Source organism: Acetobacterium paludosum (assembly GCF_008086595.1).
GTDB lineage: Bacteria > Bacillota > Clostridia > Eubacteriales > Eubacteriaceae > Acetobacterium > Acetobacterium paludosum.
Map to the genome: position 1 here is coordinate 1 of NZ_RXYA01000012.1, position 57671 is coordinate 57671.

Consider the following 57671-nt stretch of genomic DNA (forward strand, 5'->3'; position numbering starts at 1 on the left):
AAATCGATCTTCCCAAAGCATTCTTTTTGTTTCATCCATTGTATTCTTAACCTCCTTGAACGTTCTTTCAGGTTAGTCTACAATAATTCGGTCTGATTTGCACTACGCCATCTTTTGAATCGCTTACGTTCAAAACAACAATCGACAGTGCAACGGTGCTAAGGCCTGTATCAGGCAAACGTGTCCGGATCAGACCCAGGCCACATTTGAGTTTGGCAAGACTGAATTTTCGTTCGACTTCGACACGTTCACAAATATCAACGTAGTCCTGCTTTTTATCAATCACCACGTTTTTCGGTGGGCGACCGAGTGCCGGACCTGATAATCGGATCCCTTTTTCTTTACAGAATTTGAGGTTTCTCCGGTTTCGGTAAATCTTATCTGCCAGAATCCGTACCGGATAAAAACCGACTCGATCTTTGTACCGCTCAATCACTTCAATCAGATAGGATGCTTCGTTATATGCGTCAAAGGATACTTTTTCAAGACGCGTATAACCATCGACCACGCTGATGTCCAGTTTTGCGCCAAACTCCACCGGGGCTTTTGTTTTCCCTCTGACAATGGGCCGCAGATGCGGTTGAGACAGACTGACAATCCGATTTTCAACCTGATGGGTGTGATTGTCGTACATGTATTTTTGCTGTTCATAAAGACAACGGATGGTTTCCAACCGAATCTGCCATTTTTGGGATAATGTTTTTTGATTGCTTAGCATGGTGTCGATAATAGCCAGGTCTCTGCGTAGATAACGCAGTTGCTTACCAATTGCTTTGCGGATTGTTTTAGCTGTATTTTTCTTTTTCCGCACAAGATTTAAATGATCTTTATGTGCCCGTCCAGCATAGGTGCGGGGTTTTCTGCCATCGGACGGTTCATGCATTTCTGTGATCATCGCTTCGGCATTTTCTCTGGCTTCATTCAGGAGTGCGGTATCCTGGGGAAACCGGATATGCGATGGCGCACAGGTCGCATCAACGATGAGGATTCCACTGTTTTGAGGTGGTTCGTCTGATGAGGAATCATCCTGATCGTCAGACTCATCGGTCACCTTTTCGACTTCTGCCTTTTGAATGATCAGCTCGTTAATCTCTCCCAGAATCTCAGGGGTCAGTCGTTTGCGGAAGTAAACCATCAGGGATGGATCAAATGGGGGTTTATCCCGGTATTCACAGAAACCGCAAAAGAACTGAAGATACGGTCCTTCCTGAATCTGTAGGACCGTTTCCACATCGGAATACCCATACTCAGCTTGAATGATGCAGGCACCCAATGCAAGTTGCAATGGTTTAGCCACATTTCCTTTTTTATTTGAAAACAGTTTGGCGTACTTTTTTTCAATGGTTTTCCAGGGAATCGACTCGGCTTTTTTCACCCATCGATTGGTGGCATTCATTTTCATGCCAATGGGTTGTTTGAAATCACTGAAACTGATTTGATTATCACTGAATTTATACATTTAATTCACTCCGTGTGCAAGGTTTTTGAGCGGTTTCGCACATTTCTCTTGCACTTGTTATACCACGGAATCCCTTTAAAGTCAGTGCTATTGCGGGTTTGCGAGTTATTCAGTGTCCATTAAGTAGACAGTAGACAGAATATCCTGTCTGATAATGATTGATTTCTTGCCAGTGAAATTTTCCAGCATAAATTTATTTTTCAATATGTCATAAGCGGTTTCAATCCCCCTTATGCCGATGTTTTTGTTATGCCGATATTTTTTAGGATGGATATGAGGGATACCATATCATAAGCATGCGGAAGTACCCCTTATCTATTTGTCGGCATAACTTATTTCAGGCCGCTGAGCTTTTTCAGAATTTTCTCGTCATCGGCATATTTGAACGTAATATCTTCCCTGAAAACAGATTTATCATCATCTGCCAGTTTTGACGCCGCTTTTCTCTTCATCTCCAGAGAGGCCTGTGCATAATAAATCAGTGTCGTTTCCAGATTTGAATGACCAAGCCATTCGGCCACGAGAGGTAAAGGAACGCCTGCTATGTACAGATGCAACGCTCGACTGTGGCGGAAAAGATGCGGATGTAGATGTGGCAATGTCCGATCTACACACTGGGCTGATTTTTCATACACTTTCATGAACCGTTGGACATTGTCAGCAGACATTTCCGCCGTGAGTCCATTACGAACGGTATAGAAAAGTAGCCTGTCCTGGGACTCCTTCGTATCAGGATGATAATCCTTACAGTATTCCCTAAACAGCCTTGCTACCTCGCTGCTGATAGGAGTTGCGCGATATTTCTTGCCCTTTCCCAGAATGCGGATTTCAGCATCATTATTCTTTGTGATGGCAAAGTCTTTCACCTTGAGATTCAGGATTTCCTGGTCTCGGCATCCGCTGTCATAAAGCAATGCGATAAAGAATCGGTCCCTCCTGCCGGTTTTCTTCATAATGTCAGGCTGTTTGAGGACAAGCTTTGTCTGCTCAATACTAAGGCAGATCAGTTCCTGCTTACGCTGATCCTTAATTCTCGAAATCAGAGCAATATCATTAAGGTCGGAATAGGCGATTTTTCCATTCTTATGGAGATATTCGCAAAAGGTACGTAAATGCGACAACCGCTGGTTGATAGTGGTACATTCGTTATTTCTTTCGTTTTTCAGCCATTCCATGAATCCGTGGATATTTTCCTGTGAAAAGTCACAACACTGGACTTCTGAAAGAGCTTTATTATGCTTTTCCTGGACGTATACAAGGTACAGGTTTAATGCATACCGGTATGAGTCGGCCGTGTTATCGCTTCTCTGCCGGATAGAGAGCAGATAACTGCCAAGGAATTTCTTGATTAAACGGAACAATTCAGGATCCTTAACTTTATGCATTTTTTTCATCGTCCCTGAAGATCGTATCGAACTGGCTCCAATCTATTCCGGCAGATTTACGAAGCCTTTCCGGCAGGATGTGCACATAATAAAGGGTATCTCTGAATTCGGAATGCCCCAAATAGGTGCTAAGATACGGTAGTATTGACATGACATCCCGTCCTTCATCAATCCAACGCATGATGTTGTGACTGGCAAAAGCGTGACGAAGGTCATACGGTCTGGGATTTCCGTGTTTTACGAGACCACTTTTGTCCCAGCAAAGATGGAAGTGCTTTGTCATCCACCCGGTATCATAAGGAATGCCATCGGTTCGCTGAAAGAACCATTCTCGAGTACCGGCCAGCTTATCATATCGACGACAAAGTTCCAATAAATCCGAGGACACGATGATATGGCGCTCCTTGTTCTTTTTGGTCTGCCGGATGTAGATGTCCCCTTTCATCAGATTGATATCCTCACAGCGCAGATGGAGCGGCTCGGAAGGCCGCATGCCGCAGCAGTACATCATCCGGAATAAGACTGGCAGTATGACTGCCCTTTGAAACTTCCTGTTCCTGGTCGGAAGGCTGTCTACTCCATCGAAGAACTGACCCAACTCTGCATCTGTGAAGACATAGGGAAGATACTGGCTGCGTTTGACGGTATAATCAGACCCAGGGATAAAGGCTTCTTTACCTAGGGAGTTGATAAATCTGGTGTATTGCCTGAGGCAGGACATGAATGAGGCCTGCGTCTGGGCTGTTTTATAAGCGTAATATGCAAGCCAATCATCCACCATCTGCTGTGTTATTGCTTTTTCTTCAGGATGATTAACACCGCAGAATCTAATGAAGGGAGTAACACAGCTTTTGAAAGTAACCGTGGCATATCCTACGGCAGCACGAAATTCTAGCATTTTCTGGAAATCCTCCAGAAGTTCTTCGAGGAATGTCATACCGGATCACCACCCTCGAGAACAGCATAGAGTCCATTTTTGACAGGGATTCCGCTGAATCCTAATGCACAGTGGGCGTTCTTTTCTTGATTATAAGAAAGATATGGTCGGTCTTCATCAATGGATTTGTGTCCAAGCATCTGCGAGATGGTGGGAAGCGGCACACCTGCCGCAGACATCTCGGTAGCAAAGGACCTCCTAAGACTATGAAATCGACGTAATGGGAGCTTATTAACCCCAGCTTTGCTACAATACTTATCAAGAGCAGCGCCTAATGAACAGGTACTTCGATAGGGTTGTATGGGTGCCTTCGACGTAAGAAAGACCTCACTAAAGCCACCTTCAGGCCGGATTTTCAGCCGGATTTTCAGGATGTAATCAGCGACTGCATTCATGACATGCCCATTCAATGGTAATATCACATCGGTCCCAGTTTTGCTCTGCCTGATATGAAGTGATGCGGCCTTCCAGTCGATATCCGAGAGTTTGAGTTTTATGATGTCGCAAGACCTTAACCCTGTTTCAAAAGCAAGCAGGATAATAGCTTTGTTTCTGATTCCTATGGGCTCTTCCGTATCGATGACATTTACAATTTTAAGGATTTCTTCCTGTGAATAAGGGGCGATCATCCGTATGGGAGCTCCCTTCATCTTCAGCATGGAAAGGTTTGCCATCAAATCAGCAAGATTGTGAGCCTGAAGGTACTCGGAAATATATCGGAGGGCTCGCCATGTTCTGCCGATGCTACCTTTATTGGATTCCGATACAGATTTCATAAATTCAAAAAAATCTGCATCAGAAATGGTAGCGGTATCCTTGCTGCGAGATTCAACGAAACAAAAAAAGTGGCGCATGACAGTGTCCATTTCAATCCGAGGGTCATTTTCCAGATGATACGCATTGAGTATCGCCTCAATGACCGCAAGCTTATCAGGCGACGGATTGTATTTCTTGTTAATAGCACGTGATGAAAAATCAACTGTGCCCGTTTCGACATATGACATAAGCATTCGGATAACACGGCATAGAAAGCGAAGGTATTCTTCGCAAATTTCTTGAGCTTCAAAGCGCTGTTTGTAAAACGTAATAAAAGCCTCCAGGGTTTTCCTGGAACAGGTACCACCTTCTTTCTCGTTGATGTAACGGACAATATTATGACATACGTTCGTGTAATACTCAATAGTCATAGGTTTTAGACCACGAGCTTTAACCTGAGCAAGCGTGTCATTAACAACAGTTTCAATCGTTAGTTCCATAAGGTTACCTCCTTGTATGATTTAATATACTGATCATACAAGGAAATGCCGATATTTTTCCGAAAGATGCTTGATAGAGGCGGTTTAGTTTGAAATATCGGCATAACATAAACATCGGCATAAGGGCGATTATGCTGATATCGGCATAATCGCCCAGCGAAGTCGATACAGCTCACAAATATCCTGTTGTGTGAACTCTTCTCGTGACAGGTTTGTTGCTAAAAACTCGGTCGTATCTTCAGAAAGGTTTATCTTCACAAACCGGAGATGAATGGAGCCTTTTTCTTTAAGTTTATTTGCAAAGGCCGTCTTTCTATAAGGATTTATTCGGGCTGGTGTGAAGATAATCTCAACGTCTTCATCGGAAGATGTCATGTTCCGCTGTTCTTGTCTAAAATCACCCGAACTCAATCTGACAATAAAATTTTGATTCTTTTCCAGCCTGTTCATGAAGAAGAAACTGGATGGATAGCCCCGATCCAACACCACAATGTAAGGCTGGTTTCCAATAAAAGATGAGATTTTTTCAATGTGCACTTCCGCCTGGGTACGTTCACTAAACTTATGGCGATTGATTTGGCAGTCCAGGATCATCTTATTGAAGGTATCATAGAGACAGGATACGCTTGCCTGAGCCTGCTGGCTGCTTTGATTCAGTTGCAGACCGTACTGATCCTGATTTTCCTGCGTATTAGGAATATTGACATGGGAACCATCCACTGCAAAAATAAAATGATTCTTAAATTTAATCAAGTCATTCTCATCTGCGTAAAAGTTCTTTACATGAAAGTCACTTAAGGCTAAAAAAGCTTCTGGATTGAGTTTTAAACGTTGTTTAAGATATCCTGCATTAGAAATCGAATCCGAATTTTTTGGTTTGAACAGCTTGAAAAATCGTCTGATTTCCATAGATAGCGTCAGCCCCTTTCGATAAATGATGGAGAGAATCAAGTGATTAAGCGACAATTTTCTGTTTCGTGTGAAATGATTTCTGCTAAAGCATCTGCATAGCGACTGAAATGTAAAAATCTTAATGAATGAAAAGTCTTTTTTAAGACGTTGACCGGAGCCACACACCACACTCACTCCCTTCATTATGCCCAAGATATAATTTCTTAGATTGTCCATCAATTCCTTTGGTGCTGTATTTACTTTTGTTTAAACGGGTACCATAACATTCTAGTTCTTCATATTTTTTTGCGAGTATTTTAATGAACATCTCGTTTACCGCTCACTTGAATGGTACCATATAATTACGAAAAAAAAGCTTATGGCTCACTCTATTTCACCTAAATATGAAATAGAAAAAACCGCCAATTTCTTAGCGGTTTTTTCTTTTCTTAAGTTAATGACATTGACCTTCGGGTGGCTTTTTTATGTTTATTCTTTGGAAATCTCGTATTGTTATGATAGAATATTTATATAATAATTAAAAAGTCTTAGTTCTGGTTATAGAGAATATATCAGTGTATGTATAATTCAATTTGAAAGTTAAGACAAGACAAAGCTAAACAATTATCAACTTTTGTCGATAATAACAGTAGCATAAATTTAATTAGGTTAATTATGAACACATCAATAAAATGTTGATAATAAAGCACTATATTTAAAGAAAGAAGGTAGAAAATGAATATTTATATACAGGATGAAGTCTTAGAATTTGATAACGATCCAAAGACTACGAAGCAAATATTTGATGCGATTAATGAATACCTGAATAAAAGAGAATTGAAATTCTCACATCTGATCATTGATGGTATTTCGGTTTATGAAAATCTCTTTACTTATTTTTCTGATAATATAAACAAAATTGAAAAGGTAGAGGTTGTTCTCCAAACAATCCCAGAGTTAGTCAATGAAACGATTATCACAACTGATAACTACATCAATAATGCGATTCCGCTAATAACTGAATTGGCAGAAGAATTCTATCAGCAACCCAATGATAAAACCTGGTTGAAATTAAATGACTTGTTTGAAGGAATTCAATGGGTGATTGAATCACTATCACAAATTGATTCAATCAAAAATCTAAACAGTATTATTAATAATTATGAAATATGGAATGAATACGTTCAAGAAGTCTCAAAACTCAGTACAATTATTTCGGAACTTGAAGTTGCAATTGTTGGGAAAGATCTTATTTCAATAGGAGATATGGTTTTGTATGAAATAACACCTGCTTTTGAAAGCATGTCGGATAAATTAGGATTCCTGTTACCAAAGATGGGGGATAGTAGTGTTAGCTGATAATATTATATTTTTGAAAAAAAATTATCCGGTTTTATATGAGGCATTAAAAAATGGTGAAGATAAGATTAAGAAAAGTTCAATTGTGTTGGAAGATACGAAAAATAATTATAAGACGTTAAAAATGACAAAAGGCGATAAATCTCTTTATTTACACAGTAAATACGATCCTATTCGGGAAGCAGAGACCATTATTGATAAGTTAGAAGCAAGGGAAGAAATCGATGAGAAAACACATGTGATTTTTTATGGATTAGGGCTAGGATACCATATTGATAATTTTGTAAAGCGATTTCCAGATACAACCTTTTCTCTTTATGAACCTTCTGTCGAGGTGTTTAATTATTTTTTAAGTTGTAAAAAGTTAAAAGACTTGCCATTAAAAAAAATGCTTGCAATCCAATGTGAAGTTAATGAAGAAGCAATGGTTGAATTTTTTAATGTTGTTGTAAACAATACAGATAAAAAAACAATCATAATGGATTTGCCTATTTATCAAAATGTATTTAAAAAAAAATATATTCAGTTTTCAAATAGATTTATGGAAATGATTAAAAACAAAAGAAGCACACTAAATGCAAATTTTGTCTTTAAAAAAAGCTGGATAATAAATAGTGTCAATAATTTCAAAGTAGTTTTAAGTACACCGAATGTTATAACTGATAACAATGGAGCTTTTAAAGGTAAAACGGCTATTTTAGTTTCGGCAGGGCCTTCATTGGATTATGAAATCGAGAATTTAAGGAAAATAAAAGAAGCTGGTTTAGCATTTATATTTAGTGTAGGATCTGCAATTAATACATTAATTTATCACGATATATATCCTGATGCAATGTGTACCTATGATCCAACAGAATTGAATCAAATGGTTTTTAAAAAAGTTAATGAAATGAAAATAACAAGTATTCCAATGGTGTTTGGTAGTAGTGTTGGATTTGAAGTTTTACAGCAGTATCAAGGGCCAAAATTTCATATGATAACGAGTCAGGATACAATATCTGATTATTTTTTAAATGAAAAAGATGGCAGAAAAATAGAAAAAGTTCATGATGCACCAACTATTGCAATTGTAACTTTGGAAATGTTGTATAAACTAGGATTTTCAACGATAGTTCTTGTAGGTCAGAATTTGGCTTATAAAGATGAGAAAGACTATGCCGAAGGAATAGACTATCGTGTAATAGTAGATTCAGGAAATGATAAAAAGATTTTAAAAACAAAAGATGTAGAAGGTAATGAAGTTTCAACGGATGATTCTTTTAATTCGATGAGAATACAAATGGAATCTTATATTAAATCTTTTAACATAAACCTTATTAATACAACTATTGGTGGAGCACATATTGAAGGGACAAAATTCATTCTGATGGATATTGTAATAAAAGACATTTTAAACAAAAGAATTGTTCAAGGTAATGAATTTGAAAATATTACAGGGGTAGAATTGTATGATAGAGATTTTTTAAGAACCCAATTGTATAAAATAAGTAAAGAATTTAGGACATATAATACTATTGTAACAGAGCTAAAGAAGAATTTGGACAAGCTTGGTGAACTAGTGAAAAACAAGAATGTCAAACAAGCAATTGATACACATGTAAATTTTGATGCTTTAATAAGAAAAATGGAAGAAAATGACTTTTTTAAAACCATTGCGTTACCTATGAATCGAGTTGAATATGAACTGTTGGCAAACAATGTTCAACGTATAAAAACAGAAAAAAATGATTTTCTTAGAGCAAAGCTAATCTTAAAACCAATTGAAACATTTATTAATTTACTATATCTAGATAAAAATGTGAACCAGCAGATAATAGAAGTTTTAACTGGAACGATAGAATGTTACACTAAAAAGGAAGAAAGATGAAAAAAGTATTAATAACAGGTGCTGATGGTTTTATTGGTAGCCATTTATCGGAAGAACTGGTTAAAAGTGGGCATAAAGTAAGAGCTTTTAGCTTTTATAACTCTTTTAATACTTGGGGTTGGTTAGATATGTTGCCATCAAAAATCATGAATGAGGTTGAAGTGTTTACCGGTGATATTAGAGATCCTAATGGAGTAAGAGAAGCAATGAAGGACATTGATGAAGTATATCATTTAGCTGCATTAATCGCTATCCCTTTTAGTTATCATTCACCGGATACTTATGTGGATACAAACATAAAGGGTACTTTGAATGTTTTACAGGCGGGAAAAGATTTAGAAACATCTCGAATTCTTATTACATCAACTTCGGAGGTTTATGGAACTGCTCAATATGTGCCGATTGATGAAAAACATCCATATCAAGGTCAGTCACCCTATTCAGCAACAAAAATTGGAGCCGATCGGCTGGCTGAGTCTTTTTATCGGAGCTTTAATATGCCGATTACTATTGTAAGACCTTTTAACACTTACGGTCCAAGGCAATCTGCAAGAGCAGTTATTCCTACAATTATTACGCAGTTGCTTGCTGGTAAGAAAGAAATTAACCTTGGATCATTGACTCCAACACGTGATTTTAACTATGTAAAGGATACAGTTAATGGTTTCATAGAGATCGCTAAATCAGAAAAGACAATTGGAGAAGAAATCAATATAGCAACTCAACAAGAAATATCAATAGGTGAACTTGCAGAAGAATTAATCAGACAAATTAATCCAGATGCAAAAATAATTTGCGATGAACAAAGAATCAGACCTGAAAAGAGTGAAGTAAACAGATTATTGGGTTCAAATCAAAAGATTAAAAGATTAACCAAATGGAAACCACAGTACACTTTTGAACAAGGGTTAACAGAAACAATAGAATTTTTTAAACAAAATCTAGATAAGTTTAAAACAAATATTTATAATATATAAAATTGGTAAGATGATCAAAAATACCAGTGATGGAGGAATTAATAATATGATGGATATAGCTAAAAAAAGAACTGATGTTGATTTTTCGAAATTTGAACAAGTTAACGATGATTTGGATGTGAAATATGGGCTACCAAGGGAAATTAAATTTTGTAAAAAATGTGTAATTTCGAATCAAAGACCTAATTCATGTGTGGAGTATGATCATACCAATGAATCAAAAAAAGAGACAATTCATTTTGATGATGAAGGTGTATGTGATGCTTGTCGCTCATCAGAAAAAAAGAAGAAAATTGACTGGGATTTAAGAGAAAAAGAACTCATAGAATTATGTGATAAACATCGAAGCAAAGATGGTAGTTATGACTGTTTAATTCCAGGATCTGGTGGAAAGGATAGTTTTTATCAAGCACATATTTTAAAATATAAATATGGAATGCACCCTTTAACGGTCACATGGGCACCACATATATATACACCATGGGGCTGGAAGAACTTTCAAGCATGGATAAATGCGGGCTTTGATAATATTTTATATACGCCTGATGGAAAAATTCATAGACTATTAACAAGATTAGCAATAGAGAATTTATTTCATCCATTTCAACCATTCATATTTGGACAAAAAGCATTGGCACCAAAGGTGGCTGCTTTATACAATATTTCACTTGTGTTTTATGGAGAAAATGAAGCAGAATATGGTAATCCGTTAGCGGATAATCAAAGTGCTAAAAGAGACTACAAGTATTTTACATCAGAGGATAAACGAAAAATATATTTATCTGGAGTTCCCATGGATGACTTAAAAAGAAACTATGGCATTGATGATGGTGAATTGAAATTTTATATTCCCGCTGATCCAGAGATTCTTGAAGAAAAAAAGATAGAAGTCCATTATTTAGGATATTATCTTAGTTGGCATCCTCAAGGTGCATATTATTATGCTGTTGAAAATGGAGGATTTGAAGCGGCTCCTGAAAGAACTCCAGGTACTTATAGTAAATATAACAGCATAGATGATAAGATAGATGATTTTCATTATTATACTACTTATATAAAATTTGGAATCGGACGTGCAACTTATGATGCAGCACAAGAAATAAGAAATGACGAGATAACGAGAGATGAAGGTGTAGCATTAGTTAAAAAGTTTGACGGAGAATTCCCTGAAAGATTTGCTGATGAAATATTCAAGTATTTAAGCATTACAGAAAAAGAATACTCCATAGCTTCGCAGATGTTTGAAGAACCAAAAATGAACAAAGATTATTTTATGAATATCACTGATCGATTCAGATCTCCTCATTTATGGAAAAATGAAAATGGAATTTGGAAATTGAGAAAAACTGTGTTTAGTCAGGAATGATAATTAAACGGTAAAGAGGTTAGTATGAAAAACACTAGAGTTATAGCAAGAATGGATATCAAAGGTCCGAATTTGGTAAAAGGAATACAGTTTGAGGGTTTAAGAAAAATAGGTAATCCAAATGAATTTTCAAAAAAGTACTATGAACAGGGCATTGATGAAATAATATATATTGATATAGTAGCTAGTTTATACGAGCGAAACAATTTATCAGATATTGTAAGCAAAACCACAGAGGATATATTCATACCGATAACTGTTGGTGGCGGTATTCGCTCAATTGAAGATGTTACAAAATTACTAAGGTGCGGAGCTGATAAAGTGGCTATAAATACAGCAGCGTTAAAAAGACCAGAGCTAATTACTGAAATCTCAAATAGATTTGGTTCACAGTGCATGGTTTTATCTATACAAGCTAAAAAAATTGCCGCGAATAAATGGGAAGCATACTATGACTGTGGCAGAGAGAAGACGGGTATTGATGTTGTTCAATGGGCTCGTAAAGGCTACGAACTTGGTGCCGGTGAAATACTGTTAACATCTGTTGATAAAGAAGGAACACAAGCTGGATTTGACTGTGAACTGATTAAAGCAGTCTCGACAATAGTTCCCATTCCGGTTATTGCAAGCGGAGGAATGGGTGATACTTCAGATTTTATTGAAGTGGTAAAGAAAGGCAAAGCAGATGCGGTGGCTGTAGGCAGTGTGTTACATTATGATAAGTTAGGCATTACTGAAATAAAAGCTAATGCTATTAAAGAAGGAATAACAATTAGGGGTTAGAATATGCCAAAAGTAAAAATTGTTGATTATGGGATGGGAAATATATTAAGTGTACAAAGAAGTTTTGAGCATTGTGGTGCAGAAGTTGATGTTGTAAGCGAAGCAAAGAGTATACTTAATGCAGATTATCTTGTTTTACCAGGTGTCGGAGCATTTGGAAATGCGATGAATGAATTAGAAAAATTGGATTTGATTTATCCGATTCAGCAATTTTGCAAAAAAGGCAACCCGTTTTTAGGTATCTGTTTGGGAATGCAAATGATGATGGATGGTAGCGAAGAATTTGGTTATTCAAAAGGATTAGGTCTGATTCCTGGTAGCGTCGTGCAAATTGAAAATACTACAATTGATAATGAGTCTCAAAAAGTACCACATGTTGGCTGGAATGAAATTCTTGTACCACATGGAAAAGATTCATTACTATGGAATAATTCAATTCTTAATGGTATTGAAGAGAATGAAACGATGTATTTTGTACATTCTTATACGGCAAAGCCTCAAGAACAATTCAGATTAGCCGATTCATATTATGGCGGGAGACGGATCGCTGCTGTTATTAAAAAGGATCATCTCTATGGATGTCAGTTTCATCCAGAGAAAAGTGGCACTTCTGGTCTGAAAATAATCAGGAATTTTATTGAATTATAGGATAATCATTTATTAAAGTGAATTAGAATAAAACGAGGATAAAGTGAAAAAATTTATACCATTGTCTGTTCCAAATTTAAAAGGAAAAGAGCTTGAATACATAACACATGCTGTTGAAACGGAATGGGTATCAACTGGTGGTCCATATGTTAATGAATTTGAAGAAAAAATTGCCGAATATGTTAAGGCAAAAGGGGCTGTATCCTGTCAGAATGGGACTTCCGGTCTACATATAGCGCTTTTGGTTAGTGGAATAATTTTTGGCGACGAGGTGATTGTTCCGACGCTAACTTTTATTGCAGCAGTTAATCCTGTTAAATACATTGGGGCAGAACCCATTTTTATGGATTGTGATGATTCTCTCACTATGGATGCAGATAAACTATTGGAGTTTTGCGAGACTGAGTGCAGTTTTATTAAAGGACAACTAATTAACGGCCAGTCAAAGAAATGGATTAAAGCGGTGCTGGTTGTGCATGTTTTTGGAAATATGACAGACATGGAAAAAATAATGGCGGTAGCGGATCGATTTAATTTAAAGGTGATCGAAGATGCAACGGAAGCTATCGGTACATATTTTACCGAAGGAAAGTATAACGGGAAATATGCTGGAACCATTGGTACTATCGGGGTCTATTCTTTTAACGGAAATAAAATCATTACAACCGGTGGTGGCGGTATGATCGTGTCTGATGATGAAGAACTGTTAAAGAAAGCAAAGCATCTGATAACCCAGGCTAAAAGTGATGAGTTGTTCTATACTCACGATGAAATCGGTTATAATTATCGAATGACAAATCTCCAGGCGGCAATGGGCTTAGCCCAATTGGAACAGCTTGAAGATTTCATTAAAATAAAAGAAATAAATTATAAACTTTACAAAGAAAAAATTGAAGAGATACCGGGATTATCAATAATGAACTTTAATAACAATATTAGAGCTAATTATTGGTTTTATGCTTTAAAATGTGATAATGAATATCCATTAAACAGAGATGAAATTATACACTATCTTACATCAAAAAATATACAATCAAGACCGATATGGGGTTTAATTAGTGAACAAAAGCCTTATAAAAATTGCCAGACTTATAAAATTGAAAAAGCAAAATACTATCTGGATCATGTTGTTAATATTCCTTGCAGTACCAATTTATTAAAAAAAGATTTATTATATGTTATAGAATGTTTAAAGGATCCCTGTTGAATAATTATTTTTATAATTGGGAGGTGAATTTATTTGAAGCTTGAAGAATTCTTAATTGAAGAAGAATGTAGCATGTTAGAAGCTATGGAATTGCTTGATAAAATAGCGAAAAAAGTGTTGTTCATTACTAAACAGGATCAATTAACCGCAGCGATTACAGATGGTGACATCAGAAGATGGATTTTAAAAAAAGGAAATCTTGATGCTAAAGTTAAAGATGTTGCAAATTATGATCCTATTTATATCTATGAAAGAGATAAAGTTACTGCAAAAGAATATATGATTAAGCATTCAGTTGAGGCACTTCCGATTGTCGATAAAAATATGCATATACTGACGGTAATGTTTTGGGATAATAAGGAAATCAATAATAGAAAAAAACTGAATGTTCCCATTGTTATTATGGCTGGTGGGCTTGGTACAAGGCTTTATCCCTATACAAAAATACTCCCAAAGCCATTAATTCCAATTGGAGAAATCCCAATTGCAGAGCATATTATAAATCGATTTAATCGAGCGGGAAGCAATGATTTTTATCTAATTGTTAATCATAAAAAAAATATGATTAAGGCTTATTTTAATGAAATTGAAAAATGTTATAAAATCACTTATATAGATGAAGAACAGCCGCTCGGTACAGGTGGTGGATTAAGTCTCTTAAAGGGACAAATCAAATCTACTTTTATTCTGTCTAATTGTGATATCCTTATAGAAGAAGATTATGAAAAAATGTACAGCTTTCACAAGAAAGAAAAAAATTTAATTACGATGGTCTGTTCACTAAAAAAAATAACGATACCATATGGTGTCGTTGAAATTGGCGATAATGGCGAGATTGAAAGCATGAAAGAAAAGCCAGAGTTATCTTTTTTCACAAATACGGGGATGTATATTGTGGAATCGAAAATCATTGATGAAATAGAGGAAAACAGGTCAATGGGTTTTCCAGATATTATTGAAAAATACAAAAAAGCTGGGAAAAAAATTGGTGTATATCCGATCAGTGAACATGCGTGGTTGGATATGGGACAACTTGATGAAATGGAAGCAATGAGAAAAAGGTTAGACTGTGACGAGTGAAAAATTATTATTAATTGGTGGCGGAGGTCATTGCAAATCGGTGCTTGATAGCCTTCTCCAAAGTAATCAGTATTCCGAGATTGGCATTATTGATAAAAAGAAAAATATTGGCAAGCTTATCCTCGATAAGTATATTATCGGATGTGATGATGATTTAATCAAATTTCATCAACAAGGTTATAAGTATGCCTTTGTCACACTTGGTAGCGTTGGTGATCCATCTTCCCGGGTGAACTTATTTACGATGCTTGAAGAAATATGTTTTGAGATCCCAAATATTATCGATATATCGTCTACAGTAAGTAATTACATAAATATGGAAACAGGTATTTATATTGGAAAAAACGCCGTTGTTAATGCCGGAACATCAATTGGCAAGGGGGCAATTATTAATACTTCGTCAACAATAGAACATGATTGTGAAATTGCGAAGTTTTCTCATATCGCACCAGGCGCAGTTATATGTGGAGGAGTGAAAATCGGAGAGAATTCACATATTGGGGCAAATAGCGTTGTACAACAAGAGGTGAAAATCGGTGCGAATACAATCATAGGAATGGGTAGTGTTGTATTAAAAAATGTTGATAATTATGTCCTTGCCTATGGAAATCCATGCAAGGAGGTTAGATCTAAATGAGTGTGTTGATTATTGCTGAAGCTGGGGTTAATCATAACGGAAGCTTGGAAAACGCAAAAAAACTAGTGGATCAAGCAAAAAAATGCGGTGCAGACTGCATAAAATTTCAGACTTTCAAATCAGATAATCTTGTTTCAAAAGATGCGGCGAAAGCTGATTATCAAAAGAAAAATACGAAGTCAAATGAAACGCAGTTGGAGATGCTACGTAAACTGGAGTTATCATTTGATGATTTTGTTGAATTGAGTGAGTATTGTAAACAGAAGAAGATTCTATTTGTTTCTACGGCTTTTGATTTTGATAGCATCGATTTTTTAAATGGCCTTGTCATGGAATTTTGGAAAATTCCTTCTGGTGAGATAACGAATCTTCCATACTTAATTAAGATTGCTAAAACTCATAAACCAATTATTTTATCTACCGGGATGAGTACTTTAGAAGAAGTTGAACAAGCCGTTGATATATTAAGGTCGAATAACTGCGGAGATATAACGTTGCTTCATTGTACAACTGAATATCCAGCCCCATATGAAGTGGTGAATCTAAAAGCGATGGAGACACTGAGGCAAAAGTTTAATATACCAGTGGGATATTCTGACCACACCAAGGGCATAGAAATCGCGATTGCTGCCGTAGCTATAGGAGCGACAGTTATTGAAAAGCACTTTACACTCGATAGAAATATGAAAGGACCTGACCATCAGGCAAGTCTGGAACCTCATGAACTAAAAGCAATGGTGGAGGCAATACACAATGTTGAAGTAGCGATGGGCAATGGTGTTAAGAAACCAGCGGAATCAGAAATAAAGAATCGGTCAATTGCCAGAAAAAGTATAATTGCTAACCAGAGTATTAAAAAAGGAGATATTTTTACGGAAAAAAATCTAACAGTAAAACGTCCAGGTGATGGTATCAGCCCAATGAAATGGTTTGAGGTGTTAGGCAAAAATGCTGTGAAAGATTTTGAAGAGGATGAGTTGATAGAATTATGAAAAAAATATGCGTATTAACAGCTACTCGCGCTGAGTATGGTCTTCTAAAAACGATTATTTTAAAATTAAATGATATCCTTGAATTTGATGTACAAGTTGCTGTTACTGGAACGCATTTATCCCCTGAGTTTGGGCTAACCTATAAGGAAATCGAGCAGGATGGCATAAAGATTGATGAGAAAATTGAAATCCTTTTAAGCTCGGATACTCCTGCGGCTATTTCTAAATCGATGGGGTTAGCGATGATTGGTTTTGCTGAATATTTTGAGAGAACTAAACCGGATGCGCTGCTGGTATTAGGTGATCGTTATGAAACTTTAGCTGTATGTTGTGTTGCTATGAATCAAAAAATTCCAGTTGTACATCTTTATGGTGGTGAAACGACTGAAGGCGCCATAGATGAATCTATTAGACATGCTATAACCAAGTTAAGTTACTTGCACTTCACCAGTACACAAGATTATCGTAACAGAGTTATTCAGCTTGGTGAACAGCCTGACAGGGTGTTCTGTGTAGGCGCAATGGGTATCGAAAATATACATAATGAAAAATTATTGAGCAAGAAGGAATTTGAAGAGGCCATTGATTTTAAACTTGACAGGCCCTATGCAGTGGTAACTTTTCACCCTGTAACACTTGAAATTGAAAATTATAATTCAGAAAAACAGGTTCAAGCTTTACTGGATGCCTGTCACAAGTTTAACGAACTGTGTTTCATTTTTACCAAGGCTAATGCTGATGCAAATGGTCGCGTTATTAATCAGTTAATTGATTCTTATGTAAATGAACATGATAATGCAATTGTTTTTGAATCCTTGGGGATGATTCGTTATTTAAGTGCACTAAAGTATGGGACAATGGTAATCGGTAATTCATCTAGTGGATTGATCGAAGCCCCTAGCTTTGGAATCCCTACGATTAATATCGGTGATCGCCAAAAGGGAAGATTGCAGGCAGACAGTGTCATTAATTGTGATCCTAAATCAGTTGAAATTGAAAAAGCCATTGATGTGGCATTGACTGAAGAATTTAAGAATAAAGCTAAAAATGTCATTAATCCCTATGGTGATGGGAATACATCGGATAAAATTATTGATAACCTTAGAGAATTGATTCTAAATGATAAAATAGATCTGAAAAAGAAATTTTATGATTTGAAAGTGAGATGATATGAAAGTTGTTGTAATTGGACTAGGTTCAATGGGGAAAAGACGTATCCGTTTGATGCATAAATATGACGATAAAATACTGATTTTCGGTGTTGATACCAATGAGGAACGTCGAAAAATGTGTGGGGAGGAATACGGAATCGAAACATTCTGCAGTTTAACCGAGGCAATGAAAGCTATCTGTTTTGATTGTGCTTTTGTGTGCACGGCTCCTCTTTCTCATCACGTTATTATTAATCAGTGTCTAAAAATAGGATTGCATGTCTTTACCGAATTGAACTTAGTAGATGATGGTTATGAAGAAAATATTCATCTTGCTAGGCAAAATGATCGTGTGTTATTTATGTCCTCGACATTTTTGTATAGAGAAGAAATAAAGAAAATAAAAACAATAATACAAAAAGAAAATTGCAAACTTAACTATACTTATCATGTTGGTCAATATCTATCGGACTGGCATCCATGGGAACGATACAATGACTTTTTTGTTGGCAATAAGCGTTCCAACGGGTGCAGAGAATTATTGGCAATTGAACTTCCCTGGCTGACTGACGTATTTGGTGATATTATTAAAGTTGATGTGGTTAAGAGTAAAATGAGTGATTTAAATATTAGTTATGATGATAACTATTTGATTCTTATTCAACACACAACTGGATATAAAGGGACTTTGGCTATTGATGTTGTATCAAGAAAAGCAGTCAGAAATTTTGAAGTGTTTGGAGAGAAACTTTATCTTAGTTGGGATGGTTCGCCAACAGGTTTAAAACAGTATGATTACGAAAAGAAAGCAGAGGTCAATCTTCAATTATATAAAGAAATTGATCAGCTTGAAAATTATAGTAATTTTGTAGTTGAAAATGCCTATTTGGAGGAAATAACCTCTTTTTTTGAAGCCATAGCAAATGGAGAAATACCTTTGTATAGTTTTGAAAAGGACAAATATATTCTTGAAATTATTGATAAGATAGAGGCATAATAGATGGTATCGTATAAAATAGGGATCATCGGTCTCGGTTCAATTGGTATAAGGCATGTAAAAAATATCGTTAGTGTTTTAAAAGAACAAGGCAAGTCCTATTCAATTGATTTGGTCAGAAGTGGAAGAGGCAAAGAGTCGGATAGTGAAATAGTAAAACATGTAAACCAGATATATTATTCTTATGCTACGGTTCCAAATGACTACGATGTGTTGTTTATTACAAACCCTACCTATTTGCATTTTGAGACAATACAGCAGTTTGTTTCGAAAACGAAACATATGTTTATTGAAAAGCCAATATTTGATAACATAGATGTGCCTCTAAAAGAATTAGGTTTAAAAAGAGACAGTACATATTATGTAGCTTGTCCATTGCGTTATACAGATGTGATCCAATACCTAAAAGATAGATTAAGAGAAATGAATGTGTTTAGTGTCAGAGTAATTTGTTCAAGTTATCTGCCAGAATGGAGACCGAATCAAGATTATCGTAATTCCTACAGTGCTCATAAAGATCAAGGAGGCGGAGTTTCCATTGATTTGATCCATGAGTGGGATTATCTATGCTATTTATTTGGTGAGCCTGTTGAAGTATTTAATTTGAGAGGCACTTTTTCTAATTTAAAAATTGATAGTGATGATATATCCTTGTACATTGGAAAATATGATAATATGTTAGTCGAAATTCACTTAGATTATTTTGGGCGTCAAACAATTAGAGAAGTTCAAATATTTACAGATAAAGACACAGTAGTAGGAGACCTGACCAACAGCGAAATACGGTATTTGAAAAGTGGGGAGATTATTTCCTTTAGGGAACAAAGAAATGATTACCAGTATAAAGAAATATCAAATTTTTTTGATATTATAGAAGGACGAGTGCCTAATGATAATGATATTTCAAAAGCACTCAGAATTTTGCAAATTGCAAAAGAAGGGAAGTAATATGGATATCTTATTTACAATATGTGGAAGAGCTGGATCGAAAGGAATTAGAAACAAAAATACAAAAGATTTTTTGGGCTATCCTTTGCCATTATATACAGTTTCAGCAATTGAATTATATAAAAGAGAGAATCCTGATATCCATTGTGACATTGTATTAAACACTGATAGTATGGATCTTATAAAAATGTTTAAAGAACAATTAAATTTTGAAGTTGAAATAATTAATAGAGATCCGTTTTTGGCCTTGGATAATACCTCAAAAGTTGCAGTTATTCTAAATTGTTTAGAGGTGATGAAAGTTAGAAATTCAATCAACTACGATATGGTTGTTGATTTGGATATCACATCTCCATTAAGAACTGTGAAGGATATTAATAATCTAATACAAAAGAAGTTGAATTCCGATGCTGATGTGATATTCTCAGTAACGGAGGCAAGAAGAAATCCATATTTCAACATGGTTAAGAAAACAGAAAATGGCTATGAACGTGTTATAAAGTCATCTTTTAATGCAAGGCAGGAAGCACCAGAGATATTTGATATGAATGCATCCTTATATGCATATTCACCAGTATTCCTTGAGAGTGGCAAAGGAATTTTTGAAGGAAAATGTGATGTTATTAAAATGTTAGATACTGGAATTTTAGATTTGGATAATGAGAATGATTTTGAATTGATGCAGGTAATTGCAGAATACTTGTACAATAAACAACTTGATTTTAAAATAGTTAGAGACAATATTTACTAAATATTCTTGAGAACATAAGTATATTTAGAAAATAAGATAAAACATCTTATTTTCTAAATAAAAAAACTATCTGGTTTAATTTATTAATAGAAAAAATTATAAAAGGAGTTTGTTTAAATGAAAATATTATTAGTTTCGTATGATAATGATAACAGTATTGCATATTTCCCATTAGGTTTGGGTTATCTGGCCGCGGCTATAAGAAATAGTGGGCATGACGTTGAAATTTATCAACAAGATATATACCATTATCCAATAGAACACTTAACCGAATATTTAGATAATAATCATTTCGACATCATTGGATTAGGTGCCTGTGGTGGTTATTATCAATACGATGTTATTAAGAATAATGTAAAAGCAATAAATAATTCTAAAGATAGACCGATACTAATATTAGGGGGGCATCTTCCATCACCTGAACCAGAGTATTTTTTAAGAAAATTTCAAGCAGACTTTATTGTAATTGGTGAGGGTGAAGGGACCACAGTAGAGCTAATTAACGGATTGGAAAAAGGAAAAAAAGATTTTAATGACATAAAAAGCATTGCATATATTGATGAAAATGCATTTTATATTGAAACAGAGAGACGAGAACCAATCAAGAACATTGATGAGATTGCTTGGCCGGCATATGATTTATTTGATATGGAACAATATGTTTTATATCCGGCCCCAAAAATGAAAAGAAAAGATAGAAATATGGTGATGCTCAGTGGTCGAGGTTGTCCATTTAAATGTAACTTTTGTTATCGACTGGATAAAGGGTTTAGACCAAGATCAACAAAAGGGCTAATTGATGAAATATTGTTCCTAAAAAAACAATATATGGTTACTTTCATCAGTTTCTGGGATGAACTTTTAATGTCTTCAATTTCCAGAATGTATGAATTTTGTAATGGTCTTATTGATGAAAATGTAGATATTCATTGGTCTTGTAATGGAAGATTGAACTTTGCAAGTAAAGATCTTGAAATGCTTAAGCTCATGAAAAAGGCAGGTTGTGTATTCATCAACTATGGAATTGAATCGATGGATAATAATTGTTTGAAATTGATGCATAAAAATTTAACAACAGAGATGATAATTAAGGGTATAGAAAATACTGAGCTAGCGGGTATAAGTCCAGGCTTAAATATAATATTTGGAAATTTAAAGGAGAATAGAGCAGTAATCGAAAAAGATGTTGAATTTTTATTGAAATATGATGATCATGCACAATTAAGAACAATACGACCAGTGACTCCTTATCCAGGGACAGATTTGTATAATTTGGCCATTGAGAAGGGATTGATAAAAGATATAGAAGATTTCTATGAAAACAAGCATAGAAATTCAGATTTGTTAACGTGTAATTTAACAGATATGACAGATGACGAGTTTTATGAGTGCTTGTTTTGGGCGAATAGTATGTTGCTAAATAATTATATTAATAATATAAAGGAAAGAAATAGCGAAATATTAGAAAATCTGTATCATAAAAAAGATAGCAATTTTAGGGGATTTAGAATGGTGTAAATTATTTGGGCTAAAATATTAAGTTGTTAAGCTCTTCCACTAAATGATAGTTTTGCAACTTTTTAGAGATTTTAAAAATGATAATGTAGTGATCAGCGTCGGATCTTATAACTTTCTATTTAAACACCTTATCACTAAACTCATTCCCTTCAGCCAAATTAAGCAGCGAGATATAAATATTCACCACAATCTGGAACAGTTCCGGGGGGACTTCCTGACCCATTTCCAGCTTGGAAAGAAGGGTAGCAGCGCTGTCATCATGGTAGACGGGAATACCGTTTTTTTCAGCCACATTTAAGATATTCTGGGCCACAAAACCAGTGCCAGCGGCAACGATCACCGGGGCATTGCTCTTTTTGGGATCATATTTTAAGGCCGATACTCTTAATGTTTTTTCTTTTTCCGGCAGTTCCTTATGGGGAACTGTTTTTTTCTTTTTAGACGGTGACATCGATGCCTACCTTTCTGAAAGCCAATTTGGGATAACGCTGGAGAATGCTCTGGCTTTCCACATACTCTGCAATGCCACAGGAAGCCAGTTTGTAACCCTGTTCCTCGACAATCGATTTAAGTTTGTCTTTGCTGCTGTTGATGGTATCAACCAAAGTGGGCGGACAATTGATGTTCAAATTGATGCTTTTATCTCTTGCCGAAAGTTCAACTTCAAAATTTCCGTATTTGTCGGTTTGAATGGTAAAAAAGATATCTGTTGCAGTTTCTGAATTTGTTTGGCTGCCATCTTTCTCAGCAGGGTCTTTGTCAACAAAGAACTCGCCATAAGTATTGGCATCCAGAAAACGCAGCGGGATCAGAAAATGCATTAGGTTGAAGATCGGGCTTTCGTTTCGGATAATAGTTTCTAAAAGATTTTGCGCTGAATTGATAATTTTAGTTGAGTTGGAGTCATCCAAGGCTTTTTCAATTAAGTGAGCCAGCTCGACCTTGTCTCTGTCTTGGGGATCTTGGGTGGTCGAATTGATTCGATCAGACAGAATTTCAGCTTCTTTGGCATGAAAAAAAAGTTGCTTTTTCATGTCGACTATTTCAGTATCGGTCAAATTGGACAAAGGCTTCAAAGCCTGGGCGAATTTCAAGACCGATGCTTCCAGCTGCTCCGGATCGCCTTTATCGTACCGGACAATATGATCAATAATGGTGGAAATGGATTGATAGGTTTTGTCGCTAAAAGATTGAGAGTTTAAAATTTGCCGCAATGCCGGAATGATTTCGTTTTTCAGCAGCTTTTGAATCGCTTGAAAATCCTGGCCTTTTCCGTTTAAAGCTGTTTCTATTCTTTCCAATTGATTCGTGAGGTTCTTCCCGGACTGGGCAGCTTTTAAATCGATCAGTTTTTGAAGTTCAGGACTTGTTTGATTTTTCCCGCCTAAAATGGTTTTTAAATCGACCAGCTTTTGGTCGCTTGGGGCTGGGGTTTTGTTGCCGGTTAAGGCTGATTCCAGTTTAGTCAATTCCTGTGCCAACAGCGCTTTCTCTTTGGTCGGGAGGGTCATCAGTAAACGGCTTGTTTCGATAAAAATGCCCTTTAGGGTTTGGTTGCGGTTTACATAGGCATCATAATGCCTGAGGATTGACACAATGGCTTCTTTTAACTGGGGATAGCCATCCAGCTTGGATAAGGATCGAAGACTGTCGAAAAACGTTCCTTTAAAGATTGTTTCCGTTTTATCCTGGGTTAACAGCGCACTTAACAAATCCTGAGAATTGATAAAGATGCCATCAAGCATTTCTTTAGGAATAGCGTCGATTGAGCCATCAAAAAGCTGCGCGATCAGGATAAACTTTCGCAGCGAATCGGCCTCGGCAGAGGTACTGTTCAATAAGGGCTTTAAGATTTCCTTTTGTAAATTCTGAAATAAGGTATCTCTGAAACTCTCCTGTTGCAGGTTGTCGGAAGTCTCAGGGGTCTTAATGCTGATGTCGGTATTGTTAAGATTAAAAATGGCATCACCGGGGATGATTGGTTTGCTGGTTATATCGTTCGTTTTAGGTGATTGAACGGTCGAGGTAATTTTGATACTGTCCATATTGAGGCTCCCTTCAACTTATTTGTTAGTTAAGATTATACTTTATCATTTAAATTTAAGCAAACATTTCAAGCCGAAGTGGATTTAATTTAAGAGATTTGACAATTTTATAAAATTGACTAACCTTTTTGACTGATTTGACGATATAATAAAAAGAGAATAAAGTAATGGAATGATAAATAATCAGGATTTGTAAAAAAAAGTGGATTTAACACAAAAAGGCGATATAATATTGTTGGTACGAAAAATTCATTATAGATAAAGGATGGTTACAATGAGTAATTATGATTCTGGAAATGATTCAATTTTAGAAATGTATATTTTTGAATCGGAAACGCTGCTTGATCAATTAGAGGAAATATTACTTCAATCTGAAGACAATGCGGAATTAATACCGGAAGATATTAATGAAATCTTTCGTATTATGCATACCATAAAAGGGTCTTCAGCGATGATGGAATTTGAGGCAATGACTCATTCCTCTCATAAATTAGAGGATTTATTTTTTGTTATCAGAGATGAAGGTATAAAAGCAGAAGATTTTGAAGATTTAATGGATTTGGTTCTAAAATTTTCAAGTTTCTTAAGAGGCGAAGTTGAAAAAATTCAAAACAACGAAGATTTGCTTGATGAAAACGAGGAGCTTATTGAAGAGACGGAAGCATTCCTTAATCGCATCAAAGGAGCACCTCAGGATAAAACAATTGCTGATCACCAGAAAACTGATGATGCTGTTTCGATTGACCTGGAAGAAGAATTGCCAGCAGCAGCAGAGCTGGAGACATCAGGAGAAGGAATACTTTATAATTTACACACATGCTTTACCGAAGACTGCCAGATGGAAAATATCCGGGCATTTATGCTGGTAAACAAATTGGAATCGATCGGGAAAGTAATCGAAACCATTCCCAAAGTATTGAACAACAACCCCGAGGCGGCAAGCATTATTTTAAGAAATGGTTTTTTCTGCAAATTTCTGACCAATGCCGACAAAGAGGCCATTATCAGTACGGCAAAGAGTATTTTATCGGTAAAAACGTTGGAATTTATCGACTTTTTTCCAGAGGAAGATGCCGAACCCAAAAAGGCTGAACCAGAAGAGCAGATAACCTCAAATGAAACGGCGCTGCCTGAAAAAAGCAAGGAACAAAATATAGTCAAACAAAACAACAATGTCCAGAATTTAATCAGTGTCGATTTAAATAAACTGGATACCCTGATGAATTTAATCGGAGAGATCGTTATTACCGAATCCATGGTTTTCGGGAGTGTACATCCGGAGGGCGAGCGGGATGAAAGCTTTGAAAAATCGTCCACGCAGCTGCAGAAACTAACGGATGAACTCCAGGACATCGTTATGTCCATCCGCATGGTTCCCATTGCCGGAACGTTCAAAAAAATGAAGCGGATCGTTCGAGATACCGGTAAGAAGCTCTCAAAAGATGTGGAGTTTATTACCATGGGTGAAACCACTGAAGTGGATAAAACAATTATCGATGGGATCACTGATCCACTCATGCATTTAGTCAGAAATTCCATGGATCATGGAATCGAAAGCCGGGAAGATCGAATCGCCGCGGGAAAAAACCCGGTCGGCAAGGTTATTCTGTCAGCCCAAAGCGTTGGCGGAGATATTGTCATTTCGGTCAGTGATGACGGCAAGGGCCTGGATCCGGCGGTACTGCTGAAAAAAGCGAAAGAAAAAAATCTGCTGACAAAACCAGAGGAAGAATATACCGAAAAAGAAATTCTGAATCTAATCATGGCTCCGGGTTTCTCGACGAACAGTGTCGTAACCGAGCTCTCAGGCCGTGGTGTGGGGATGGATGTGGTTAAACGGAATATTGAAAAGGTTGGCGGTTCCATTTCGATTGAAAGCGAAAAAGGATCCGGTACCAATACTTTCTTAAAAATACCCCTTACCTTGTCTATTATTTCGGGAATGGAGATTCAGGTGGGTGACAGCCTTTATGAAATCCCGATCAGTAATATCCGCGAGTCCTTTAAAATAACATCTAAACAGCTGATTAAAGATCCGGATAAAAATGAAATGGTCATGATCCGTGGTGTATGTTATCCGCTGATTCGTTTACACGACATCTTTAACGCTGGAAAATGTGAAACCACTATTGAGGATGGAACGTTGATGCTGGTGGATTCCGGAGAAACTTTTGCGTGCCTGTTTATGGATGACCTGATTCAAAAACATCAGATTGTTGTTAAACCAATACCCAAATATTTAAATCGCTATTCGGTAAAAGATTCTGGCATTGCGGGGTGCACGATTCTGGGAAATGGCAGCATTAGTTTAATCGTTGATATTCCCAGTATTTTGGAACGATATTAATGAGGAAGAGGTGTTAAGAAATGATTAAGTTAAAAGAAGATGAATTTACAGCCATCACCTCTTATATACATTCTAATTATGGTGTTGATTTGCGAAAAAAAAGACACCTGATCGAAGGCCGATTGGGCAATCATATTGCGCAACTCGGATATGAAAATTATATGGATTATTTGAATTATGTGAAAAGTGATAAAAAAAATGATGAAGCGACGGTGCTGATCAACAAATTGACGACGAATCATACCTACTTTTTAAGAGAAAGCGAGCATTTCGATTTTTATAAAAAAAATGTTCTGCCCTGGATAGAGGATACAACAAAATCTAAAGATTTACGGGTCTGGAGTGCCGGTTGTTCTTCAGGCCAGGAACCTTATACCCTCTCGATCATTACGCGCGATTATTTTAGTGGCAGACTAAGCTCATGGGACAGCACGATTTTAGCTTCTGATATTTCTGATAAGGTATTATCGATTGCAAAATCAGGCATTTATACGAAAGAAGAACTTTCGAAAATACCGTTGGATTGGAAAAAAAAATACTTCGTGGATTATGACGATGACTGTATGAGTGTTTCAGATGCTTTGCGGAAAGGGGTTGCCTATCGAAATTTCAACTTATTATCGAAATTTCAGTTTAAGAAACCTTTTCAGGCAATCTTTTGTCGCAATGTTATGATCTATTTTGACAAACCGACAAAAAATGAAGTGGTACGAAAATTTTACGATGCCTTAATGCCGGGCGGCTATTTCTTTATTGGTCAAAGCGAGTCGCTGGCTTCTATTGAGCACCCATTTAAATACGTTCAGCCGTCTATCTATCAAAAAGAATACTAAAGTATTTCTGGAAAAAGACGATATTAACAATAACGAAAAGAAAGAATCGAATAAATATAGTTTGGAGGGATTAATATGGCAACGATCAGCTCATTATCATCATCGTCATCGTCAACAAAAGCTTCATCGTCATTATCAACATCAACAGGCATCGGCGGACTGGTTTCTGGTCTGGATACGGACACCATTGTAGATGGTTTGACACTGGCGAGCCGAACGAAAATTTCAAAAGCACAGCAAAAAGTCGACAAATTGGGATGGCAGCAGACCGCATATCGTGATGTTACAACAGAATTGAAAGATTTTCAGAGTAAATATTTGGATGTTTTGTCCGGTACGAATCTCACCAGTACGTCAGCATACAATACCGTAAAGGCTTCGACGACTTCCCTAAATGTTTCGGCCACGGCCACAAGCAATGCAATTGCCGGCAGTCTAACGATTAATAAAATAACCCAGCTGGCTAAGAATGAAACGATAAAAAGTGGTGAAGTCTCCGATGGATTAAAGAGCAGCACATCATTAACAGCCTATACGGATTCAGATGTCAGTTCGCTGGTTTCTGCGCTTACCGGCAAATCGATCAAGATGACATTGGACGGCACGGTTAAGACGGTAACCTTCGACGATACATTTGTCAGCAATGCCGGCGGAACCGGAGCAACTCAAGCAACGTTTCTAAGTGCAATGCAAAGCAAAATGGACGAAGTTTTTGGGACAAGCAACAGTTCATCAGTGGTTAAAGCGACCCTTTCTACGGATGGTAACTTAACCTTTGCTGCTGCTGGTTCTCAGCTGACCGTGAATGCGCTCAATTCAGATAAAGACACCTTGACGGCTTTGGGGTTGACTGATGGCCAGACGGACAAAATCAAGACGACGGCCACGTTGGCAGATCTGAAACTGAAAACTCCGCTAACGGGGGATTCATATTCATTTTCGATTAATTCCGTCGATTTTAAATTTAGCTCAACCGATAGCTTATCTTCAATTATGGACAGTATCAATGCCAGCGATGCCGGTGTAAAAATGGCATACTCGTCGACTTCAGACAGTTTAACTCTGACAGCCAACAACGGTGGCAGCGGCGATAACATTAGAGTTACTGATACGGATGGTTTGTTTGCGGCTTTTCGTTTGACGACCGCTACGGGTGCAACGACGACTGCCGGGCAGTATGCTACGTTAACGGTTAACAATCAGGACATTACCCGATCATCAAATGATTTCACCATTGAAGGCGTGAAAATTAGTTTATTGAACACCGCAACGGATGAAAGCAAAATTTCATTAAAAGAGGATACCAGTGCATTAAAAACGACAATCACGAATTTTGTCACCGATTATAATACTTTAATTAGTTCGATGAATGGGTTAATTAATGAAACACCGGATAAGGATTACCAGCCACTGACGACTGATCAAAAAGCGGATATGAGCGAATCGGCCATCACAGCCTGGGAAAAAAAAGCGAAAGTAGGGCTGTTAGCTCAGGACAACACCTTAAAATCGATCACTTCCAAGATGCAGTCAATTATGTACAGCGCCGGTGTAAAGGGTGGGATTACGCTTTACAATATGGGAATTTCCTCGGCTGGTGTTGACCAAAAGGGTAAACTTACAATCGATTCAGATAAATTGGATACGGCATTAAGTACTTTGAGCTCAAGCTCGATTAAAGCCCTTTTTACAACCGGTACAACCGGTATTGCCAATCAGCTGGATAGCGTCATCACCGGAGCGATAAAGACTTCCGGGGCAGAGGGCTCGCGGGGGAGTCTTGTGGAACTGGCAGGCTATGCAGACACAACATCAGATACCCAAAATAGCATTTCCGAAACGATTACCAGATCTAAAAAAGAGATTAAAGACATGAATACAGCATTAACAAAAGAGCATGATCATTATTGGAGTAAATTTACAGCGTTGGAAACAGCGATGGAATCATTGAACTCTCAAAGCGCAATGATTACATCATTTTCATCAGGCTCATAATAAATAGAAAGGAGGAATTGTAATGCAATATGCTAATGCTTATCAGGAAACCAAACGGCTTTCTTTAGAAGCTTTATCCAAGGGCGATGTGGTTGTGAAACTTTACGAAGAAGCTTCCAAACAGCTGAAGATGGCGATTATTTTAAATGAACGTCAAGAATATGTGAAAGCCTTCAATTGTGTTGCAAAATGTCAAAAGATTATTTCTTCATTGACTGGTTCCCTGGATATGCAATATCCGATCTCAATCGAGCTGGAGCAATTGTATGGGTTTATGTATGAAAAGCTGGGAGAAGCCAATGCCAGGCGGGATACTAAATTAATGAATGATATTTTGCCAATGATCAATGAACTTAAAGATTCTTTTAAGGAAGCGAATAGTATAACCAGTTCTCAAAACCCGCGGAGGCTGTAAGCAATGAATGATGATGTTAATGAATTCTGCCGGGCGAAAATTCGGATTTTGAAAGAATATGTTTCGAAAAGTGAAGAGTTGCTAAGTAGTTTAAAAGACTGGGAATCGATTGCCGGGATTTTAGAAAAACGGGATGATTTAATTAAAAAATTGCAGAATTTGGAAATAAGCTTTGAAGAGAAAAACAGCCAAAATTTGTGCTCTCAGGAGCAGAAAAAGAAAATTGATGATTTGATCAAACTTATTTCGGAAATAGATCAGGACGTGATCAAGCAGATTCAAGAGGAACAGAAAAAGACCATGCAAGGTTTAAAAATAAATCATACCAATCAAAAAATTGCGAATTATGGAACCAATACGATCCAAAACTATGGCACCTTTATGGATGTCAAGAAATAAAGAATAATAGACACAGCCAGATAAACATCAGGTTTAGAAAGCTGGTTTGAAACCTCAGCAACTGAAATTCAGTTGCTTTTTTGAGTTGGATAAAATATAATTGGTTAAGTATCTTAATTAACCGTTAATTTATTTGTCGTTATGAGATATTTATGATAATATATGAATGTTATATAAATGGAATGGCTATGAATAATATATTCAAATAATTTAAAGATATGGTACAGTTAAATATGGTTAATTTATTTGAAATAAAAGAATGAAAATAGCAGAATAGAAGAGAAGAAGTTTGGTTAAGAAACCTTTAGATATTTTTCAAACGGGAATAAGGAGGAAAAAATGATAGGAGATTCGATCACATCGGCATTGTATCAAAAGGCATTAGATGGTACATGGCAGCGACAAAAAGCAATCAGTAATAACATTGCCAACTCTGAAACACCTGGATACAAATCAGTTGAGGTAAATTTTGAAGATTCATTGAATTCGGCCATGCAAACACTTCAGGGAAATTCAAGTTCGGCGAAAAGTGTTAATGCAATTGAGAATGCCAAAGTTAGTGTAAATACCAGAGCGTCGTCAAGTAAATTGGATCAAAATAATGTTGATATCGAATCTGAAAATATTGACATGACCAAGACCCAGCTGCAGTACTATTATTTAGTTCAAGGTATCAGTAATTCTTATTCACGTTTAAAATATGCGATTAGCGGAGGAAAATAACAGCAATGAGTTTTATGAGTTCTTTAAATATTTCAGGATCCGGTATGACTGCACAGAAGTTTAGGCTGGATATTATTTCTCAAAATATAGCCAATGCCCAGGTTACCAGAACGGAAGCGGGCACTCCCTACCGTCGTCAGATGACCGTGCTCAGCAGCGTCAATACGGTGGACACCGGTACTTTTCAGGATGCACTTAGTTCGGCGGTTGGAACGCAAAGAGAAGGCGTTCAGGTGGATGCGGTGGTGGAAGATCCCTCCGCTCTGGTACCGGTTTATGACCCGACCCATCCGGATGCAAACGCACAAGGATATGTGATGTATCCCAATGTGAATACGAGCCAGGAAATGGTCGATGCAATGGGAGCAAGCCGGGCGTATGAAGCGAATGTAACCGCTTTTAATGCCACCAAGGCGATTGCGTTAAAAGCTTTAGAAATTGGTAAATAAAAAGGAGAATGGTTAATATGTTTATTGTTCCTATGGATTCGATTATTGGTGGCAGCAGTAGTATTAGTTCAATCAGCAACAGCCTGGGTGGCGCGTCAGCAACGACTGAAACCACCGGATCGACAAATAGTTTTAAAGATACATTGCAGGGTATGATGGACAATGTTGAACAAACCGAGGCACAGACAAAGGTGGATGCCTATAATTTATCGATTGGAAATATGGATGATCCGTCGACCATGATGATTAATTCGGCAAAAGCGGATGTTGCATTGCAAACCATGGTTCAGCTTCGAAACAAAGCACTGGATGCTTATTCAGCAGTCATGAGTACGAGTCTGTAATTTTGACGGAAATTTTATTTAAATATTTAATTAAAATTGTGGAGACGGCTCGAATAGTTCAAATTAATGAGGGTCTCCACAGTTTTTGCTGTGCGGGATTAATAAGTTATGACAACTTCAAATTTATTTAGATGGAAGAAAAAACAGAATGAATGAACAGATAAAAAGCTTTTTAAATAAAATAAAGACGTTGTGGACCGGTACTTCAAAGAAAGCCAAGCTATTGGCTTTGGGAGCGATTGCCCTTATTTTGATTGCGTCTTTCACCGTAACAGCGATCTTAAATAATAAGACTTATGTACCACTTTTTGAGAATCTAACCCAGGCAGAAACCACTGAAATCATGGGCGCCCTTTCAGGCACATCAGTCGATGTAAAACTCGACGCCAGCGGAAATATTACGGTGCCGGAAGGTGATGAGGCCTCTGTCAGAATGCAATTAGCGACAGCGGGTTATCCTAAAAATGGTTTGAGTTATTACGTTATTAAGGATAACAGCAGCATGCTTTCCACTGATTATGAAAGAAAGCAATATGAAAATATGCAGTTGCAGGAGCGAATTGGAGCGAGTATAAAAACGTTGGAGGGTGTCAAAGACGCCGTTGTCACGATTGCGGTTCCAACTGAAAGTGTCTTTTATCTAAAGGATGATCAAAGTACCACGGCTTCTGTAATTGTTACGATGAATACCGGCTCCACATTATCTGAAAGTCAGGTTTTAGGAATTCAAAATTTGGTAGCGAAATCGGTATCCGGGCTTTCTAAGGATAACATCGCCTTAACGGATGGCGAAGGCAATGATTTGATCGATAGTGCTTCATCTCTGATGGGTGGTACTTCGAAAATTAAATTGACCAATGAGATTGAAAATAATATTAAGCAAAAAGTGAACAATGTTTTGGCTGGCCCTTACGATCCGTCGAAATATAAAATTTCGGTAACCGCAACTCTCAACACTGATACTTCAAAAAAAGAAACGACTGCTTATAGTCCTTCAGCAAACGGAAATAATACCGGCGTTACCAATCAGGAATCTTCCAGTCTGGATATTACCGGCGGTACCTCGACAACTGGGGGGGTTGCCGGGACAACTGGCAATACTGATGTCACAACTTATGCCAATAATGCGACCGCCAGCGGTGGTGCGGTTACTGGAATTACACAAGATAAAACGTACTCGGTGAGCCAGGAAGTAACCCAAACTGAAAAGACAGATCCAACCATTGAGACAGTTTCGATCGGGATTGCGCTTGATGGTAATGCTTTAAATGCCACAGAACAGGCGAATCTTGTCCAATTAATATCATCTGCTTCTGGGGTGGCACCGGCAAATATCACCATTCGGAGTTTCGCATTTGCGGCTCAAGCGGATAACGTTCAAACTCAAACAGGGAGTTTTCTGACCACGGACCGGTTGCTTATTTTCGGAGCCATTGCCGGCGGCGTGCTGTTATTGCTTTTAATTCTGCTGTTTGTTGCGACTCGGGGTAGAAAGAAAAAGAAAGCCAAAGGTAAAGGTTTTGAAGCGTCTTTTGGTCCCGGTGAGGATGCTGCTACAGACGAATTGTTTGGTGCATTGGCAGCTGACGGACTTCCTCCAATTGAGACGATTCAGCCGTTGAAGGATGACAAAAAAGAAAAAGTCAAAGATTTTGCCCAAACGAATCCGGAAATTGCAGCGCAGCTGTTTAAATCATGGTTAAAAAATGAGGAATAAAAAAGTGCTAAACAAAGGATGTCGATGAATATGGATGAAGGCTTAAAACCGCGGCAAAAAGCAGCCCAAGTAGTCATTGCCCTTGGGGAAGACATAGCTTCCAGTATATATAAACATTTAACTGAAGATGAAATTGAAATATTAACCTATGAGATTACCCGACAGGGTAGTATTCCTCCGGATGTCGCAGATCAGGTAATAGATGAATTTTACGGCCTTTGTGTGGCCCAAAAGGTATATGTTGAGGGTGGCGTCACCTACGCCAGAAATGTCCTTGAAAAGGCTTTCGGAGTCCAGCAGGGGGGGGCCCTTTTAGAGCGGGTCACCAAAACCTTGCGGACCAAGGCCTTTGAATTTATTCGAAAAGCCGATTACAAGAATCTGATGAATATGATCGTCAGTGAACATCCTCAGACGATTGCTTTAATTTTGTCTTATGCAAGAGCCGATCAGGCATCGGCGATTATTGCGGAATTGCCGAAAAGCTTTCGTGTGGATGTGGTGGAGCGGATTGCCAGAATGGATCGAACTTCACCGGAAATCATCAGACAGGTGGAAACCATCCTGGAGCGGAAATTTGAATCCGTGGTATCCTTTGATCTGCTTGAAGTTGGTGGTATTAATTATATTGCTGAAATTATGAATAACATTGATCGGGGCACTGAAAAATATATCTTTGATGAACTTAGTAAAAATGATGCGAAACTTTCTGAAGAAATTAGAAAACGAATGTTTGTATTTGAAGATATCGTTATTCTGGATCCGATGTCAATTCAGCGATTCCTCCAGGAAATCGATACAAAAGAAATGTCGATTGCTCTTAAAGGCGCGAATAAAGGCGTTTCCGATATTATTTTTGAAAACATGTCCCAACGTATGGGCGATACCGTTAAGAGTGAAATGGAATACCTGCATAATGTCAGAGTACGTGATGTTGAAGAAGCTCAGCAGAAGATTGTATCAGTAATCAGACGACTGGAAGAAGAAGGCGAAATTGTTACTTCCAAGGGCGGAAAGGACGAAATCATTGTCTAGTATTGTTAAGGCTAAATGGGTTACACAGGAAAATATTACTTTAAAAACACCCTCGCAAAACAGTTTTGAAGAGAAAAACAATATTCGGCAGCAAACCAATCAAACTCAGGAGCTTAATCAGAATGAAGCGGAGTTTGAACAAAATGCCGAAGCTTTGCAGGCCGCAAATGAGCTTATGAAAAATGCCATAAAAAGCAGCCAGGAGATTAAACAAAAATCTCAGGAGCAGGGGTACAGTGAGGGCTATGCGGCCGGTTATGAGGCCGGTCATTTACAGGGTATCCGGGAAGGGCAGCAGGAAGGACTGCTGTCGGCAACAGCGGTGACGGAGGTGGGACTCCAGGAAATCCGGGAAGTTGTTGACTGCCTGAATCTGGAGCGACAGACAGCCCTTGAAAATCAGGAAGAAGATTTGTTGGCAATTGCTTTTGAAATTTCAAAAAAAATTATGAGACAACAGGTTCAGGAAGACGAAGCGGTTTTTCTGAAGATTTTTGATGAAGTGATTCACGGCGATGAAGAAAATCTGAAAATTTATTTATCAGAAAACCAAAAGACTCTGGATTTTCATATAAACCGGGAAATTGCTGAAAAGATCAAGAAATTAGCCAATAAAACAAAGGTCATTATGTTAAAAGATGATGATAAAATAATGGTGGAAACCGATGATGCCGTGATTGATATGAGTTTGCCGGTACAGTTGGAGCAACTGGATAAAGCGATTGAACAAAGTTTTTAACTGGGAGGCTTTAAATGGATAGGTCAAGGATTTGCAAAGCAATTCACAGAGCTGAAACGTATCATTATTTTGGAAAAATCGAAAAAGTTGTCGGAATGATGATCGAATCCGTCGGACCGGAATGCAGCATTGGCGATTTGTGCAAAATATTCGATTCGAAAGCAGAGAATTTTATTTTGGCGGAAGTGGTTGGCTTTCGCGGAAATAAGGTTTTGTTGATGCCCTATGAAGAGGCGGAAGGGATTAGTTTTGGCAATATTGTCGAACCCACCGGGTCGTCGCTTAAGATCGGTGTGTCTGAGAATATGATTGGCAGAGTTGTCAATGCTTTAGGGGAACCCATTGATGGAGAAGGACCGATTGAAAATTGTGTTCCTTATGATATTCAAAGTACGGGTTCCAATCCTCTTTCAAGACCGCCAATTGAAGAAATCCTGGAATTCGGAGTGAAGGCCATTGATGGTTTGCTGACCATTGGAAAAGGCCAGAGAATGGGAATCTTTGCCGGAAGCGGGGTTGGCAAAAGCACGCTGATGGGCATGATTGCCAGAAATGTCAAAACCCAGGTCAATGTCATTGCTTTGGTGGGCGAAAGAGGCCGGGAAGTTCGCCAGTTTCTGGAAAACGACCTCGGCAAAGAGGGCTTGGAAAGATCGGTACTGGTGGTCGCCACCTCGGATCAGCCGCCGATGCAGCGGATGAAATGTGCTTTAACCGCCACCACCATTGCGGAATATTTTAAAGATCAGGGCAATGATGTGCTGTTGATGATGGACTCGTTAACCCGATTCGCCATGGCGCAGCGGGAAATCGGGTTAGCGACCGGGGAGCCTCCGGTTGCCAGAGGCTATACACCCTCAATTTATGCCATGATGCCAAAGCTTCTTGAACGCAGCGGGAATTTTGAAACCGGCTCAATTACCGGTATTTATACGGTTTTGGTTGAAGGTGATGATATGAATGAGCCGGTAGCCGATACGGTGCGCGGGATCATTGACGGACATATCGTGTTATCCCGAAAAATTGCGGCCCGAAATCATTACCCCGCTATTGATGTTTTAAGCAGTGTCAGCAGACTGATGTCCAATATTGCGGATAAGGATCAATTGGAAGCGGCCTCTAAAATGCGAAATATGATGTCAACTTATGATACCAATTACGATCTGGTCAGTATCGGTGCTTATAAGAGCGGCAGTAATCCGGCGCTTGATGTTGCCATCAAAAAGATTGATGGGATCAATGGCTTTTTACAGCAACGCGTTAACGAAAAGTGCAGGTTCGAGGAAAGTAATGAATTAATGAAGAAGGCTGTCTTATGAAAAAGTTTCAATTTCAGCTGGGAAAGCTCCTTTCCTATAAGGATCAGAATTTAGAGAATGAAATGATGATAATGGGAGGGCTCACCAGACAGTTAAGTGATGAAATGGATAAAATGCTGGATCTGGAAGACCAGCAGGAAAAATGCCGGTTGAACTATGAACGGGATATGGCGGCGTCCATTACGCCGACGGCTTGCCAGGTATACATTCACTATATGTCTTTTTTAACAGAACAGATTAAAGTTGTGGTAAAAAGGATCGACGAAATCACTGAAAAAATCGATATTCAAATTGAAGTGGTTAAAAATTTAAAATTGGAAACACGTTCTTTGGAAATTGTCAAAGAAAATAAATATGATGAATATAAAAAAGAATTGATTAAAGACTCTGAAAAAGAGATTGAGGAATTTGTTTCGAATAGCAACATTGCTAAGAATCATGTTTAAATACTGGTAACTGAAATAGTTAATTGCGAAAAATTATAAATGAGGTGTTTAGATGAGTTATGATACAATTATTATCGGGGCTGGTCCGGCTGGTTTGGCTGCAGGGCTCTATGCCGCACGTGGCGCACTTAAAGTATTGATTATTGAAAAAGGCGGCATCGGCGGACAGATTGCCACAAGCTGGGACATCGAGAATTATCCGGGATCGCCGCCAAACAGTACCGGGCCAAGTCTGACCGAACGGATGCGTGAACAATGCGAGGAATTTGGAGTGGAATTTTCCACGCGAACTTATCAGTCCTTCAGCATAACGCTAAATGGTTTTGCGATTGAAACGGATTCAGGAAGTCTGGAAACGCAAACCCTGATTGTGGCGACCGGGGCAGAACCAAAAATGATTGGCTGCAAAGGCGAAAGAGAATTAAGAGGAATGGGTGTATCCTACTGTGCTACCTGTGATGCAAATTTTTTCAAAGGCTTAAAAGTCGCGGTCCTTGGCGGTGGTGATACAGCCTTGGAAGAATCATTATACTTGACAAAATATGCCAAAGAAGTTGTGATTATTCATCGCCGCGACGAGCTTAGAGGGGCGAAGATTTTGCAGCAGCGAATTAAAGACAATGAAAAAATCAGCCTCATTCTCGATTCAGTCGTTGAGGAGATTAAGGGAAATGGTTTAGTTGAAGGCATCGTTGTTAAAAATGTCAAGACTGGGGAAACATCAGTAGTACCAGTCGACGGCGTATTTGTCTTTGTTGGTCAAAAACCAAATATGGAACCATTTGTGGGTTCTCTCGAACGGGATGCCAGGGATTATTTGATAACGGATGAAGACATGCGTACGAATATTTCGGGGATTTTTGCAGCCGGGGACGTGCGTAGAAAATCGCTGCGACAAGTGGTGACAGCGACAGCCGATGGGGCGATCGCTGCTGTTAATGTAATTAAATTTATTGAAGAACTTAAGTAGATCATGGTATGATGAAGACTGGAGAGCATCCAGTCTTATTTTTTTATTGAAAAATTCGGTAAAGAGCGTTTATATCTTTTAATTAAGTGTAAATATAAGATGTGATGATGCCACAGTTCGTTGTGTTTTGTAAAGATTAATCAGTAATGGTGAATAGCAAAAAAATCAGGCGGTAAAAATGATGAATTTAAAATTTGATTTAAATATAAATCAAACCCAAAAATTAATTTTGACTCAGGAAATGAGGCAGTCCATTGAAATTCTTCAATTAACGGCAATCGAATTAAACAGCCTCATTGAAAAGGAAATTATGGAAAATCCGGTTATAGAATTTAATGAGAATGCTATAAAAGAAGTAGTTCCGATAAATGAAGAACCGGTTAAAGAAGAAGTCCGGCCGGAAGAAGTTCCGTCAAAAGAAGATGTTCGATGGGATGAGTATTTCCAGAGTATGGAAAGTTCTGAATATCGCGGACAGACACAAAGCAACCCTGATACAGAAGAAGAGTACGGTTTTGAAAAATACTCGTCGCAGGTGCAAACACTCAATGAATATCTGCATTTCCAATTTAGCTTGGTGGCCCAAACACTCAGTGATAAGGAAAAATTTGTTGGAGAATATCTAATCGACTGTATCGATGATAACGGTTATCTGATTATTGCTGATAATTATATCCGAGCGATTCTTGAAGTGGATGAAGAGATGATTGGCAAATTGGTGGAAATCATTCAAGGATTTGATCCGGTTGGGGTTGGCGCCCGGGACGTTGAAGAATGTCTGCTCATTCAGTTGCATCAGATGGGATATGAAGATGACGAAGTCTATCTCGATATTATCAAGAACTATCTCGCCGAGTTTGCCGATAATCAATTTAAGCGCATTGCTCAGGCAACCGGCCTTTTGGTTGAAGAAGTTTATGAATTTAAGGAAATCATCAAAACCCTGGAACCCAAACCGGGTCGGAAGTTTTCGTGCTCTGAAGGGGTTTCCTATGTTATCCCGGATGGGAGCATTGAAATAGTTGAAGGGGAACTGGTGGTCAAGATCAATGATGTTTGCGCGCCGCGGCTAAAAATAAATGGTTACTACAAAAGTTTACTGAAAACTTCTAAAAAAAATGATGAAACACGTGTGTACATTGAAAAAAAATTGGACAGCGCCGCTTTTCTTATTAGGAGCATCGAACAACGCCGGGACACGATAAAAAAAGTGATTCAGGCGATTGCGGAGTATCAATGTGATTTCTTTTTTGAAGGCGTTGAAAATTTGCGGCCGCTGACACTCAAAACAATTGCCGAGCTGGTTGATGTGCACGAATCCACGGTGAGCCGTGCCATTCACGGGAAGTATATCCAAACTCCGAAGGGCACCTTTGCTTTAAAGTTCTTTTTTAAACGGGGCTTCACCCAGGGTGAGGAGGATCGTTCATCCGATGTTATCAAACGTTTTATTAAAGAAATGATTGAGGCGGAAGACAAGAAGAAGCCATTGAGCGATCAAAAGATTTCGGAAATACTGAAAGCGCAGAATCTGGATGTCGCCAGACGAACGGTCGCTAAATATCGGGAAGCCTTGATGATTCAGCCATCATCAAAACGAAAAGAATACCGATGATAAAAATATCGAATATTCGGATTGGACATTTTCAGTGATCTATTTTTAACTTGTCATTCTTTCTAAGATAAGGTATAATCAATTTGTCCCAGTGGGACAAAAGCGAGTATGCATATCTGAAGGAAAGGTGATGCTGTGACAAACCAATTAAAAATCAGCAAGGAAGTTATCGAGCTCCAGGAGCTTGTTGCGCCGGAGGTTAATCGCCTCATTGAAATGCGTTACAATATTTTGTCAACGATCAGCAGTGAGCAACCTATTGGTCGGCGAAATCTTGCCTTTGTTTTGGATATGAGTGAACGGCAAGTGCGAAACGAAATCGACTTTTTTCAAAAACAAAAGCTGGTCTCAGTTGAGCGACAAGGCGTGGTCATTACCAAAGCGGGAGAAGAAGCACTGCTCAAGCTCAAGAGTCTGCTTTACGCCTATAATGGCCTGGAACAATTAGAAAAAGAACTCATGGATAAGCTCAATTTAAAACGAGTGATCATTTGTCCCGGAGATATGGATATGAATTATGAAGTGCTGCGATTTATGGGGCGTTCAGGTGCAAAATACGTATTATCCGTCATGAAATATAAAGATACCCTGGCGCTTACCGGCGGAAGCTGTACGGCCGCAGTCGCCGATGAAATGCGGGAAGCTTTTTATCCGGATGTCTATGTTATTCCCGCTCGGGGCGGAATTGGCAAAAGCCATTCGACTCAGGCGAATAATGTCGTGGCTGAAATGGGATTAAAATTACATTCAAATTATGAACTGTTGCATTTGCCGGACAATATTGATCAGCGCTTGCTGGATGCCCTAAAAGATTATCCGGAAATAAAAAGAGTTTTCGATAAGATGGAAGAAATCGATATTTTTATTTTTGGATTGGGTCGTGCGGATGTGTTGGCGGATTGGCGCAACATAAACGCGGCTGACAAACAAAAACTATTGGAAAAAGGCGCCGTTGCCGAGGCTTTTGGCCATTATTTTAATATCAATGGGGAAGTTGTTTCACCTTCCAGTACCATTGGTGTGGGCATCGAAAATTTCAAAAGAATACCGAATGTCATCGCGGTGGCTGGCGGCGTTAACAAAGCAGAGGCAATTATTGCAGTCAGCCGTATTCGTGACAATATTGTCCTGATCACGGATGAAAGTGCCGCAAGAGAAATTCTTGAAAAATTATCAACCACGTCAGATGCAAAATGAATCGTATTCTGACTGAGTAATAGATTAATCAAATAAATCAATATTTTAAGGAGGCAGATAATATGTCTGTAAAAGTAGCAATTAATGGTTTTGGAAGAATTGGTCGTTTAGCGTTTAGAAAAATGGCGGATAATCCTGCGTTTGATATCGTTGCGATCAACGATTTAACAGATGCAAAAACATTAGCATACCTATTGAAATATGATAGTGCTCAGGGGAAATTCAAAGAAGATGCCATTGACGTAAAAGGCGATACGATTGTTGTTGATGGAAAAGTGATCAAGATTTTTGCAGAAAGAGATCCTGAAAATCTTCCTTGGGGTAAAATCGGAGTGGACGTTGTTATCGAATCAACCGGATTTTTTACAACTAAAGATGGTGCCGAAAAACACATCAAAGCTGGCGCTAAAAAAGTTATTATCTCGGCGCCTGCCAAAGGTGATGTAAAAATGATCGTTTTCAATGTTAATGACAATGTGCTTGACGGTACAGAAACAGTTATCAGCGGTGCTTCCTGCACAACAAACTGCTTGGCTCCCGTCGCTAAAGTATTAAATGATAATTTTGGGCTTGTCAGTGGTTTAATGACAACCGTTCATGCCTATACCAATGATCAGTCAACGCTTGATGGTCCTCATAAAGATCTAAGAAGAGGCCGTGCTGCGGCTCAGAATATTGTTCCAACCTCAACCGGCGCTGCCGCTGCAGTTGGAAAAGTTTTGCCGGCTTTAAACGGAAAACTGGACGGCTTTGCACTGCGGGTACCGGTTATTACCGGTTCTCTGGTTGATTTAACCTGTGTTCTTGAAAAAGAAGTAACGGTTGAAGAAATCAATGCGGCCATAAAAGCCGCTGCAAATGAAACGTTAGGCTACAACGAAGAACAAATTGTATCGACGGATATTATCGGTATGTCTTATGGATCATTATTCGATGCAACGTTAACAAGAGTAATGAATGTTGAAGGCGGAAAACAACAGGTTAAAATCATTTCCTGGTATGATAATGAAATGTCTTATACAGCCCAATTAGTACGGTTGGCTAGTTTCGTAGCAACGCAAGTTTAAGACAACCTAAAAATTAACATAAAACACAAAAACTTTTCAGTTCCTCATAATATGGGGGACTGAAATTCTTTATAAACAAATGTTTAAGCGAAAGGATAAAAATATGAGTAAGAAAACAGTAGCAGATATCGAATTAAAAGGAAAAAAAGTTTTAATGCGAGCTGATTTTAATGTTCCGTTGGATGAAAATGGAAAGATTACGGATGAAACCCGAATTGTCGCCGCTTTGCCAACCATCTCTTATATTTTGGACCACGGGGCCGCCCTTATTTTAATGTCACATTTGGGACGTCCGAATAACAAGCCTGATCCCCAATACTCATTGGCTCCGGTAGCAGCAAAATTATCAGAATTATTGAAAAAGAAAGTGATCTTTAATGATGATCCCGTTGTGACCGGATCGATAACCGTTGCCGCCGCCTCAACCCTGAAACCCGGGGACGTTCTTTTGCTCCAAAACACTCGTTTCCGGCCGGAAGAAACGAAAAACGATCTGGGATTTGCAAGAGAATTAGCAGATTTAGGCGATATCTTTGTAAACGACGCATTCGGAACTGCTCATCGGGCCCATGCTTCAACCGTCGGGATTGCGGAAATTCTTCCCGGAGTATCCGGTTTCCTGATTCAGAAAGAATTGGATTTTATGGGAAAAGCCCTGGAAGCGCCAGCCCGACCTTTTGTTGCTATTTTAGGAGGCTCTAAGGTTTCGGATAAAATTGGCGTAATCAATAACCTGTTGGAGAAGGTGGATACACTCATCATCGGTGGCGGGATGGCTTATACTTTCTTGAAAGCCCAAGGTTATGGTGTTGGAAAATCGCTGCTTGAAGAAGATAAAATCGATTTAGCGAAAGAATTGATGGCAAAAGCCAAGTCAAAAGGCGTGCAGTTACTGTTGCCGGTTGATGTGGTTGCCGCTGAGACGTTTGCCGCTGATTCACCGCATAAAATTGTGGATGTGACGACGATTCCTCCGGAGTCGATGGGCCTTGACATCGGTCCGGTTACCTCAGCAACGTTTATAAAAGCGATTCTTGCGGCCAAAACAGTGATTTGGAATGGCCCAATGGGGGTATTTGAAATGCCGGCATTTGCCAAAGGCACAGAAGCGGTTGCTAAGGCGATGTCAGAATCTGATGCGGTTACAATCATCGGGGGCGGAGACTCGGCCGCGGCGGTTAAAATATTAGGATACGAAGACGGGATGAGTCATATCTCTACTGGTGGCGGTGCTTCTTTGGAATTCCTTGAAGGAAAAAAATTACCAGGGATTGAAATATTACAAGATAAATAAGGAGAGAAAAATGCGAAAACCAATTATTGCGGGAAACTGGAAAATGAATAATGACATTTCTGAAACCGAAACCTTAATTAATATGTTATTGCCCTTAGTAGCTGGCGCTGCGGCTGAAGTCGTCTTTTGTCCAACTTATTTAGGACTTCAAAAGGCTGTTGAAATGACAAAAGACTCAAATGTGGGGATTGGGGCGCAGAATATGCATTTTGAAAAAAATGGCGCGTTTACCGGAGAAATTTCAGGAGAAATGCTAACGGCCATTGGGGTAAAATATGCCATTATCGGTCATTCTGAAAGACGGCAAACTTTCAATGAAACGGACGAAGCCGTCAATAAAAAAGCCATTAAAGCGCTGTCCCTGGGAATCATCCCGATCGTATGCTGTGGGGAAACCTTAGCAGAACGGGAAAGCGGTAAAGCCAAAGCAAAAGTGGTCGGCCAAATAGAAGCAGGCTTGAAAAATATTGATGACATCAGCAAAGTTGTGGTTGCTTATGAACCGATCTGGGCCATTGGAACTGGTAAAACGGCAAGTAAAGAAGAAGCCAATGAAGCCTGTGGCTGGGTCAGAGAAACGATTGCTAAAATGTATGGCCAGGATGCTGCTGACAAAGTTCGGATTCAATACGGGGGAAGTGTTAATCCCGGGAATGTTAAGGAATTGATGGCCATGGATAATATCGACGGCGCTTTGGTAGGCGGAGCATCTTTAAAACCTACTTTTTCTGAAATTGTGAAATTCTAATAACGATCAGCGCAGAATTCAATTGAAAAGAGAGACGAAATGGAAAAAAAATTAACGGCCCTCATTATTCTTGATGGCTACGGCTGTACGGAGTGCCTGAAGGGGAATGCGGTTGAAGAAGCGAAAACCCCATTTCTTAAAGCATTATACGAAGAAAACCCCCATACACTGATTACGGCAAGCGGCCTTGGGGTAGGACTCCCCGAGGGACAAATGGGAAATTCCGAGGTGGGCCATTTAAACCTGGGTGCTGGAAGAGTCGTCTATCAGGAGTTAACACGAATTACTAAATCCATTGAAGATGGTGATTTTTTTGAAAATGAAGCATTCCTTTCGGGAATCCGCTCGGCAAAGGAAAAGGGTGGTGCCCTTCACATCATGGGTTTATTATCTGACGGAGGCGTTCACAGTCATGAGCGTCATCTGTATGCGTTGCTTGAGTTGGCGAAGCAGCAGGGAATTGATCGGGTTTACGTACACTGTCTGATGGATGGCCGGGATACAGCTCCGGACAGCGGAATCAAGCATATCAAAGCTTTGGAAGAAAAGATGTCAGAAATAGGGATCGGGAAAATTGCAACCATTATTGGACGATATTATGCAATGGATCGGGATAATCGCTGGGATCGTGTTGAAAAAGCTTATGATGCGATGGCTATTGGTGAAGGCGAACATGCCAAATCTGCTTTGCAGGTGATGGCAGAAACCTATTCAAAGAGCATCACCGATGAGTTCGTTTTGCCAACAATTATCGACACTGAGGAAGATAAGCGCATCAAAACAAACGACACCATTATCTTTTTCAATTTCAGACCGGATCGCGCCAGGGAAATAACCAGGGCTTTCATTGATCCGGATTTTAATGAGTTTACTAGAAAAAACGGCTTTTTTGCAGTCAACTTTGTTTCAATGACGCAATATGACCAGTCTTTTAAAAATGTTTCGATTGCTTTTAAGCCAGAAACCATTGAAAATACGTTAGGGGCATATCTCAGTCATTTAGGCATTCCGCAATTAAGAATCGCCGAAACTGAAAAATATGCCCATGTGACTTATTTTTTTAATGGCGGACTGGAAAAGCAGTATCCTTTGGAAGACCGTTTATTGGTACCCTCACCGCATGTGGCGACCTATGATTTGAAACCGGAAATGAGTGCTTTTGAAGTGGCAGAAAAAGCGGTGGAAGCGATTGAAAGCGAAAAATATCAGCTGATGGTGCTTAATTTTGCAAACGCCGATATGGTTGGTCACACTGGTATTTTTGAAGCAGCGGAAAAAGCCGTCGAGGTAGTTGATACCTGCTCACAGAAAGTCGTGCAGGCTATTTTGAAAAAAGGCGGAACGGTTTTGTTAACCGCGGATCATGGAAATGCTGAAAAAATGATTGATTATGAAACCAATCAGCCTTTTACCGCTCATACCTCCAATCAGGTAAAATGTATTCTTGTTGGAGCTGGCAAGGTCACATTAAGAAATGATGGAAAGCTGGCTGATGTTGCGCCAACGCTGCTGGATCTGATGGAACTTCCAAAACCACAAGAAATGACTGGAGAAACCCTGATTCAACGATAGTACTTTGGTGAAAATATAAAGTTGAGTAAAGGTTAAGTGCAAAAGTAAGTCAGGGAGGCACTCGTAAATCGTTGTTTGCTGCATGATCGTACAGGCTATCGCCTGTTCGCCATGATGCAAACAACTGATGTTACAAGTGCCTCCCTGACGATAAGCAAATCATCAGTTCATATAAATACTATTTGATAAGTAGCATTTTTTATGATATTATAGTTTGTACGATTAGTTACGGAGGTGATACCAATGAAAACAGCTTTACTGATTATATTAATTATTTCTAGTTTAGTTCTTGTTGCGGCGATACTTTTATCCCCAGGAAAGGCAGCAGGGATGTCCGGAGCCATTGCCGGTGGCGCTGAATCCTTATTTGGAAAGAAAAAAGCAAAAGGGTTTGAAGGCTTCTTAGAAAAAACTACCAAAGTATCAGGTATTTTATTTATGTTGTCGGCATTCGTTTATTCAATCATATAATCGATCGATCTAACCAAAAAAGTCTGAATTACAGATTATCTGTAATCAGGCTTTTTTTTGCGTAAAAATAAGACTACCAGAAACTCGCAAAAGGTGTTTCCGGTGATTAAGAAGATTATTCGATGTTCGTTTGGGTATGTAATAAATAATAGGATTCTTAAAAGTATCTGATAATAGACATAAAATGCAATGTAAATTATGTAATATGCTTGACATAACAAAACATATGTATTATCATTTATATAAAAGGAGTGAGAATATGAAAAAAAGCGTCTATAGCCTGATGCTATTTGATGAAATTGTTGAAAAGATAGATCAAATAGCCTATACCAAGAATACCAACCGCTCCCAACTAATCAATGATATGTTAGCTGAAAGAATTGGAATGGTAACTCCTGAGCAGAAAATACAGAAAATACTTGAACAATTGGATGAAAATTTTAGTGATACCCTATCTGTTAGTCAAATAAATAAGAATTCGAGTATTCAGTTTGGCAAGAGTTTAAAATATAAATATCGTCCGAAAGTGCGGTATAGTTATGAATTTATCAGTAGTGAGCAGGGAAAATATGCGGTATTGAAAATTAGTTCCCGTACAAAATCTGAAAATTTGAATGATCATTTTGATGAGTTCTTTAAGCTTATTATGAATATCGAAAAAGAGAAAGATGAGAATTATATCGATTTATTAGAGCATCAAACAAATCATAAATTTGTGAGAGAATTTAAAGTTGACGGAGAGCTGTCTCAAGATATTGAAACAGTTACAGATAATTTGACCCGATATTTAAAAATGATTGATCGGGCCATGAATACCTACTTTTCAAACATCGATGAAGTTGATAATAATGATATAAACTTTTTGTTAGAAGAAATTTACGGATATTATTACAAGAAATAAGAAATAAGAAATAAGAAATAAGAGGAAAAAATTATGGATATGAATTTATTTACACAAAAATCGCTAGAAGCAATTAAAACAGCTGAATTAATCGCCGGGGAAAACAACCATATGGAAATTCAGCCGGAACATCTGTTGATGAGCCTTATTACTCAGGAAGACGGAGTTGTCGGCCGGATATTTGACCGTCTGGGAAAAAATCCGCATACGATCTCGGAAGAAGTGCGAAGTGAAATTGCTAAAATACCAAGCGTAACCGGTCCCGGTCGTGAACAGGGGAAAATATATATCAGCAATGATACGGAAAAAGTTTTAAATGAGTCTTATAAAGAGGCGAAAAAATTAGATGACCAGTACATTTCGGTGGAGTGCATATTGCTTGCTCTTTATAGCCTGGGAAAAAAATCTAAGATTGTCGAGATTCTCGAACATCATGGTATTACCAAATCGGACGTGGAAAAAGTGCTGAAGGAAGTTCGTGGCGGACAACGGGTGGTAAATGATCACCCGGAAGTAACCTATGAAGCTCTGAACCAATACGGTCACGATTTAGTACAGGATGCCAAAGATAACAAACTTGACCCGGTTATTGGCCGTGATTCAGAAATTCGCCATGCTATTCGAATTTTAAGCCGAAAAACAAAAAATAATCCGGTCCTTATTGGTGAACCGGGGGTTGGGAAAACAGCGATTGTGGAAGGTCTTGCCATTCGAATTGTGGCCGGTGATGTTCCTGAAGGGCTGAAGAATAAGCGTCTGATTGCCCTGGATTTAGGAGCTTTGGTTGCCGGCGCAAAATATCGCGGTGAATTTGAAGAACGACTAAAAGCGGTGTTAAAAGAAGTAGTGGACAGCAATGGCGAGATCATCCTGTTTATTGATGAACTGCATAACATCGTCGGAGCTGGAAAAACCGAAGGCGCAATGGATGCCGGAAATATGCTGAAACCAATGTTGGCAAGAGGCGAGCTTCATTGTATCGGGGCAACGACCTTGGATGAATATCGACAGTATATTGAAAAAGATCCGGCATTGGAAAGACGTTTCCAACCAGTATTGGTGGATGAACCAACCGTTGAAGATACGATTTCAATTCTTCGTGGACTGAAAGACACCTATGAACGGTATCATGGGGTCCAGATTCTTGATACGGCGTTGGTGGCTGCGGCTACATTATCGGACCGATATATCTCGGATCGTTTTTTGCCGGATAAAGCCATTGACTTAATTGACGAAGCCTGTGCGAAAATTCGAACCGAAATGGATTCCATGCCGGAAGAAATGGATGAAGTGCGTCGTAAGATGATGCAGTTGGAAATTGAAGAGGTGGCCCTAAAAAAAGAAAAAGATACATTAAGCAAAGAACGATTGGGGCGACTTCAAAAAGAGTTGGCAGAGTATAAAGAACGTTTCAATGCCATGAGTATGCAATGGGATAATGAGAAAAAGTCAGCGGATACCCTAAAATCCCTTCAGGAAGAATTGAATCAACTGAGTTATGAACGGGAAAAAGCTATCCGAGAAGGGGATTACCGAAAAGCCTCGGAGTTGGAATACGGTCTGATTCCTGAAAAAACGGCGAAAATTGAGGAAATTAAAAAGAAAGCTCAGGAAAAAGGCGAAGGGGACAGTTTAAAACGTGAAAAAGTGACAGAAGAAGAGATTGCTGAAATTATCTCGGACTGGACCAATATACCGCTGAGCAAACTGGTTTCCGGTGAACGTGAAAAGCTGCTGGGATTGGAAGAGACGCTTAAACAACGTGTCATTGGACAGGAAGAACCAATACAAAAAGTTGTTGATGCAATTATTCGTTCCAGAGCCGGCATCAAGAATCCCAACAGTCCAATCGGTTCATTCCTGTTCCTGGGACCGACCGGGGTTGGTAAAACAGAACTTGCGAAGGCGGTGGCAGCGACATTATTTGACTCTGAAGAGAATATGATCCGGATTGACATGAGTGAATACATGGAAAAATTCTCCGTGTCACGTTTAATCGGAGCGCCTCCGGGATACGTTGGCTATGAAGAAGGCGGTCAGCTGACGGAAGCGGTCAGGCGTAAACCATATTGCGTCATCCTGCTGGATGAAATTGAAAAAGCGCATAAAGATGTCTTCAATATTCTGCTGCAGATTTTAGATGATGGTCGAATTACGGATTCCCGGGGAAGAACCGTCGATTTCAAAAACACCATTATTATTATGACATCCAATATTGGCTCAGAGTATTTGCTGGAAGGAATCAATGCCTTTGGAGAAATTACTGAAAAAACGGAAACCGCCGTAATGGAACTCTTGAAAAGCTATTTCCGACCGGAGTTTCTAAACCGTATTGATGAAATTGTTTTATACAAACCATTAAACAAGGAAGCCATCGGTAAGATTGTCGAGCTGATGTTAAAAGATTTGCAGAAACGATTGGATGAGCGACGAATTACGATTTCTTTGACCCCCAAAGCCATCGAAACCATTATCGATATGGGCTATGACCCGGCATATGGAGCAAGACCATTAAAACGTTACCTGCAGAAATATATCGAAACCATGATTGGAAAAGAAATTATCCGCGGGAACGTTCACGAGGGACAGGCGTTAACCATTGACGTTAATGCGAACGGCGATTTTATTATGGCATAAGGTAGATGAGTCGATTATCAAACCTGACCGGTTTTAAATAAAGTAGGGGCGATCCATGATCGTCCGCAAACATTAGTATGAAGGATTAATTTGTAGGGGCGATCCATGATCGCCCTGGCAAGTTTAATTAACAAAGCTGGGTGCTTTTTATTTTCACAGTTTAACAAAATATTACTAATCGAATTGAAAACGTTAAATCTGATTGAAAATAATATCACTACTAAGCTGTTTTTTTTAGATGATAACGAATTCATTGGTCAATATCTTTGATATAATTACAAAAGAATCAAATATATTTTCGGAGGTAGGAAAAATGCAAAAAATCATTATGTCTCCTAGCCGTTATGTTCAAGGTGCTGGAGAAGTTGGTAAATTACCTGAACATGTTGGAAAATTTGGTACATCTGCACTCGTTCTTATGAGTGGAACGATGATGCGTACGAAAGCCGACGAGTTGAAAGCAAACTTTGAAGCTGCGGGGATTAAATTTACCCCTGAAAAATTTAACGGAGAATGCTCAAAAGTTGAAATTGCCCGTCTTCAAAAAATCGTCAAAGAAAAAGGCTGTGATGTTGTTGTTGGGGTTGGTGGTGGAAAAACTCTGGATACTGCAAAATCTGTTGCATTTTATGAAAAATTACCAGTCGTTATTGCGCCATCCATCGCTTCTACGGATGCACCCTGTTCGGCACTGGCTGTTGTTTATACCGAAGACGGAGTTTTTGATGAATATTTAGTACTGCCTAAAAATCCTGAGTTGGTAATCATGGATACGGATATTATAAAAGAAGCACCGGCACGACTTTTCGTAGCTGGCATGGGGGATGCGTTGGCAACCTATTTTGAAGCTCAGGCGACTGTTGATTCCAATGGAACGACGATGTCCGGTGCTCATCCTACAAAATCAGCCCTGGCATTGGCAAAATTATGCTATGATATTTTAATTGAAGACGGATTAAAAGCCAAATTGGCAATTGAAACAAAGTCCTGTACACCGGCGGTAGAAAATGTCATTGAAGCAAACACCTACCTTAGTGGAGTTGGCTTTGAAAGTGGCGGATTAGCCGCCGCCCATGCCATACACAATGGCTTAACGGTACTGACAGAATGTCATCATATGTATCACGGCGAAAAAGTGGCATTTGGTCTGATGGTTCAATTAATCATGGAAGATAAGCCGATGGATGATATTGAAGAAGTTATTGATTTCTGTCTTTCTGTTGGGCTGCCGATCACTCTTGGAGAATTGGGATGTTCAGAACCGACACCAGAGAAGATCATGGCTGTTGCCGTTTCTGCTTCTGATCCCGGCGAAACGATCCATAATGAGCCTTTTGATGTGGATGCAGATGTTGTTTATGCAGCTATTATGGCGGCCGATGCTCTTGGTCGTTTGTATTTAGGAGAATATTAAGACTGAATGAAATTTGAAAGGTCAAGATCCTGATTCGTTGAATCAGGATCTTGACCTTTTATTATTGTTTAGACAAGATTGTAGGAGCACTCAAATAGTGTAGGAGCACTGCAAGATTGTAGGGGCGATCCATGATCGCCCGCAGACGTTTGGTTTTAAATACTAACGTTTCCGGGCGATCATGGATCGCCCCTACGAAACGAATGTACGAAACGAATGTACGAAACGAATGTACGAAACGAATGTACGAAACGAATGTACGAAACGAATGTACGAAACGAAAGTAACTTTTTATAAATATCAATAGAAATTGTCTGAAATTATACCAATGGATCAAAGAGTTCCCGGGTTTTTTTCAACATTTCCCGAATCGGGAGGTTATATGGGCATCTTGGTTCGCATTCTCCGCATTCGATACAATCGGAAGCATTGGATGAAAAGCTTCGGTATCGGTCTAAAGCCCATTCTTCAAGATCGTAACGACGGTAGTAGCCTTCCACAATGAACTGCATTGGTATATCGATACCCTGGGAACAGGGCGCGCAGTATCCGCAGCGACGGCAAAACGTTTTACCCAAAGCATTGGCATCGGATTCAAGCGTATGACGTTCTTTTTCACTTAATGGGACAAAATTGTTTCCAACAACAGCATTTTCAAGAACTTGTTTAACAGAATCCATACCAGGTATTAAGACTGAAATATTGGGATTCTCGGCTACCCAGCGGAGAGCGTAGTTAGGATTCATAAAAGCACCTCCGGCCAGGGGCTTCATGATGATGACGCCAATGTTTTTCAGCTTAGCTTTTTCAAAAAGACTGGCGCCTCGATTTTCGACAATATTGTAGGGAAATTGAATGGTTTCAAATTTATCTTCATCCAGCGCACGATCTAATACTTCATAGCTATGCGAGGTGATTCCAATGTGCTGAATAAGACCTTTTTCTTTACACTCAACCAGCGCGGCGTAACCGCCGTTTGGTCCCATGATGGTCTCATAGGCTGCCATTGTTTTAGCATTATGGAATTGATATAAATCAATGCTGTCGGTTTGTAATTCACTCAGGCTTGTTTTTACATCAGCCAATACATCATCATAGCTTAATTTTGGGGTTTTTGTAGCCAGGTAAAAATTTTCTCGCCCCCAATTTTCCAGGGCTTCCCCCAGCATTTTTTCACTATTGGTGTAAGATCTGGCAGTGTCAATAAAATTGACGCCTTCTTCAATAAGATTTTCAACAATTTCATCTACTTCCCATTGTTTGCATCGTTGAATTGGAATGCCACCAAACCCAATGAGGGATACTTCTAATCCGGTTTTTCCCAGTATTCGTGTTTCCATCATTATCCACCTCTTTATTCTTATTTTGGCTAATTTTAACACATTGAATGAGAAAAGTCATCATTTATGAAGCATTAAATGAATTTTCTTAATACCTGGAAATAGTGGCTGGAGAATGCCTTCGAGCTGTGTTATAATGCCGTCATAAGATACATTTGAAAGATCCGAAATTGATTGACTAATTAAGAAAAACAGAAAGAAAGGCAGAAATTATGAGTATTCATTTTGATCTCTCCTACGCAAATATTAAACTGAGTGAGTTAAAAAATCGTTTTGACGAATTGTCACTGGCAAACGAGAAATTAATGAAAAAAACGGGCATTGGCAATGATTTCCTGGGGTGGGTGGATTATCCCGTTCAGTATGATGAAAGGGAATTTAGTCGGATTAAACAAGCGGCGAAAAAAATACAGGAAAACTGTGATGCCTTGGTCGTGATCGGCATTGGTGGATCCTATCTGGGTGCTAAGGCTGTGATTTCAGCATTAACCAGTCCATTTTATAATGAAGAGCCCCGAGTAAAAAGAAATGCTCCCAAAATATATTTTGCTGGACAGAACATCAGTGGAAAATACATTGAAAATCTCCTGGCGTTATTGGAAGACCAAGATGTTTGCGTCAATGTCGTTTCAAAATCCGGAACAACCACGGAGTCCGCAATCGCCTTCCGCTTTTTTAAAGAATTTTTAGAAAGAAAATATGGCAAAGATGGAGCGAAAGATCGTATTTTTATAACAACCGATGCATCAAAAGGGGCCCTGAAATTCATGGCCACTAAAGAAGGCTATGAATGTTTCGTCATTCCGGATGATATTGGCGGACGTTATTCCGTATTTACGGCCGTTGGTCTGCTGCCGATTGCCGCGGCAGGAATTGATATTGATGCGTTCATTGCGGGTGAAAAAGAGGGTTATGAAGACTATCAAAATCCTAATTTTGATGATAATCCCTGTTTTCAATACGCTTTATATCGGAATGTTTTATATAATAGCGGAAAAAATATTGAAATACTGGTTGATTATGATCCGTCCTTAGAATATATATCGGAATGGTGGAAACAACTTTTTGGTGAAAGTGATGGCAAGGATGGCAAGGGTTTATTTCCTGTTGCGGTTCATTTTTCAACCGATCTTCATTCCATGGGACAAATGATTCAAGATGGGCCTAAAAATCATTTTGAAACGGTATTAGTCATTGATGAGGAGCAATCAGAAATTAAAGTTCTTCATGATGACGCAGACTTGGAAGGCCTTAATTATTTAGCCGGAAAAAAGATTGATGCGATTAACGAAAAAGCGTTTAAAGGTACCCTTTTAGCACATGTTGACGGTGGCGTGCCAAATGGCATTATTCATTTGAAAAAGTTGGATGCATTTACTTTGGGGAAACTCATTTATTTCTTCGAAAAGGCTTGCGGCCTGGACGGGTATCTTTTGGGTGTGAACCCATTTAATCAGCCGGGTGTTGAAGCTTACAAAAAAAACATGTTTGCGCTGCTTCATAAACCAGGTTATGAGGCGTTGACGACTGAATTGGAAGAACGTTTATAGAAATTTCAATATGGATCAGAAAAGCGTCAGCAAGATCAATTAGTGGTAAACATAAAGCAATGGACTTAAAGGAATTTTATTATACTAAAATATGTAAGACAATTTGATGTAAATATGATAAAATACAAAATACGAATAGATGAATATTAAGGCAAAACTGTTGCGAAACAGTGACGCAAAGCTAGAGGGACTTTTGTAAGTCAGCCAGTTACGAAATAAGTTTGAAATCAACTATTGGAGGTAATGGTGTGAATTATAATGAAAAAAGATCTCTTATAATTAGTTTTGCGTTGTTTTTTTTGGTGCTGATTGTCTATCTTTTAAATGATGCTTCTATATCTCAGGCTACCAATATGGAAAGAGTAAGTATTGCTTTTTACGCATTTTCATTATTAGGAATATTTGTTATAGCTATTCTTAGTATTGCAGCGGTTTATCGAGAAAAAAAAGTAGTCGAAAAACTGAGAGAGATGCAGGAGTATGATTCTTTAACCGGTTGTTCAAATTGGATTAAATTTCAGGCAGATTGTGAAGTGCGGATTAAAGACAAACAGAATCAACGATATGCAATGGTTATTTTTGATATCGACAAATTCAAGGCGATTAACGATTTGTTTGGTTACGAAGAAGGTAATGAAATTTTAACGGCGATTGCCCGGATACTGGAAAATTATATTGAGAAAGATGAATTGTTTTCCAGAACGGCAACCGATAATTTCAATATTCTGATGAAATATGATGGCTATGGTGAGTTTTCAGATCGAATAGAAGGCTTAATAAGAGAAATAAATGCATATTCAAAAAAATTCATCGTAAATATCTCACTGGGTATTTATTTAATAGAAGATCGAACTTTGAAAATAAATATATTCAGTGACCGCGCCAATATGGCAAAGCGATCGATAAAAAACAACTCTCAGGTTGATTATGCTTTTTATACAGAGTCTATGCGAGTTGTCATGATCCATGAGAACGAAATTGAAAATAGAATGGAAGCGGCGTTAATAAACAAAGAATTTGAAGTCTATTTGCAACCAAAATATTTGTTTTCTGATGAAAAAATTATTGGCGCAGAGGCTTTAGTACGTTGGAACGATCCAGAGTATGGGCTACTGCCACCGAATGATTTTATTCCGTTATTTGAAAAGAATGGTTTTGTGAGAAAAATTGATACATTTATGTTTAAAGAAGTATGCAAGCTGATGAATAAGTGGAAGAACGAAAACGATCAATTTGACAATATTGTTATATCAGTTAATTTCTCTCGGCTGGATATGAATAATTCAAGATTGCCGGAAGAATTGTTGGAAATTGCGAATCTTTACAATATTGAGCCTAAAATGATTGAAATTGAATTAACAGAAAGTACAATTTTTGATAATGATATTCAGCTGGCAGCTATTCTGAATCATTTAAAGGATTATGGTTTTCAAATTTCTATTGATGATTTTGGAAGGGCGTATTCTTCTCTTAATACATTAAAAAGTTTGCCGGCCGATATTTTGAAGATGGATAAAGCTTTTTTTAGTGAATCAGCCAACAATCAACGTGGCCGGAAAATTATTAAGTGTGTATTGTATATGGCAAAAGACTTGGATTTAGTCACCGTTGCTGAAGGCGTGGAAACAATCGAACAGGTTGAGTTCTTAAAAGAAATGGGATGTGATATTGCGCAAGGATTCTATTACGCCAAACCAATGAAGGTGACTGATTTTGAAGATTTTGTAATAAAAAAGCAGAAATCAGCATAGTGCGGATTTCTGCTTTTTTTTTTATTATCTAGCAGCTGCAGCATTGATCGGTGGCTGTGTTTTCGAGGTCGGCATTTTCAAAATTAAGTCCCCCACATTTTATGTCTGCAAAAACAGAGAGTAAAACGGAATTTTCAGGATCTTTGCAAACAGTATTATCGGCTATCCCGCCAAATTGGCAATGGTCGACAATTTTTAGTTTGAAATTATCAGGGACAATGATATTGAATCCACCGCTTACTATTTTTACGTCCATCCGGTAGTCGCTTTTTTCAGTGATAACATCAGAAAAATCAAGCTGCATGCCACCACAAAATGCGCCTAGGCGAAGATCTCGCATGGTTTGTCCACTAAAGGATTTTGATTTCCCGCCGTAGGTAACAGCGTCATCCAGGGATCCCGTACTTTTATCAAGACCGGCTTCAAATTCTTTCCCCTTTTTAACAATAAAAACAGAATACAGAGCCAAACCGGTAGCATAAACCAATCCGGATCCGATCAGTAAATTTTTTATTTTCATATGAATATCCTTTCTGATTTTTCTTCAGTTTAACACGTTTTCTTAAAAAATGATTCCTTTTTTTGTACTTTTTCCAAACATTTCTTAAAATATAAGTCAGAATAAAGATAATATGTTATAATAATATCAGTCAGTTCATTAAGAACAAATAAAACAATTAAGAAAGGTCTCAATGGAAGCAAAAAAATATTATGAAGAATTTGAAACCATTGTCGGCGATATATTAACTCATAGCGAATTTCAAAAGTTAAAAAACATAGAACATCACGGGAATGGATTATATGAGCATTCAGTTGCTGTTGGTTATTATTCCTACCGAGTAGCCAAGGTTCTTGGAATGGATTATAAATCGGTCGCTAGAGGGGCAACCCTTCACGACTTTTTTACGGAGTCATGGCAGGGACAGAAAAAAAATTCAAAGGGAATCAAGCGTATCAAAGAAATGCATGGCTTTTCACATCCCAAAACGGCGTTAATTAATGCCGAAAAATATTTTGATATTGACGAACGTCAAGCGGATATGATCGTCAAGCATATGTTCCCGTTAACACCGATTCCACCAATGCATATGGGTGGCTGGATTGTAACAGCGGTTGATAAATGTGTGGCAACAAGGGAACTCGTCTTTGTGAACATGAGACCAATAGAACGATTAAAAAGCTTGATTTTAAAAGCTTCTTAATATAGATGCAATTTAACAACTAAAATTTACGGAGGATTTAACTTGATCGAACAACAAATTGAAAGAGCAAAAGAACATTTCGGAGAACTGGTTAAAGAACAATTGGAACGCATCGAAAGAATGAAAGTTCAAAAAGATTTCACGGATTATAAAGCGAAAGAAAAAATAATCATTGGGGTTGTCGGGGGAGATGGAATTGGTCCCTTTATTACAGCGGAAGCCAAGAGAGTGTTAGCTTTTTTATTGTCGGAAGATATCAAAAAAGGCCGAATCATTTTTAAGGAAATCGATGGTTTGACGATAGAAAATCGTGCCGCATGCGGAAAGGCGATACCTGATGATGTTTTAGCGGAATTAAAATCCTGTGATGTCATATTAAAAGGACCGACAACAACGCCTAGAGAAGGTGATCAATGGCCAAATATTGAAAGCGCTAATGTTGCCATGCGCCGGGAATTGGATTTATTTGCTAATGTTCGGCCGGTAAGTGTGCCGGAAAAAGGTATTGACTGGACTTTCTACCGTGAAAATACTGAAGGCGCTTATGCCATCGGCAGTAAGGGAATTCATGTCAATGAAGATCTTGCGATTGATTTTACGGTTACAACGCAAGAAGGCTCAGATCGGATAATCAAAGCTGCCTTTGATTATGCCGAAAAATCCGGCAAGAACAAAGTAACAGTAGTAACCAAGGCGAATGTTATCAAAACCACCGATGGAAAATTTTTAGATGCCGCCAAAGCGATTGCTAAAAACTATCCAACGGTGGAAATGGATGACTGGTATATTGATATTATGACAGCCAAACTTGTTGATGAAAAACGCAGAAGTCAATTTAAAGTAATGGTTCTGCCTAACTTATATGGCGATATTCTAACCGATGAAGCGGCTGAATTCCAGGGTGGGGTTGGCACCGCAGGTTCAGCT

At 38.4% G+C, this 57671-nt stretch carries 52 protein-coding genes and 1 riboswitch (1 of these 53 running past the window's edge); of the genes, 43 read left to right on the forward strand and 9 right to left on the reverse strand.

Features of this window, described 5'->3' with window-relative positions; genetic code table 11:
* Positions 1-67 precede the first annotated feature (67 nt).
* From FZC41_RS12245 to FZC41_RS12265, 5 genes are all read right to left on the reverse strand, one after another.
* Positions 68-1459 (reverse strand): IS5 family transposase, encoded by a 1392-nt coding sequence (locus tag FZC41_RS12245; RefSeq protein WP_148567697.1) that lies wholly within the window; start codon positions 1457-1459, stop codon positions 68-70.
* A 332-nt stretch (positions 1460-1791) separates the two neighbouring features.
* Entirely contained in the window at positions 1792-2844 is a 1053-nt protein-coding gene (locus FZC41_RS12250; RefSeq protein ID WP_170253978.1) for a tyrosine-type recombinase/integrase, read from the reverse strand.
* The gene (locus FZC41_RS12255) at positions 2837-3781 is read right to left on the reverse strand and encodes a tyrosine-type recombinase/integrase (protein WP_148567699.1); all 945 of its coding nucleotides are present in this window, start codon (positions 3779-3781) and stop codon (positions 2837-2839) included. The genes FZC41_RS12250 and FZC41_RS12255 overlap by 8 nt, the downstream gene beginning before the upstream one ends.
* Positions 3778-5037, reverse strand: a complete 1260-nt coding sequence (locus FZC41_RS12260) for a site-specific integrase (RefSeq protein ID WP_148567700.1) — start codon at positions 5035-5037, stop codon at positions 3778-3780. The genes FZC41_RS12255 and FZC41_RS12260 overlap by 4 nt, the downstream gene beginning before the upstream one ends.
* A 129-nt stretch (positions 5038-5166) precedes the next feature.
* The gene (locus tag FZC41_RS12265; protein WP_148567701.1) at positions 5167-6165 is read right to left on the reverse strand and encodes an IS4 family transposase; all 999 of its coding nucleotides are present in this window, start codon (positions 6163-6165) and stop codon (positions 5167-5169) included.
* A gap of 498 nt (positions 6166-6663) precedes the next feature.
* On the opposite strand from FZC41_RS12265, the gene FZC41_RS12270 reads away from it, so the two are divergent.
* The 15 genes from FZC41_RS12270 (at position 6664) to FZC41_RS12340 (ending at position 22209) form a co-directional block, all read left to right on the forward strand.
* Positions 6664-7287: a hypothetical protein gene (locus FZC41_RS12270; protein WP_148567702.1), complete on the forward strand. Its 624-nt coding sequence runs from the start codon at positions 6664-6666 to the stop codon at positions 7285-7287.
* Entirely contained in the window at positions 7277-9154 is a 1878-nt protein-coding gene (locus FZC41_RS12275) for a motility associated factor glycosyltransferase family protein (RefSeq protein WP_148567703.1), read from the forward strand. Before FZC41_RS12270 ends, FZC41_RS12275 begins: the two co-directional genes overlap by 11 nt.
* Entirely contained in the window at positions 9151-10131 is a 981-nt protein-coding gene (locus FZC41_RS12280; RefSeq protein ID WP_148567704.1) for an NAD-dependent 4,6-dehydratase LegB, read from the forward strand. The genes FZC41_RS12275 and FZC41_RS12280 overlap by 4 nt, the downstream gene beginning before the upstream one ends.
* 46 nt (positions 10132-10177) lie before the next feature.
* Positions 10178-11497 (forward strand): N-acetyl sugar amidotransferase, encoded by a 1320-nt coding sequence (locus FZC41_RS12285; protein WP_243136713.1) that lies wholly within the window; start codon positions 10178-10180, stop codon positions 11495-11497.
* Between the two features lie 24 nt (positions 11498-11521).
* Positions 11522-12280 carry an imidazole glycerol phosphate synthase subunit HisF gene (hisF, locus tag FZC41_RS12290; RefSeq protein ID WP_148567705.1) on the forward strand — a complete coding sequence of 253 codons (759 nt, stop codon included), beginning with the start codon at positions 11522-11524 and terminating at the stop codon, positions 12278-12280.
* Positions 12281-12283: 3 nt separating this feature from the next.
* Entirely contained in the window at positions 12284-12928 is a 645-nt protein-coding gene (gene hisH, locus FZC41_RS12295) for an imidazole glycerol phosphate synthase subunit HisH (protein ID WP_148567706.1), read from the forward strand.
* Positions 12929-12971: 43 nt separating this feature from the next.
* A complete protein-coding gene (locus tag FZC41_RS12300; RefSeq protein ID WP_148567707.1) occupies positions 12972-14135 on the forward strand; it encodes a LegC family aminotransferase in 1164 nt (387 codons plus the stop codon).
* Positions 14136-14168: 33 nt separating this feature from the next.
* A complete protein-coding gene (locus tag FZC41_RS12305; RefSeq protein ID WP_148567708.1) occupies positions 14169-15215 on the forward strand; it encodes a sugar phosphate nucleotidyltransferase in 1047 nt (348 codons plus the stop codon).
* Positions 15205-15852, forward strand: a complete 648-nt coding sequence (locus FZC41_RS12310) for an acetyltransferase (RefSeq protein WP_148567709.1) — start codon at positions 15205-15207, stop codon at positions 15850-15852. The genes FZC41_RS12305 and FZC41_RS12310 overlap by 11 nt, the downstream gene beginning before the upstream one ends.
* Complete coding sequence (gene neuB / locus FZC41_RS12315) at positions 15849-16844, forward strand: N-acetylneuraminate synthase (RefSeq protein ID WP_148567710.1); 996 nt, start codon at positions 15849-15851, stop codon at positions 16842-16844. Before FZC41_RS12310 ends, neuB begins: the two co-directional genes overlap by 4 nt.
* Complete coding sequence (gene neuC / locus FZC41_RS12320) at positions 16841-18013, forward strand: UDP-N-acetylglucosamine 2-epimerase (RefSeq protein ID WP_148567711.1); 1173 nt, start codon at positions 16841-16843, stop codon at positions 18011-18013. The genes neuB and neuC overlap by 4 nt, the downstream gene beginning before the upstream one ends.
* A 1-nt stretch (position 18014) precedes the next feature.
* Positions 18015-18992: a Gfo/Idh/MocA family oxidoreductase gene (locus FZC41_RS12325; RefSeq protein ID WP_148567712.1), complete on the forward strand. Its 978-nt coding sequence runs from the start codon at positions 18015-18017 to the stop codon at positions 18990-18992.
* A gap of 3 nt (positions 18993-18995) precedes the next feature.
* Positions 18996-19940 (forward strand): Gfo/Idh/MocA family protein, encoded by a 945-nt coding sequence (locus FZC41_RS12330; RefSeq protein WP_148567713.1) that lies wholly within the window; start codon positions 18996-18998, stop codon positions 19938-19940.
* A gap of 1 nt (position 19941) precedes the next feature.
* Positions 19942-20691 (forward strand): acylneuraminate cytidylyltransferase family protein, encoded by a 750-nt coding sequence (locus FZC41_RS12335; protein ID WP_148567714.1) that lies wholly within the window; start codon positions 19942-19944, stop codon positions 20689-20691.
* Positions 20692-20808: 117 nt separating this feature from the next.
* Positions 20809-22209 carry a B12-binding domain-containing radical SAM protein gene (locus tag FZC41_RS12340; RefSeq protein ID WP_148567715.1) on the forward strand — a complete coding sequence of 467 codons (1401 nt, stop codon included), beginning with the start codon at positions 20809-20811 and terminating at the stop codon, positions 22207-22209.
* 115 nt (positions 22210-22324) lie between these two features.
* On the opposite strand, the gene FZC41_RS12345 is transcribed toward FZC41_RS12340, so the two are convergent.
* Together FZC41_RS12345 and FZC41_RS12350 are read right to left on the reverse strand one after the other, a co-directional pair.
* Positions 22325-22660, reverse strand: coding sequence for an EscU/YscU/HrcU family type III secretion system export apparatus switch protein (locus FZC41_RS12345; protein ID WP_148567716.1), 336 nt, complete (start codon positions 22658-22660; stop codon positions 22325-22327).
* Positions 22647-24254 (reverse strand): hypothetical protein, encoded by a 1608-nt coding sequence (locus tag FZC41_RS12350; protein ID WP_148567717.1) that lies wholly within the window; start codon positions 24252-24254, stop codon positions 22647-22649. Before FZC41_RS12350 ends, FZC41_RS12345 begins: the two co-directional genes overlap by 14 nt.
* 274 nt (positions 24255-24528) lie before the next feature.
* Between FZC41_RS12350 and FZC41_RS12355 the strand changes: the two genes are divergently transcribed.
* The 24 genes from FZC41_RS12355 (at position 24529) to FZC41_RS12470 (ending at position 50901) form a co-directional block, all read left to right on the forward strand.
* Complete coding sequence (locus FZC41_RS12355) at positions 24529-26601, forward strand: chemotaxis protein CheA (protein ID WP_148567718.1); 2073 nt, start codon at positions 24529-24531, stop codon at positions 26599-26601.
* A 20-nt stretch (positions 26602-26621) separates the two neighbouring features.
* Entirely contained in the window at positions 26622-27434 is an 813-nt protein-coding gene (locus FZC41_RS12360) for a CheR family methyltransferase (protein ID WP_148567719.1), read from the forward strand.
* Positions 27435-27509: 75 nt separating this feature from the next.
* Positions 27510-29429: a flagellar filament capping protein FliD gene (gene fliD, locus FZC41_RS12365; RefSeq protein WP_148567720.1), complete on the forward strand. Its 1920-nt coding sequence runs from the start codon at positions 27510-27512 to the stop codon at positions 29427-29429.
* A 22-nt stretch (positions 29430-29451) separates the two neighbouring features.
* On the forward strand, positions 29452-29844 hold the full coding sequence (locus tag FZC41_RS12370; protein WP_148567721.1) for a flagellar export chaperone FliS: 393 nt from the start codon (positions 29452-29454) through the stop codon (positions 29842-29844).
* Positions 29845-29847: 3 nt separating this feature from the next.
* On the forward strand, positions 29848-30243 hold the full coding sequence (locus FZC41_RS12375) for a hypothetical protein (RefSeq protein ID WP_148567722.1): 396 nt from the start codon (positions 29848-29850) through the stop codon (positions 30241-30243).
* Positions 30244-30582: 339 nt separating this feature from the next.
* The gene (gene flgB / locus FZC41_RS12380; protein WP_148567723.1) at positions 30583-30966 is read left to right on the forward strand and encodes a flagellar basal body rod protein FlgB; all 384 of its coding nucleotides are present in this window, start codon (positions 30583-30585) and stop codon (positions 30964-30966) included.
* A gap of 5 nt (positions 30967-30971) precedes the next feature.
* The gene (gene flgC / locus FZC41_RS12385; RefSeq protein WP_148567724.1) at positions 30972-31415 is read left to right on the forward strand and encodes a flagellar basal body rod protein FlgC; all 444 of its coding nucleotides are present in this window, start codon (positions 30972-30974) and stop codon (positions 31413-31415) included.
* Positions 31416-31432: 17 nt separating this feature from the next.
* The gene (gene fliE, locus FZC41_RS12390; protein WP_170253979.1) at positions 31433-31759 is read left to right on the forward strand and encodes a flagellar hook-basal body complex protein FliE; all 327 of its coding nucleotides are present in this window, start codon (positions 31433-31435) and stop codon (positions 31757-31759) included.
* Between the two features lie 148 nt (positions 31760-31907).
* Entirely contained in the window at positions 31908-33476 is a 1569-nt protein-coding gene (gene fliF, locus FZC41_RS12395; RefSeq protein WP_148567726.1) for a flagellar basal-body MS-ring/collar protein FliF, read from the forward strand.
* A 30-nt stretch (positions 33477-33506) separates the two neighbouring features.
* A complete protein-coding gene (fliG, locus tag FZC41_RS12400) occupies positions 33507-34511 on the forward strand; it encodes a flagellar motor switch protein FliG (protein ID WP_420797219.1) in 1005 nt (334 codons plus the stop codon).
* Positions 34504-35250 (forward strand): FliH/SctL family protein, encoded by a 747-nt coding sequence (locus tag FZC41_RS12405; RefSeq protein WP_148567728.1) that lies wholly within the window; start codon positions 34504-34506, stop codon positions 35248-35250. Before fliG ends, FZC41_RS12405 begins: the two co-directional genes overlap by 8 nt.
* A gap of 14 nt (positions 35251-35264) precedes the next feature.
* Complete coding sequence (gene fliI, locus FZC41_RS12410) at positions 35265-36569, forward strand: flagellar protein export ATPase FliI (RefSeq protein ID WP_148567729.1); 1305 nt, start codon at positions 35265-35267, stop codon at positions 36567-36569.
* Positions 36566-37015 carry a hypothetical protein gene (locus tag FZC41_RS12415; protein ID WP_148567730.1) on the forward strand — a complete coding sequence of 150 codons (450 nt, stop codon included), beginning with the start codon at positions 36566-36568 and terminating at the stop codon, positions 37013-37015. The genes fliI and FZC41_RS12415 overlap by 4 nt, the downstream gene beginning before the upstream one ends.
* Positions 37016-37067: 52 nt before the next feature.
* Positions 37068-37985 carry a thioredoxin-disulfide reductase gene (trxB, locus tag FZC41_RS12420; protein ID WP_148567731.1) on the forward strand — a complete coding sequence of 306 codons (918 nt, stop codon included), beginning with the start codon at positions 37068-37070 and terminating at the stop codon, positions 37983-37985.
* A 178-nt stretch (positions 37986-38163) separates the two neighbouring features.
* Complete coding sequence (rpoN, locus tag FZC41_RS12425; RefSeq protein ID WP_243136714.1) at positions 38164-39600, forward strand: RNA polymerase factor sigma-54; 1437 nt, start codon at positions 38164-38166, stop codon at positions 39598-39600.
* A 135-nt stretch (positions 39601-39735) separates the two neighbouring features.
* Positions 39736-40797, forward strand: a complete 1062-nt coding sequence (locus FZC41_RS12430) for a sugar-binding transcriptional regulator (protein WP_148567732.1) — start codon at positions 39736-39738, stop codon at positions 40795-40797.
* A gap of 62 nt (positions 40798-40859) precedes the next feature.
* Positions 40860-41864 carry a type I glyceraldehyde-3-phosphate dehydrogenase gene (gap, locus tag FZC41_RS12435; protein ID WP_148567733.1) on the forward strand — a complete coding sequence of 335 codons (1005 nt, stop codon included), beginning with the start codon at positions 40860-40862 and terminating at the stop codon, positions 41862-41864.
* Between the two features lie 103 nt (positions 41865-41967).
* Positions 41968-43158 (forward strand): phosphoglycerate kinase, encoded by a 1191-nt coding sequence (locus FZC41_RS12440; protein ID WP_148567734.1) that lies wholly within the window; start codon positions 41968-41970, stop codon positions 43156-43158.
* A gap of 10 nt (positions 43159-43168) precedes the next feature.
* Positions 43169-43906: a triose-phosphate isomerase gene (tpiA, locus tag FZC41_RS12445; RefSeq protein WP_148567735.1), complete on the forward strand. Its 738-nt coding sequence runs from the start codon at positions 43169-43171 to the stop codon at positions 43904-43906.
* A 39-nt stretch (positions 43907-43945) separates the two neighbouring features.
* Positions 43946-45478, forward strand: a complete 1533-nt coding sequence (gpmI, locus tag FZC41_RS12450) for a 2,3-bisphosphoglycerate-independent phosphoglycerate mutase (protein WP_148567736.1) — start codon at positions 43946-43948, stop codon at positions 45476-45478.
* A gap of 243 nt (positions 45479-45721) precedes the next feature.
* Positions 45722-45949, forward strand: a complete 228-nt coding sequence (secG, locus tag FZC41_RS12455) for a preprotein translocase subunit SecG (RefSeq protein WP_148567737.1) — start codon at positions 45722-45724, stop codon at positions 45947-45949.
* 259 nt (positions 45950-46208) lie between these two features.
* Entirely contained in the window at positions 46209-46850 is a 642-nt protein-coding gene (locus FZC41_RS12460) for a hypothetical protein (RefSeq protein WP_148567738.1), read from the forward strand.
* 33 nt (positions 46851-46883) lie between these two features.
* Positions 46884-49487, forward strand: coding sequence for an ATP-dependent chaperone ClpB (gene clpB / locus FZC41_RS12465; RefSeq protein ID WP_148567739.1), 2604 nt, complete (start codon positions 46884-46886; stop codon positions 49485-49487).
* Positions 49488-49800: 313 nt separating this feature from the next.
* A complete protein-coding gene (locus FZC41_RS12470; protein ID WP_148567740.1) occupies positions 49801-50901 on the forward strand; it encodes a glycerol dehydrogenase in 1101 nt (366 codons plus the stop codon).
* A gap of 320 nt (positions 50902-51221) precedes the next feature.
* On the opposite strand, the gene FZC41_RS12475 is transcribed toward FZC41_RS12470, so the two are convergent.
* Positions 51222-52241, reverse strand: a complete 1020-nt coding sequence (locus FZC41_RS12475; protein ID WP_148567827.1) for an aldo/keto reductase — start codon at positions 52239-52241, stop codon at positions 51222-51224.
* A gap of 212 nt (positions 52242-52453) precedes the next feature.
* On the opposite strand from FZC41_RS12475, the gene FZC41_RS12480 reads away from it, so the two are divergent.
* Both FZC41_RS12480 and FZC41_RS12485 read left to right on the forward strand, forming a co-directional pair.
* Complete coding sequence (locus tag FZC41_RS12480) at positions 52454-53791, forward strand: glucose-6-phosphate isomerase (protein ID WP_148567741.1); 1338 nt, start codon at positions 52454-52456, stop codon at positions 53789-53791.
* 140 nt (positions 53792-53931) lie between these two features.
* A riboswitch (cyclic di-GMP riboswitch) is annotated at positions 53932-54007 on the forward strand.
* Between the two features lie 32 nt (positions 54008-54039).
* Positions 54040-55542 carry a putative bifunctional diguanylate cyclase/phosphodiesterase gene (locus FZC41_RS12485; protein WP_148567742.1) on the forward strand — a complete coding sequence of 501 codons (1503 nt, stop codon included), beginning with the start codon at positions 54040-54042 and terminating at the stop codon, positions 55540-55542.
* Between the two features lie 28 nt (positions 55543-55570).
* On the opposite strand, the gene FZC41_RS12490 is transcribed toward FZC41_RS12485, so the two are convergent.
* Positions 55571-56062, reverse strand: coding sequence for a hypothetical protein (locus FZC41_RS12490; protein ID WP_148567743.1), 492 nt, complete (start codon positions 56060-56062; stop codon positions 55571-55573).
* Positions 56063-56234: 172 nt separating this feature from the next.
* Here FZC41_RS12490 and FZC41_RS12495 point away from each other — a divergent pair, with 172 nt between their 5' ends.
* Positions 56235-56744, forward strand: a complete 510-nt coding sequence (locus FZC41_RS12495; RefSeq protein ID WP_148567744.1) for an HD domain-containing protein — start codon at positions 56235-56237, stop codon at positions 56742-56744.
* Between the two features lie 42 nt (positions 56745-56786).
* Positions 56787-57671: the 5' portion of an isocitrate/isopropylmalate family dehydrogenase gene (locus tag FZC41_RS12500; RefSeq protein WP_148567745.1), read on the forward strand. The gene runs 318 nt beyond the window's last position; only the first 885 of its 1203 coding nucleotides appear in the window; the start codon lies at positions 56787-56789; the stop codon falls past the right edge of the window.

Coding starts and splice junctions, on each gene's coding strand:
- FZC41_RS12245 (WP_148567697.1), bottom strand. CDS start 1,459: ATGTATAAATTCAGTGATAATCAAATCAGTTTCAGTGATTTCAAACAA.
- FZC41_RS12250 (WP_170253978.1), bottom strand. CDS start 2,844: ATGCATAAAGTTAAGGATCCTGAATTGTTCCGTTTAATCAAGAAATTC.
- FZC41_RS12255 (WP_148567699.1), bottom strand. CDS start 3,781: ATGACATTCCTCGAAGAACTTCTGGAGGATTTCCAGAAAATGCTAGAA.
- FZC41_RS12260 (WP_148567700.1), bottom strand. CDS start 5,037: ATGGAACTAACGATTGAAACTGTTGTTAATGACACGCTTGCTCAGGTT.
- FZC41_RS12265 (WP_148567701.1), bottom strand. CDS start 6,165: ATGGACAATCTAAGAAATTATATCTTGGGCATAATGAAGGGAGTGAGT.
- FZC41_RS12270 (WP_148567702.1), top strand. CDS start 6,664: ATGAATATTTATATACAGGATGAAGTCTTAGAATTTGATAACGATCCA.
- FZC41_RS12280 (WP_148567704.1), top strand. CDS start 9,151: ATGAAAAAAGTATTAATAACAGGTGCTGATGGTTTTATTGGTAGCCAT.
- FZC41_RS12285 (WP_243136713.1), top strand. CDS start 10,178: ATGATGGATATAGCTAAAAAAAGAACTGATGTTGATTTTTCGAAATTT.
- hisF (WP_148567705.1), top strand. CDS start 11,522: ATGAAAAACACTAGAGTTATAGCAAGAATGGATATCAAAGGTCCGAAT.
- hisH (WP_148567706.1), top strand. CDS start 12,284: ATGCCAAAAGTAAAAATTGTTGATTATGGGATGGGAAATATATTAAGT.
- neuB (WP_148567710.1), top strand. CDS start 15,849: ATGAGTGTGTTGATTATTGCTGAAGCTGGGGTTAATCATAACGGAAGC.
- neuC (WP_148567711.1), top strand. CDS start 16,841: ATGAAAAAAATATGCGTATTAACAGCTACTCGCGCTGAGTATGGTCTT.
- FZC41_RS12325 (WP_148567712.1), top strand. CDS start 18,015: ATGAAAGTTGTTGTAATTGGACTAGGTTCAATGGGGAAAAGACGTATC.
- FZC41_RS12330 (WP_148567713.1), top strand. CDS start 18,996: ATGGTATCGTATAAAATAGGGATCATCGGTCTCGGTTCAATTGGTATA.
- FZC41_RS12335 (WP_148567714.1), top strand. CDS start 19,942: ATGGATATCTTATTTACAATATGTGGAAGAGCTGGATCGAAAGGAATT.
- FZC41_RS12340 (WP_148567715.1), top strand. CDS start 20,809: ATGAAAATATTATTAGTTTCGTATGATAATGATAACAGTATTGCATAT.
- FZC41_RS12345 (WP_148567716.1), bottom strand. CDS start 22,660: ATGTCACCGTCTAAAAAGAAAAAAACAGTTCCCCATAAGGAACTGCCG.
- FZC41_RS12350 (WP_148567717.1), bottom strand. CDS start 24,254: ATGGACAGTATCAAAATTACCTCGACCGTTCAATCACCTAAAACGAAC.
- FZC41_RS12355 (WP_148567718.1), top strand. CDS start 24,529: ATGAGTAATTATGATTCTGGAAATGATTCAATTTTAGAAATGTATATT.
- FZC41_RS12360 (WP_148567719.1), top strand. CDS start 26,622: ATGATTAAGTTAAAAGAAGATGAATTTACAGCCATCACCTCTTATATA.
- fliD (WP_148567720.1), top strand. CDS start 27,510: ATGGCAACGATCAGCTCATTATCATCATCGTCATCGTCAACAAAAGCT.
- FZC41_RS12370 (WP_148567721.1), top strand. CDS start 29,452: ATGCAATATGCTAATGCTTATCAGGAAACCAAACGGCTTTCTTTAGAA.
- FZC41_RS12375 (WP_148567722.1), top strand. CDS start 29,848: ATGAATGATGATGTTAATGAATTCTGCCGGGCGAAAATTCGGATTTTG.
- flgB (WP_148567723.1), top strand. CDS start 30,583: ATGATAGGAGATTCGATCACATCGGCATTGTATCAAAAGGCATTAGAT.
- flgC (WP_148567724.1), top strand. CDS start 30,972: ATGAGTTTTATGAGTTCTTTAAATATTTCAGGATCCGGTATGACTGCA.
- fliE (WP_170253979.1), top strand. CDS start 31,433: ATGTTTATTGTTCCTATGGATTCGATTATTGGTGGCAGCAGTAGTATT.
- fliF (WP_148567726.1), top strand. CDS start 31,908: ATGAATGAACAGATAAAAAGCTTTTTAAATAAAATAAAGACGTTGTGG.
- fliG (WP_420797219.1), top strand. CDS start 33,507: ATGGATGAAGGCTTAAAACCGCGGCAAAAAGCAGCCCAAGTAGTCATT.
- fliI (WP_148567729.1), top strand. CDS start 35,265: ATGGATAGGTCAAGGATTTGCAAAGCAATTCACAGAGCTGAAACGTAT.
- FZC41_RS12415 (WP_148567730.1), top strand. CDS start 36,566: ATGAAAAAGTTTCAATTTCAGCTGGGAAAGCTCCTTTCCTATAAGGAT.
- trxB (WP_148567731.1), top strand. CDS start 37,068: ATGAGTTATGATACAATTATTATCGGGGCTGGTCCGGCTGGTTTGGCT.
- rpoN (WP_243136714.1), top strand. CDS start 38,164: ATGATGAATTTAAAATTTGATTTAAATATAAATCAAACCCAAAAATTA.
- gap (WP_148567733.1), top strand. CDS start 40,860: ATGTCTGTAAAAGTAGCAATTAATGGTTTTGGAAGAATTGGTCGTTTA.
- FZC41_RS12440 (WP_148567734.1), top strand. CDS start 41,968: ATGAGTAAGAAAACAGTAGCAGATATCGAATTAAAAGGAAAAAAAGTT.
- tpiA (WP_148567735.1), top strand. CDS start 43,169: ATGCGAAAACCAATTATTGCGGGAAACTGGAAAATGAATAATGACATT.
- gpmI (WP_148567736.1), top strand. CDS start 43,946: ATGGAAAAAAAATTAACGGCCCTCATTATTCTTGATGGCTACGGCTGT.
- secG (WP_148567737.1), top strand. CDS start 45,722: ATGAAAACAGCTTTACTGATTATATTAATTATTTCTAGTTTAGTTCTT.
- FZC41_RS12460 (WP_148567738.1), top strand. CDS start 46,209: ATGAAAAAAAGCGTCTATAGCCTGATGCTATTTGATGAAATTGTTGAA.
- clpB (WP_148567739.1), top strand. CDS start 46,884: ATGGATATGAATTTATTTACACAAAAATCGCTAGAAGCAATTAAAACA.
- FZC41_RS12470 (WP_148567740.1), top strand. CDS start 49,801: ATGCAAAAAATCATTATGTCTCCTAGCCGTTATGTTCAAGGTGCTGGA.
- FZC41_RS12475 (WP_148567827.1), bottom strand. CDS start 52,241: ATGGAAACACGAATACTGGGAAAAACCGGATTAGAAGTATCCCTCATT.
- FZC41_RS12480 (WP_148567741.1), top strand. CDS start 52,454: ATGAGTATTCATTTTGATCTCTCCTACGCAAATATTAAACTGAGTGAG.
- FZC41_RS12490 (WP_148567743.1), bottom strand. CDS start 56,062: ATGAAAATAAAAAATTTACTGATCGGATCCGGATTGGTTTATGCTACC.
- FZC41_RS12495 (WP_148567744.1), top strand. CDS start 56,235: ATGGAAGCAAAAAAATATTATGAAGAATTTGAAACCATTGTCGGCGAT.